Source organism: Rhodococcoides trifolii, assembly GCF_014635345.1.
GTDB classification, from domain to species: Bacteria; Actinomycetota; Actinomycetes; order Mycobacteriales; family Mycobacteriaceae; genus Rhodococcoides; species Rhodococcoides trifolii.
This window is the reverse complement of the sequence record NZ_BMCU01000005.1, coordinates 230687-286478: the sequence shown is the minus strand read 5'-3', so window position 1 is coordinate 286478 and position 55792 is coordinate 230687. Positions and strand designations below refer to the sequence as shown.

Below are 55792 nucleotides of genomic sequence, written 5' to 3'. Positions count from 1 at the left end.
AGCAACACCGGACCAGTACGTCGCGATGCTCGATCGCGCGAAGCAGGGTGGATTCGCCTACCCGGCCATCAACGTGACGAGTTCGCAGACACTGAACGCTGCCCTGCAGGGCTTTGCCGAAGCCGAGAGCGACGGCATCGTCCAGGTATCACTGGGAACAGCGCTCTACCTGTCCGGCAACAGTGTTCAGAACCGGTTCACCGGCTCCAAGGCGCTCGCGCTGTATGCGCAGGAGGTGGCGTCGCACTACTCCGTGACCGTGGCTCTGCACACCGACCACTGTCCCGCCGAGAACCTCGACGACTGGGTCCGTCCGCTGATCGCCGACTCCGTCGAACGTCGTAGCCGTGGACTGGACCCGCTGTATCAGTCGCACATGTGGGACGGGTCGGCCGTGCCGCTCGACGAAAACCTTTCCATCGCAAGGGAACTGCTGGATGCCTCGGTGCAGGCGAACACGATTCTCGAGATCGAGGTGGGCGTCGTCGGAGGGGAAGAGGACGGGATATCGCACGAGATCAACGAGCAGCTGTACTCCACGGTCGACGACGCTCGGGCCACCATTGCGGCGCTGGGAGCGGGGGAGCGCGGCCGGTATCTCACCGCGCTGACGTTCGGCAACGTGCACGGTGTCTACAACCCGGACTCGGTACATCTGCGACCGGAGATACTCGAGGAGATTCAGACCGTCGTGGGCGGTGAGACGGGTACGTCGAAACCGTTCGATCTCGTGTTTCACGGTGGGTCCGGTTCCACCGCGGAGGACATAGCGTCGGCGGTGGCCAGCGGCGTCGTGAAGATGAACATCGACACCGACACCCAGTACGCGTTCACCCGTTCCATTGCCGGCCACATGATCGGCAGGTACGAAGAGGTGCTCAAGGTCGACGGCGGGTACGGCAACAAGAAGGCCTACGACCCGCGATCGTGGGGGAAGCCCGCCGAGAACGCCATGGCCGCACGGGTTGTCGAGGCCACGCAGATGTTGGGCTCGGCCGGGCGCGCGATGCGTTAGCCCAGCGGACTGCTGTCGATCCGTCTCAGAAGATCGGCCGCGTCGTCGAAGACCGAATGTGCGCCGGCAGAAAGTAATTCGGATTCGGCGATACCACCCGACCGAACCCCGACGCCGACGACCTCGGCGGACGTGCAGGCCTTCATGTCCCAGATGCTGTCGCCGATGAACACTGCCTCGTGGGCCGAGGCGCCGGAGCGTTCGAGAGCGGTCCGCACGACGTCCGGACGCGGCTTCGCCACCTCTGCGTCCTCGGCCGACGTGACGACGGAGACGATGTCCTCCACCTCGAGGAGATCGCGCAGAATCGCGAGCTCGTTCTCCGGCGCCGATGTGGCGAGGACGACGGTCATTCCGCGAGAGCGCACCTCCGACAACAATTCTCGGGCACCGGGCAAGACTTGAAGGGCTTTGCCGCTCTCGGCGTAGTACTCGTCGTGCAGATCCTTGGCGCGCTGCGCCTCGTCGCTGTCCGCCGAGCCGACGAGGGCTTCCAGCAGCAGCGAACCGTCCATGCCGATGCAACTGTGGATACGCCACGACGGCACCGGGCGACCCGCCTCACGAAACGCGCGCGACCAGGCACCGATGTGCGCGTAGTTGGAGTCGACGAGGGTGCCGTCGATGTCGAAGAGAGCGGCTGAAGGCATTCGAGCGGCTACCCGAGGCCGTGGTGCACCAAACGTCCGCGCGTGTCGACGTAGTAGACGGTGGTCCACTACGCTGCCGACGTGCGGACACTCGTCGACAACTATCGCGACTGGCTGAACCTCGGCCCCGGTGGACTCCCGGCCAATCCGGTGGGCTGGGTGATCACCACAGCCTTGCGGCCGCTCGGCCGAGACCCGATGACGGTGCGTGGCATCCGTACGGCACCGACACCGGCGTGGGACTTACCGGTCAGGTCGGGTCCGCGCCCACCCGTGGCGCCGTTTCCCATCCCGCACCGTCAGACGGCGGATGTGGCAGACGACGTGACCACGTCCGCGATCTCGGAGGTGGTCGAGTCCTGTGCAGCCGACCGGCGAATGTTCATGCAGCGCAGTCACTTCGAGCGACGGGGGCAAGCGCTGTTCGTGCGCGAGGGGTTCCGAACGGTCGAGCGGGTGAAGACTGCGCGTGGCGAGATCGCCCATGTTCATTCCGGCGACGGCTCGCTGCACGTCGTCGCGGACCCGGCGGATGCGCAGCTGATCATCGAACAGGGTTGGGGCGAGCTCCATCCGCTTGCCGGTCGGCCGCTGCTCGGATTGCCGGAGTCCTACGTCCTCCTGTATTCACCCCGGAACGACGAGGACCTTCGGCAGCTCAGCACAATCGTGCGGCGCGTCGTTTCTACGGCAATGCCGAAGTAGCGAACAGCGCGTCCCACTGCACGTCGTCCACGGACGACTCGGTTGCGGCAACCACCCTGTCCGGCCGAAGCAACACCGAGCCGGTGCGGTGCTTCTTCAACCACGATGTCCACTCCACATGCTCCGCGCCTGCCTCGACCAGTCGAGCATTCAGTCGATTTGCCACCCGCGCCATCTCGGTGCCGACCTTGCCTCGATGAACTACCGAAAAACCCTCTCCCAGCAGGTCGTCGGACCTGGACACACCTGTGCGTTGCTGAGGAAAGATGGCCCCGATGGGTCGGCGTCGCGTCACGAGTGCGCTGCGTCCCAGCGGCGGGACCGGCAGGTTCGACGCGAGTGTGGAGACACCGGGGAGCGAGAACGTTCTGGAGAGTGCTTTCTGGACGAAGCGACCGCGTTTACCGGACCCACCGGTCATTGCCCACCCGATCACGACGGCCGACCGGATCACGTTGGTGACCTGAGGCTTCCGTTCTGCCTCGTACGTGTCGAGGAGCTCGGCAGACGCATCGCCGCGCAGCACCCACGCAACCTTCCACGCCAAATTGAACGCGTCACGAAAGCCCGCACCCATTCCCTGTCCGATGAACGGGGGAGTGGAATGAGCCGCGTCGCCGACCAGAAAGATGTTGCCTCGGCGCCAGTGGTCCGCCACCCGGGCACGGAAGGTGTAGGAGGTGCACCGAATGATCTCGACACCCGGCTTCGACGGCGGAATCCACCGACTCAACAATTCACGGATGTGACTCTCCGGGTACGGAACCACGCCACTTTCGCCCTCGGGAAGGCGGAACTCCCACCGGAACCGATCGGGTCCGATCTGCATGAACGAGGCCGGGTTGTCTGCGTCGCAGATCTGAAACACGCCGTCCCACACCGGAAGCTCGAAATCGAGGCGAACGTCGACGACCAACCATTTCTCACTGAAATGCAGGTCGTCCAGTTCCGAACCGATGCCGGCGCGGACGCCGCTGTTCGCTCCGTCGGCTCCGAACAGAAATCTCGTCTCGAGAGTGCTTTCCATCCGGGTGTTCTCGTCGCGAATGTGCACGACGACCGGGTCGTTGACGTCGGCGGGTCGGTCGATGCGCAGAACCTCCACGCCCGTCATGAAGCGAACTTCCGGATGCCGTTTCAGGTTGGATCGCAACATCAGTTCGAGTTCGGGTTGATCGAACATGTTGGCTTCGGGCCAGCTGTGCACACCGGTGGATGCGCTGCGATCCAGTTCGGCGATGACGTTCAGCGTCGCGTCGACCAAGCGCATCCCGCGGGCCGGGCGACTGATGGTCGCGAACTCGCGGTCCAGGCCCAGATGCTGGAGCAATCGGTATATCTCGCCGTCGAGATGTACCGCTCGGGGAAGAGGGTAGTGCTGTGGGTGCCGTTCCAGCACAATCGATTCGATGCCGTACTGCGCCAAGAGAGTAGCGGCCACCAAGCCCGATGGACCGGCACCGACAATGACGACCGGCGCTGTGGTCATGAAAACTTCACGGCATTCGCTTGCGTCCCGAGGTCGATCACTCCGTCCGAGCTACGGATGGTGGCGGTGACGGCGTCACCGTCCACGAGGTAATCGGGGTTCGACGCCTGACGCTTGAAGAAGATCTCCCACTTCTTGTGCGGCGGGATGAGTGCGCCCAACTTCTCGACGATCTTCGGTGGCGCCTTCAGCGCAGTTCCACCTGGTGTGCCCGTCAGCAGGAGGTCGCCCGCATCCAGTTCCTGGAAACGCGCGAGCAACGTCAGAGCCTGAGCGGGCGGAACGATCATGTCGGCCATGGTCGAATCCTGCCGCACGACGCGATTGACCGACAGCGTGAGACGCAGATCGTCCAGGTAGCGGAACTCGTCGCGTTCGAGCAGGACGAGCTTGGGGCCGACGGGAGTGAAGGTGGGGTAGGACTTGCCTTCGTAGAACTGTGTCTTCGTCAACTGGACGTCGCGCGCACTGACGTCGTTGGTGACGACGAGGCCGGCGACCCAGTCGGGGAGCGTTGCCGGAGTCACGACGTCGCCGATGTTCAACGGTGCGCCCATCACGAGACCGAGTTCGACCTCGTAGTCGAGGAGCTTGACGTGCTCGGGCTTGACGATGGGGTCCGTCGGTCCGGTCATGGACGCCCCCGACTTGCGGAAGAACGTCGGCGGCACGTTGTCGGGGTCGAACCCCGAATCCTTGGCGTGCGAACGGAAATTCACCATTTGCGCGATGATGCGGCACGGGCGGGTGATCGGCGAGAGCAGCTCGAGCTCCGACATCGGCGTTCCCCCGGACGATGCGCCGGCCGCGGCGATGGCGTCCCGATCCCCGAGCAGCTCGGCGGTCGTGGAGGCGGTGGTGTCGATTTTCTTGGCAGTACCGCCGCTCTCCACCCACCAGGCGTCGGACGTTCTCAGGACGGAGGTGCTCATGAATTCATCGCTTTCATCAGTGATCGGAGGACAGGGACATCGATTTCGGTGTCTGTGCGAATCGACGCCACGAGCGAGCGGAAGTCGATGTCGTTCGGCGCCGTTCCGAGGAAGTCCTTGGTGACGGACGGTCCCCATTGAGACAGGCCGCTGGCGGACATCTTGGCCCACCCCGGCTCGACCGAGTTGTCGAACAGGTCGCCGTCGGCGAAATGTTCGAACATCAGATGGTCGGGGTCACGCCAGTAGTCGAAGATCTGGCTGCCCTGGATGTGGCGCCCGATGCCCCAGACCCGAGAGTAGTTGCGCGCCTTCAGGTATTCGCCACCCATCGCGACGGTGTCGAGGTCGGTGACCTCGTACGCCGAGTGAACGTACCCGACCCGTGGTCCGAGGTGCATCGCGATGGTGTGGTGATCGGCAGGGACGGAGCCGCGGTCGCAGCGAAGGAACGCCATGGTGGGCCCACGATCGCGCATGTCGTCCAGGAACAGGAAGTCGCTGACGATCATGCCGAGCGTCTCGAGGTACCACTCCAGCGCAGCGCGAAAACGGTTGGTCTCCAACACGACGTGACCCAGTCGCTCGATACGCGCCGGCTGCTTCACGGGCCGCTGCGGGACGTTGATGCGCGGTCGCAGCTCACCGAAATTCAATGTGGCCGCGGGGAGCGCGACGGACAACCGAGTGACCGGCTGGCCGTACGCCACGGAGACGGGGAGGCCGCTGGGGTCGGTGAGCCGGACGATCTTGCCCCCGGCGTACGGCTTGACCACCGTGTCGGCATGACGAGCAAGCCGCTCGAGGTCGCCTTCGGCAGCGGCCTGAAAAGTGTGGCCGAGAAAGCGCGACTTGGGTCCGCGGTGAATGCGCAAGCATGGGGCGGTCGACTTGGTTCCCTGCAGGACCAGGGTGTCAGGCGTCTGCTCGGTGACGGTGAATCCGAAGTCCTGCGCGAAGATCGCAGTACGTCGCAGATCGGGCTTCTCGAACTCCAGCCACGCGAGATCTTGAACCTTGATGATCGGATCGCGGTGTCGGCCGGTGTGTTCCGATGCCAGGCCGCCCTCTTCCGAGTGGAGACCGTCGTGGACATCGAAACGGGGCTCGGCCGGTTCGGTGTCGACTGTCGAGGTGCTCATGTAGGACACTTCCTTCGGATCGACGCTGATATTATTATCAGCACTGATCACCACCCATGTCAACCGTTGTTGAGGTTAGCGACAGCTCACGATTGATCGTATGATCAGCAGTGAGATGTGATCAGAACGGAGCTCGAAATGGCGACCGACAGAAGCGACGCGCCAGTGTCGCGCGTGCAGCGTCGCAAGGCCCAGACCAGGCAAGCGCTGCTCGACGCAGCGAGAACCCTGCTGGCCGACGGCAACGCGAGCACAGCCAGCATTGCGGAGATCACCTCGGCCGCCGACGTCGGGTTCGGCTCCTTCTACAACCACTTCGACGACAAGCCGGCGTTGTTCGCGGCCGCGGTGGAACAGGTTCTCGAGCAGTGGGGGGACTTGATGGACACCTTCGGCGACGAGTCGGGAGATCCCGCGCAAACGTTCGTCACGTCGTTTCGCATGTCTGCCCGCGTTGCCTTCATGCATCGGCAGGAAGCAGAGATCATCGCGCGTTCGGGTTTCGGTCTACTCGACTCCGCGACCGGCCTCGGTCCGCGGGCCCTACGTGACCTCACCGCGGCTGTCGATGCGGGTCGGCTGACCATCCCGAACATCGAACTGGCCACGGCAGTGACGGGGGGAAACCTTCTCGCCCTGATCCACCTGTGGCTGAAGGACGAGACCTCGGTCGCGGAAGCGGACATCGACTACTGCGCAGAGCAGTTGCTCATCGGCTTCGGTGCGGACGCCGAGACGGCGAAGCGATTGGCGTACCTGGATTTGAGTTGATCGCTCGCGGTGAAACTCGAGACTGCCGTCCTATCCCTCGCCGGAATGAGAGCTGTCGCGCTCCAATCGCACTGTCAGCAACTTCGAGAACAGCTGCACCGCCGGTCCCATGACGACGGCGACAATCACGGTTCCCACACCGATCGTTCCACCGAGCAACCATCCCACGGTAAGCACGGTCAGCTCGATCACGCTGCGTATCAACCAAATCGGTCGGCGCGTGAGCCGAACAGCCCCGGTCATCAAGCCGTCTCGCGGACCCGATCCGAAGCGTGCACCCAGATACAGTGCGTCGAAGAATGTCAGCATGGTGAGCCCTACGACAAAGTAGAGAGTCTGCTGCACAACAGAACTCGGCGGGCCGATCACGTTCAGAGCTACGTCGGCGGCGAGACCGACGATGACGACATTGAGGAATGTTCCGAGTCCGGGCATCTCCCTCAGCGGTATCCACAGCAGCAGCACAACCATCGCAATGACGTTGACAGACCAACCGAACGACAAGCCTGATCGAGCAGCGAGGCCCTCCGACAACACTGTCCAACTAGCAACCCCCAACGCAGATTGCACAAGGAACGCCAGCGCCGTTCCATATCCCAGCAGCCCAATCGTCAACTGACAGATACGGAACAGTTTCTTCTCGGCACGCAACTGCTCCAGTGCAGTCATTCGCTCGGCGACGGGCGGTACGCGAACAGTCACTCGGCAACCATGCCTCCGAGGAGACAGCCCGGAAAGGTCCAGATTGCAGACGCTGGCATCAGGCTCGTCGAAAGCCACCCTCTGCGTCGATCGTCTGGCCGGTGACGAGCACCGTCCGGTTCACCGGTGCGTGGCCCTCGATGTCGAGATCGCCACCGCTCCCAGTGCCCCGACGAGCGCGAACGCGTAGAAACCCCAGGGCGACGCCAGATCTGCACCCAACAGTGCGCCACCGAGAATGGGCCCGCAGATGGCGCCGAGGCGACCGATTCCGGCGGACCAGCCGAGAGCAGTCGCACGCGCCTCGGGCGGATAGGCAGCCGCAGTGAATGCGTAGACGAGGACCTGGGCGCTGAACACGAAGCAACCCGCCAGGAAGACGAGAACGTAGACGCCGTAAGGGAGCTTGATGCTCAGGGCGGATAGGAACAACGTGGCTGCGGAGAACCAGAAGACGGCCGCCTGTCGCGGGCCGATCTTGTTCGCGACGCGGCCGGCCACGAGGAGGCCGACGACCGCTCCGACGTTGAGAACCAGGAGAAGAGTCAGCGCCGCGCCGAGCTCGTATCCGGCGGCACGCATGATGGTGGGCAGCCAGGTGTTCAGCCCGTACACCAGAAGCAGTCCCATGAACGACGTCACCCAGATTGCGACGCTGTTGCGAACCACGCCGCGCGCGAACAGCATTCGGACCGGGTTCGGCACCGCCTCGGGTTCGGCCGGGGCCGGTTCGAGCGTCAGGCCGTGGGCCGTTGCGATTCGTTGTGCCTCCTCGCGCCGACCGTGGACGACGAGGTAGGCGGGCGACTCCGGGAGATAGCGATACATCAACGGTAGGAGAACAAGGGCGGGCAGCGCACCGGCGACGAACATCGAATGCCATCCGAACGGGTCGATCAGAACGAGTGCCAGGAGTGCCGTGGCAACGGCTCCGACGTGGTACCCGGTCATGACCGTCGTCGATGCGGATCCGGCCTTGCGACGAGGAGTGAATTCGTTGACGAGCGCAAGTGCGGTGGGAAGTGCGCCACCCAGTCCGACACCGGCCAGGAATCGAAACACTCCGAACAGGAACGGATTCGGTGCGAAGGCGCAGAACAGTGTGAACACCGAAAACGCGAACACGGAGGCCATCAACAGTTTTCGGCGGCCGAGGATGTCGGTGAGCGTGCCGATCGTCAGGGCGCCGATGGTCATACCGATCAGCCCGACGGTGGAGATCAGGGTGATCGTCGCGGTGTCGGCACCGAACGCCGTGTCGTCGAGAATCGACGGGATCGATGCACCGAGGACGACGAGGTCGAACCCGTCGAGCAGCACGGCCACCCAGCACAGTGCGACGACCGTCGATGCGGTGCCTCGTCGTGTTGCAGTTGTCTCGGTGTCGGTCATGGTGGATCCGTTCGCATAGTGAACACATGTTCAGAAGTTCCGGTCTCAGTGAACACCGTCACAACGGACAAATGCAACCGGGACCGTCAGCAGCTTCGTCGTACGACGGGCTCCGCGAAGTGGTCCGCCGCCCGCGCGACGACGAACGCCTGGGACGCGGTCTCACCCGACGCTTTGTTGGGGGTACGAATCGCATCTCGGTGCAGTACGAAGCCGCACTCCATGAGCAGTTCTTGGACCATGTCGACGTCGTGGCGAAGAAACTCCAACGACGTGCCGTGCCCAAAGACGTTGTTCAGCAACAAAGTAGGGGCATTCGTCTGGAAGGCCAGCAGCAACCATCCGTCTTCGCGCAGCACGCGGCGGAACTCGTCGAACACCGCGGCCAGCGTGTCGGCAGGGGTATGGACGATCGAATACCAGGCGCAGACGGCGTCGAACGAGTCGTCGTCGAACGGCAGCGATGACATGTCCGCCACGGCGAAGTCGATCGACGGGTGCCGGGTGCGCGCGATCTCGACCATCACCGGGGAGGCGTCGACGCCCTGGACCTCGAGTCCGCACTCGGCCAGAACCTCTGCAGCATCTCCCGGTCCGCACCCGACATCCACGGCGGTTCGGCGTTGCGAGGAGAGCACGGACCTCGCGAAGGACCGCAGGATTGCGACATCGAACGGCTTCGCTGCCAGTGCGCCCTCGAAATGCGCGGCGTAGTCGCGGGCAATGGCGTCGTACGCCGCGGAATTCTCCACCCACCGAGTTTATCGGGCGGTGGTATTCGTCCACAGGAGTGGCTGGGCGACGGGAAACTGTTCGGATCCGGGACTCGAGGACGATTCAGCCCAGAGGCAGGACCGGGCAGCTGCTGAGGCCCGGCCGCTAGGGGATCTTGCGACAAAAATTGTCGCCCGCGAGTGAAATGTCGCTCGCACTTGCTCATTTCGCTAGCAGAATCGCGCACCCCCCGCATCGCGCACCCACACAGCACAACACCCCCGCACGCCGGAGCGTGCGGGGGTGAAGGGCGGAAAAACTCAGCTCAGTTCGAACCGGTCCAACATCATGACCTTGTCCCACGCGGCGACGAAGTCGGCAACGAACTTGTCCTTGGCGTCGTCGCAGGCGTAAACCTCTGCGATGGCGCGCAATTCGGAGTTCGAGCCGAAGACCAGGTCGTTACGGGTGCCGGTCCACTTCGTCTCACCGGAGGCGGCATCCTTGGCTTCGTAGATGCCGTCCTCGGCGGTGGGGACCCATTCGGTGCCCATGTCGAGGAGGTTGACGAAGAAGTCGTTGGTGAGCGTTCCGACGTTTTCGGTCAGGACGCCGTGCTTCGACGACTGGTAGTTGGCGCCGAGCACACGCAGACCGCCGACGAGCACGGTCAACTCGGGTGCGCTGAGCGACAACAGGTTTGCACGGTCCACGAGCGAGTACTCGGCCGGAAGCTTCTGGCCCTTGCCGAGGAAGTTGCGGAAGCCGTCGGCCTTCAGTTCCAGATCGGAGAACGAGTCGACGTCCGTCTGCTCCTGTGTCGCATCCATGCGGCCCGGGGTGAACGGGACGCTGACGCCGGATGCCTTTTCGAGTGCCGCGACGCCACCGAGAACGACGAGGTCGGCGAAGGACACTGTTCCGGAGAACGACTGCTGGATACCTTCGAGAACGCGGATGACCTGTGCCAACTCGTCGGGCTCGTTGACCTCCCAGCCGGCCTGCGGCTGCAGACGGAGGCGACCGCCGTTGGCGCCGCCACGCTTGTCGCTGACGCGGAAGGACGATGCTGCGGCCCACGCCGTGGAGATGAGCTGCTCGGTCGTGAGTCCGGAATCGAGGATCGTGGACTTGAGCTCGGCGATCTGAGCGTCACCGATCAACTCGTGATCGACGGCGGGGATCGGGTCCTGCCAGAGCAGGCTCTCGGACGGAACCTCGGGGCCGAGGTAGCGCGAGACCGGTCCCATGTCGCGGTGGGTGAGCTTGAACCACGCCTTCTGGAACTCTTCTGCGAGCTCCTCGGGGTGATCGAGCCAGCGACGGGTGATCTGCTCGTAGATCGGGTCGACGCGCATCGCGATGTCCGAGGTCAGCATCGACGGGTGGCGCCGCTTGGTGGGATCGGCGGGGTCGGGAACGAGATCCGCGCCCTCGCCGTTCTTCGGACGCCACTGGTGTGCGCCGCCGGGGCTCTTGTAGAGCTCCCACTCGAATCCGTAGAGGGTCTCGAGGAACGTGTTGTCCCACTGAGTAGGTGTGGCGGTCCAGATGACCTCGAGGCCGCTGGTGATCGCGTCCGCGCCCACGCCACTCTGGAAGCTGTTCTTCCAGCCGAGGCCCATCTGCTCGATCGGTGCGCCCTCGGGCTCGGCGCCGATGTGTGCGTCGGGATCCGCTGCGCCGTGCGTCTTGCCGAAGGTGTGTCCACCGACGGCGAGGGCTGCGGTCTCGATGTCGTTCATGGCCATCCGGCCGAAGGTCTCGCGAATGTCCAGCGCGGATTGCACGGGATCGGGGTTGCCGTTGGGGCCTTCGGGGTTGACGTAGATCAGGCCCATCTGCACTGCGGCCAGCGGGTTCTCGAGGCTCGTGCGATCACCGTCGTAGCGCTCGTCGCCCAACCAGGTCTGCTCGGGACCCCAGTAGACGTCCTCGTCCGGCTCCCATGCGTCGACGCGTCCGCCGGCGTATCCGTAGGTGGGCAGTCCCATCGACTCGATGGCGACGTTGCCGGTGAGCACGATGAGGTCGGCCCAGGACAGCTTCTTGCCGTACTTCTGCTTGACCGGCCAGATCAGACGACGAGCCTTGTCGAGCGAGGCGTTGTCGGGCCAGCTGTTGAGGGGTGCGAAGCGCTGCATACCGGCTCCGGCGCCGCCGCGTCCGTCCTGCTTGCGGTAGGTGCCGGCCGCGTGCCACGCCATGCGGATGAAGAAGGGGCCGTAGTGACCGAAGTCTGCGGGCCACCAAGGCTGCGAGTTGGTCATGACGGCTTCGATGTCGCGCTTGACCTCGGCGAGGTCGAGGGAGTTGAACTCAGCTGCGTAGTCGAAGTCTGCGCCCATCGGGTCGCCGACGGTCGGGTTCTTCTTCAGGATCTTGAGGTTCAGGGCCTTGGGCCACCACTCACGGTTGCTGCCACCCTCGACGGGCAGAGGCATCTTGTCGTGCATGACGGGACATCCGCCGCCCGAGCCGCCGTCCTGCGGCTGGTCCTGGTTCATCTCTTTTTCGCGTGTTGTGTGGTCTTCAGTCACGACTGTCCTTCCGAGCGTTGACATTTGCGTGTTGGGCCGAGCAATCGGGGCACAGACCCCAGTAGATGACCTCGGCTTCGTCTATCGAGAAGCCATGAGGTTCCGAGGCGGTGAGGCATGGTGCCTCACCGACCGCGCAGTCGACGTCGGCGATGGTTCCGCACGATCTGCAGACGACGTGGTGGTGGTTGTCACCGACCCGGGATTCGTAACGAGCCGACGAGCCGGAGGGCTGTATCCGGCGAAGCAGGCGAGTCACGGTGAGTGCGTGCAGTACGTCGTACACGGCCTGTCGTGAAACCTCGGGCAGTGAGGTGCGCACTGCCGCGAGAACGGTTTCGGTGTCGGCGTGCGGATTGGCGTACACGGCCTCGAGCACCGCAACCCGCGGACGGGTCACTCGGAGCTCCGCGGAGCGCAGTTGCTCCGCGTAGTCGATGCTCGAGGTCATGGCTCCCACTATGGCCCCCTTTTCTGGATCAAGTCAAGACTTGGTGGGTGATGCACAATCTCGAAGGTGACGACGCCCCACAGATCGGATCTGACACTCGGACTTCTCCTGTCCGCTGCCTCCGGTGGGGTGGACGTGTTGGCGCTGACACGCCTCGGCGGTGCGTTCGCCAGCGTGATCACCGGCAATGTCGTCGTCATCGGGGTCTCGATCGGCGACGCGAACCTGCGCGTGCTGTCCTACGCGGGAACAGCCGTGATCGCCTACGCGATCGGGGTGATGATCGGGCACGTCGTCCTCCGGTTCCGCGGCGCAGCCCTGGGCGTCGAATTCGCGCTCGTACTCGGCCTCGCCGGACTCTGGATCGCGACGGCCGCCCACCCTGCGGGCACACTGCAGTACGCGGCCCTCGTGCTCGCGGCGCTCGCGATGGGTGTCCAGAGCGCCGCGTTCACGCTCGCGGGAATTCCGGGAGTCAGTACCACCTACTTCACCGGAACGCTCACCGGACTTGTGGCCGGTCTCGTCACGGGCGGAGGAATGAACCGGCCGGCCGCATCGGCGTTGTGCGCCTTGTTGATCGGGGCGTCGGCGACGGGACTGGCGGTGTCTCGGGCAGAGGTGTACGCCGTGCTGATCCCGTTCTTCCTGGTCCTCGGCGCGCTGGTCCTGAGCCTCGAGAAGCGGTGAGGCTCAGCTCTCGAAGAGCCGGCGAGCGAGCGTCTCCCCGATCGGGAGAGCCGACGTCGCCGCCGGTGACGGCGCATTGAGCACGTGAATGCTCCGGGGAGTGCGCTCGAGCAAGAAGTCGTGCACCAACGACCCGTCGCGCCGTACGGCTTGCGCCCGGATTCCGGCTTCCCTCGGCAACAGATCCTGCAGGGTCAACTCCGGGCAGTACTTCCGGCACTCGGCCAGATAGCCGCGTTTGAATACCGAGTTCTTCATCTCGTGAAGTCCGGTACGCACATTCGCCTGTGCGACTTTCCACATTCCGGGAAAGCGTGCGTAGTCGGCCACGTCGCGCACTGCGACGCCTCCCTTGCGGTACTTCTCGCGTGCGAATCCCAGAACGGCGTTGGGTCCGACGGTCAGGCCTCCGTCGATGGTCGGGCTCAGGTGCACGCCCAGAAACGGGAGGTCGGGATCCGGTACCGGATAGATCAGGTGCCGAACCAACCCTGAGCGTGACGACGGCAACGAGTAGTACTCACCGCGGAACGGGACGATGCGAATCCCGATGTCCAGGCCGGCGAGGCGTGCGATGCGATCGGCTTGAAGGCCCGCGCACGCCACCATCCGATCGGCTCGCCGGACACCGTGGTCGGTGTCCACGTGGACACCGTCGGCGCGTTCGTCGATCGCGGTGACCCGCGTGCCGACCTCGACCGATCCGCCGCCCTCGACGATGAGCTCCGCGAGAACGCGGGCGACATGGACGTAGTCGATCACTCCCGTCGACGGCACACGCACGGCGCCGACACCACGGATGCTCGGTTCCAGTGTGCGCAAGGTCTTTTCGTCCAACAACTCGACCTCGAGACTGTTGTGTGCAGCACGATCGTGCAGCGCGAGCAGGCGGCGCTGTTCCACGGAATCGGTTGCCACGAGCAGCTTTCCGGTGATGCGGAACGGAATGTCGTGAGAGCGAGCGAACGCCGTGATCTCCTGTGCGCCGCGCCTGCACAGCGTGGCCTTGAGGCTTTCCGGCTCGTAGTAGATTCCGGAGTGGATGACGCCGCTGTTGTGGCCGGTCTGGTGGTGAGCGATGCTGTGCTCTTTCTCCAGCACGGTCACGTGCGTGCCCGGGCGCACCTGCTGGATCTGCCATGCCGTGGCGAGGCCGACGATTCCGCCGCCCACGACCAGAACTGTGTCCATCGGCCGAATGTACGACAGTTCATCGGACCGAACAGCCACTCCGTCCGACATCGTGCAGGATGTGGCTCGTTCCGGGCTTGCGCAGGATTGTCCGCATGACAGACATCGCCGGACGCTTCGATCACATCGTTCTGGGTGCCGGTGGCATCGGCAGCGCGACTGCCTATTGGCTGGCGCAGTCGGGAAGCACGTCGGTCCTGTGCCTGGAGCAATTCGACCTGCTGCACGAACTCGGCGCGTCGATGGACTACTCGCGCATCATCAGGCACGCATACAACAGCACCGACTACACCGCGCTGACCGGCGCGTCGTACGAGACGTGGGGCGAGATCGAAGAGGCGACGGGCCTGACGTTGGTCACGCGCACCGGTGGTCTCGACATCGGCCCCGAGCACCGCGTCGGACCGTACGCGAATGCCCTCGAGGCCACAGGTCACCCGTGTGAGCGGATGGATTCCGGTGAGTTGACGAAAAGATGGCCGCAGTGGACGGTGCGCGACACCGATGTGGCTGTCTTTCAGAAGGATTCCGGGATTCTCGACATCCGCGCCGCGTCCTATGCGCACGTCGCGTTGGCCAAGAGTGCCGGCGTGAGCTTCGTCGACCGCACACCCGTGACGCGAATAGTCGAGTTCCCGGATCGGGTGGAAGTGGTCACCGACAAAGGCGTGTTCGTCGGTCGGACCCTCAGTGTGTGCGGCGGGTCGTGGAGCCCCATGTTGTTCGAGGGTCTCGGCGTGCGCAATCCCATCGCCGTCTCGCACGAGCAGGTCTGCTACTGGGCAACGCAGAACTTGAAAGCATTCTCCACCAGAGAATTCGGGATCTGGATCTACCATGACGAAGGGGAGACGTACTACGGCTTTCCGGTGTTCGGCCTGCCCGGCACCAAGGCCGGCCGCGACGAGCCGCACGATCTGATCGATCCGACGACACGGTCGTGGGACGTGCGCGAGGACAATCTCGAACAGGTCGAGAGCTTCATGCGTGCACATCTGCCGGAGGCACTGGGACCGCGCATCTTCGCCCGAGCGTGTTGTTACGACCTGACACCCGACAGGAACTTTCTCGTGGACAAGGTCGCGGGAAGTCAGCGGGTGTCGTTGTTCTGCGGAGCGGGCCACGCCGCCAAGTTTGCTTCTCTGATGGGAAAGATCATGGCGGAGTTGGCTGTCGAGGGCGGCTCGAAGTATCCGATCGACCCCTTCAGGTGGGATCGGCCGGCGATCACGGATCCCGACTTCGCGTCCACCCTGGTGGTCGCGGGACAGGACATGGCATGAGTGTCGACGCCAGACCGTCCACGCAGCTCGTGCCGACGTTGCCCGGTCGCTATTATACCGACCCCCAGATCTTCGCCGAGGAGCAGCGACGAATCTTCGGCACCAATTGGGTGTACGTCGCTCGTAGCGACCAGTTCACCCGTCCCGGTGACTTTCTGCGCACCGAGGTCGCGGGCCAGTCCGTGATCGTCGTGCGGACTCGAACCGGTGCGCTGAAGGGATACCTGAACGTGTGCCGGCACCGAGGTTCTCAGCTCTGCCGTACCGACGACGGGAATCTCGGGCACGCGATTCGGTGTCCGTATCACGCATGGGTCTACCGCCTCGACGACGGGGCACTCATGGCGACGCCCAACTGGAAAGCCATGTCGGACATCGACAAATCCGAGTTCGACTTGGCCCCGGTCGGGGTGCACGAGTGGAAGGGGCTGGTGTGGGTCAACCTGGCGGGTGGTGACGAGAACTCGCTTCTCGAACAAATTCGGACGCAGCTTGCCTATCGCTTGGACGGGGATGTGACGCGCTTCGATCGGTACGGCATGGAGAACTTGGTGGTCGGTGGATCGATCACGTACGAATGCGCTGCGAACTGGAAGATCATCTTCGAGAACTTTCAGGAGTGCTACCACTGCGGCACCATTCATCCCGAACTCGTGGAACAGATTCCGACGTTCGCCTCGTTCGATCAGCTCGGGGACGGGGCCTATCACACAGGCGGGTACCCCTTCGCGGACGGACGCGACGGCTTCAATTCGTCCGGCACCCGCACTCTGCCGATCCTGCCCGGCCTGACGTCGGACGACGACTGCCGCTACTTCGGAATGATTCTGCGCCCCAACGCCTTCGTGTCGCTGGTACCGGATCACGTGATCGTGCACCGATTCGAGCCTCTCGCCCCGGATCGCACTCGACTGGTGTGCGAGTGGCTGTTCGACCAGTCGGTACTCGGGTCGGACCGGTACGACGTGCGGGAATCGATCGAACTCTTCGATCGCGTCAACGTTCAGGACCTCGATGCGTCCGCACTGTGCCAACCCGGCATGAGTTCTCCGCTGTACCGCGACGGAGGCGTGCTCGTTCCCACCGAGTCCGAGATCATCGGGAACTGGTTCTACCCCTGGTATCGACAGCAGATGGGTCTGTAGTTCAGTCGGAGGAATCGAGCGAGGGCCCACATCGCCACAGTTTGATCGCGAGATGGAGCAGCAGGCGGTCACCGCCGTCGGACAGGTCGAGTTCGGTGATGGACTCGATGCGATCGAGGCGGTAATACATGGTCGATCGGTGAATTCCGAGCAACTTGGCTGCATCCTGCTTGTCGCCGGCGCGATCGAGAAACATCTCGGCAGTGGTGATGAGTTCACCGGCGTCGTTCGATCGCAGAAGTCGAAAGACGCCCTGCGGTATCAGTTCGTTCGACACCAGATCGGTGGGAAGCTGACCGATCAGCCGATACGGGCCCAACTCGTCCCAACGCGCGACCGCCCGATCACCAGGTGCGACGGACATCGCGATGTCCGCCTGCCGAGCGGCAGTGGCCGCGTGTGCAAGGTTTTGACCGATTCCGCTGACACCGATACGGACCGATGGCACCGCCGGTGTCAGAGCGGCACGCACGGTGTCCGCGAACATGTCCACGGCTTTGCTCACATCGGATCCACGAGCCAGAAGGACCGTCGTCGACCTCGCGGTCGTCCGGGTCATCACCATGCGTGGAGGTAGCTGTCGGCACGCACGTTGCACTGCCGCAGGAACGACGGCCGCGTCGGCGATGGCGCCGCCGACGACGGCGCGCACCACTCCGACGTAGGCATCGTTCTCGATCAGTCCGCGTGCGGTGATCTCGGCAGAGGCCGCGGCCCGGCGGTCCAGATCCGTCGAAAGGAGTTGGTCGAGCAGGTATTCGGCGAACGAATCCTGGCTGTCGCTCACGACGAGCCGTTGGTAGAGCATCGCTCCGAGTGCACCTGCGGTCTCGACGGTGTCCGCGATCTGGGCCTCGGTCAGTGTGTGATGTCGGTCGATCAGCCAGATGAATCCGAGCAGCATGTCGTGGTCCCGAATCGGAACACACAGTCGCGCATACAGTTCCAGCTCCAGGTTCTCCGCTACCCGAGTCGGGTGGACCGCGGTGCGAAGTTCGGCGTAGTACACGTCGTCCGGCCTGCTGCGCCGATTGAGCAGCGACCACACGCGGGCTGCGTCGGCGTCGCCGTAGTTCTTGCTGTACGCGACCAGACCCAGGGTGTGGTCCTCGACGGTCACGCTGCGCTGAAGGCGATCTGCCAGCGCGTCGACCAGCGCTTGGTGGGGGCCGATGGTCATGTCCGGCAGCCTAAACCGTCACGCTCGCAATGCAACCGAAAGATCGTCGATCAGATCGCGAGCGTTCTCCAGCCCGATCGACAGGCGGAGCAGTGAATCGGGCACCCGCACCGGCGTGGTCCCCGTCGTGCAGTGCGTCATGTAGTGCGGATGCTCGACGAGCGATTCGGTTCCGCCGAGTGACACCGCCACGGTGAACAAGCCGAATCGATCGCACGTCAGCGCGGCAGCGTCGGCGTCGCAGTCGAGTTCGACCGACACGATTCCACCGAAGGCCGACATCTGGGCGGCCGCGACGTCGTGACCGGGATGCGTGGCCAGCCCGGGATAGTGCACTCGCCGCACCCGAGGGTGATCCTCCAGGTATTCGGCGACCGCCATCGCGGTGGCACTGATGCGTTCCATCCGCACGTCGAGTGTCTTGATTCCGCGCAGCACCAACCATGCATCGAACGGTGATTCGATGCTGCCGATCATGCGCGCCGTCTCGTGCATGAGTGCGCCCAGTTCGGCTGTTCTGCAGACGACAGCTCCGCCGATCACATCGGAGTGCCCGCCGAGATACTTCGTTGTGGACTGCACCACGATGTCGGCGCCCAACTCGAGCGGCCGTTGAAGAGCTGGGGAGGCGAACGTCGAGTCGACCGCCAGCGCAGCGCCCCGACTGTGGGCCAGGGCGGCGATGGACTCGATGTCGCTGATCTTCTGCAGAGGGTTGGACGGGGTCTCGGTGTAGACCATGACGGTGTCGGCGCGGAACGCCGCGGCGACGGCAGCCAGATCCGTCATGTCCACCGTCGTGACTTCGACGTTCCATCCGCCCAGAAGGTCCGCGTACAGATCCCACGTTCCGCCGTAGACGTTGTCGGAGAGGATCACGTGCGAGCCCGCACGGCACAGGGCGAACGCGACCAACGAGATCGCGCCCATTCCCGAACTCGTCGCAATGGCGCGTGCACCGTTCTCCAGGTCGGCCAGGCACTCTTCGAGCGCCGATCGAGTGGGATTGCCCACGCGCGAGTAGTCCCAGCGCTCAGTCAGACGAACCGACCGTTTGAAGGTCGATGTCAGATAGAGCGGCATGACCACAGCTCCCGAGTGCGCAGTCGGGTCCTCGGGCGGATGCGCAGCCCTGGTGCCGAACGACCTCGACCGCCGATCGTTCAGCTGGTCGGTCGTGGGGGCGTGAGGCGAGTCGAGGGTCACCGAACCAGTCTCGGAGTACGCGATCACCGATACCTCCTGCACGGTGTTCGAGTCGGCTGCCGTCCGTAGAACACGGTGTCGCATCGACATGTGCGTACCATCGTCTCTTGGTGAGCCGGGAAGTCTGGTCGGCGCTGTCATAAGGCTGCCCACACGAAAGGCAACGATGTCCTCCGATCGCCTCCCACTCTTCTCCCGCGGCTCGTGGTCCGAAAGCAAGCGCATCTCGGAACTGCTGCGCCGCGAAACCGTCGGCGGCGCATTGCTGCTGATTGCCACCGTCATCGCCTTGGTGTGGGCCAACTCCGCGTGGTCCGACAGTTACTTCTCGCTGATGCAGACGACCATCGGCCCGTCTGCCGTCCATCTCGATCTGACGATCTCCACCTGGGCCGCGGACGGTCTGCTGGCCATTTTCTTCTTCGTGGTCGGTGTCGAACTCAAGCGCGAATTCGTGGCGGGCGACCTCCGTGACCCGGCACGAGCGGCCCTACCGATCGCCGCAGCGGTCGGCGGGATGGCGGTCCCCGCCCTGATCTTCGTGCTGGTCAACCTCGGTACAGGGGACGGCGCTCTTCGAGGCTGGGCCATCCCGACCGCCACGGACATCGCGTTCGCCGTCGCCGTCCTCGCTGTCATCAGCACACACCTTCCGTCCTCGCTGCGCACCTTCCTTCTGACGCTGGCGGTGGTGGACGACCTCTTGGCGGTCACCGTCATCGCGGTGTTCTACAGCGACAACCTGAACTTCGTGGCCCTGGGTCTTGCTATCATTCCTCTCGGTCTGTTCGCCTTCGCGGTGCACAAGCGCAACCGGTCCTGGTGGATCTTGCTTCCGTTGGCCGCCGCAACGTGGATTCTGTTCCACGAATCGGGGGTCCACGCCACCGTCGCGGGCGTGCTTCTCGGTTTCACCGTTCCGGTCCTGCGCCGAGACCGCGCCGACGAACGCCCGGGGATGGCCGAACACTTCGAACATCGGATCCGTCCGATCTCGTCGGGTGTCGCGGTGCCGCTGTTCGCGTTCTGCGCTGCCGGCGTTGCCGTCGGCGGTGTGTCGGGACTGGGGCGCGCGCTGACCGATCCGATCGCGATCGGCATCGTGCTCGGTCTCGTGCTCGGCAAGACGCTCGGCATCTTCGGTACGACGTTCCTGGTCTCCAAGTTCAGCCGAGCGTCCCTCGACGACGGCATCACCTGGGTGGACGTCCTCGGTCTGGCGATGCTGGCCGGCATCGGTTTCACGGTGTCGTTGTTGATCGGGGACCTGGCCTTCGGTGCCGGTACAGAGCGCGACGACCACGTCAAGGTCGGTGTCCTCGTGGGATCGGTGCTTGCCGCCACGCTCGCGTCGGTGGTCCTGCGGGCTCGTAACCGGACGTACCGACGCATCGAGGAAGAAGAGATACGAGACGACGACAACGACGGAATTCCGGACGTGTTTCAGCGGTGACTTACATCACCGGTTGAATACGTACGGTCGGGGTACAAAAACGCGACCAAGAAGACACCACCGTAACGAAGGGATGACAACCATGGCTGACTTCATCGACAAGGCGAAGCACAAGGCAGAGGAAGTGGCCGGATCGGCCAAGGAGACCGTCGGCGAGGTCACCGACAACAAGGACCTGCAGGCCGAGGGTGCCAAGGATCAGACGAAGGCCCAGGGCAAGCAGGTCGGCGACTCGGTGAGCGACACCGTCGAGGACGTGGCCGACGTGGCCAAGGACAAGGCGTCGGACGCACAGGCCAAGGCCGAAGACGTCGCGGGTGACGTCAAGGAGAAGGCGAGCGAGGTTGCCGACGCAGCCAAGGACAAGGCCGCAGAGGTCAAGTCCGAGGTCAAGTCGGCTGTGCGCGATCTCGACTCCAACGACGTCGCCGCAGCCGCGTCGGACAACAAGAACGTCATCGCGGGCGCTGCTGCGGCGATCGCCGCCGTCGTCGTCACCGTGCTGATCCGCCGCCGTCGCGCCAAGAAGCGCGCCGCATCGCTCCCCGGCATCGCCGAGGCGTTCGCAACCGGCTGGAAGTCCGCTTCCTGATCTGACAGCTTGTCACTTCAGTGGCGCCAAGGGTTCGGTCTTGGCGTCGCGACGGTAGGTGTAGATGCTGGTGGCTGCGGCCGCGAGTGCCGCGGCCAGCAGCATCCACCCGCCGCCGACGAGAATTCCGACAATTCCACCCAGCACAGCGCCCGCGGTGAACGACGCGTAGAGAATGCCGTAATCGGACCATTCCTTTATGGTTCCCCCGCTGATATGTCGTTCTATACCCTGCCCGAGTTTCACCAATGTTCCGGTGACGTAACTCAAGGGAATCGATACTTCACCCTTCTTGACGAAGGACGTGTTGAGCGCGCCCATTGCGAACGCCACGAACGAAATGGGCAACAGGCCGATCGTCGGCGAGAATGTCGTGTCCGTTCCACTCAACCGAAGGTCCAGCACCACGGCAACGGTCAGTGCCAAGGCAGTGAGGTTGGTCGCGCCGTGAGGGTGATTCGACCACAGGTGTCGTCTCGCCAGTGAGGCAACCACCACCCCGGCCAGGAACATCGCGACGAGAATCATTGCGCCGTAAGCGAGTACAGCATCGCCAGTGAACCATCCGAGCACCATCCGCTCGGTGTTTCCCGTCATGAACGTGACGAAGTAGCCCGCCGAGTGAATGAACGACGCAGCTCCCACGAATCCGGCCAGCACGGCCAGAACCGAGGAGAGCCGCACTTCCGTCGTCTCCTTGTGTTCACCGACCGTGAGGTCTGCAATGACGTCTTTCGTCGACACGACAGTCGTGACGACGACATCTTTGGTGGACCCGACTCCACTCCCCAGAACTCGTTTCGATTTGCGAAGAATTACCCGCCGGCGAATTCTCATGACGCAGCTAGCCCCCTTGTCGCATTTGTCTTCTTCGGATTGAAATCCAGAGTACCGACTGATTCGATATTCTTCTCCGTGTCCCTCGTGCAGCACGACATCGTCACAATCCTCCGCCGCGCCGGATGTGTCTTCGCCGAAGACGAAGCGCGCCTGTTGATCGAGGCCGCCTCGTCGCAGGACGATCTCGCCGACATGGTGCGTCGACGAGTCGACGGGCTTCCACTCGAGCAGATCCTGGGATGGGCCGAGTTCTGCGGACTCCGCGTCGTCGTGCAACCCGGGGTATTCGTGCCACGGAAGCGAACCGAGTTCCTGGTCCGGCGAGCCGCGTCGATGGCCGCTCCCGGTGACCTCGTGGTCGACCTGTGCTGTGGGACCGGCGCGCTCGGGGTCGCCCTCTCCCGAATCGTCGACGGTATCCACGTGGTCGCCTCCGACCTGGACCCGGCGGCAGTGCGGTGCGCTCGTGCGAACGTCGAGCCCCTCGGTGGCCGCGTGTTCGGGGGCGACCTCTTCGACGCGCTGCCGCGCGAACTGATGGGCACCGTCGACCTGCTGCTCGTGAACGCCCCCTACGTGCCGTCCGACGAGATTGCGCACATGCCTCCTGAGGCGCGTGATCACGAACCGCGCGTGGCGCTGGACGGCGGGAGAGACGGCGTCGACGTTCATCGGCGCGTGGGCGCCGAGGCGCGACGGTGGCTGGCACCGGGCGGGCACCTGTTCGTCGAGACGAGCGTGCTGCAGGCGCCGGTCACTGTGGCGGCGGTCGAGGCGGGCGGGCTCGTCGCGCGGGTGGAGTCGTCCGAGGAGGTCGGCGGCACCGTCGTGATCGGGTCGGTCCCGACGGTGTGACCGCGGTGTGCCATTGTCGAGGTGAGCAACGTCACTAGAGGGGTGGGGCCGAGTGTCGACGACGAAGCTGGAGAAGGTGGTCATTCGGTTCGCCGGTGATTCCGGTGACGGGATGCAGCTGACGGGGGACCGCTTCACGTCGGAGGCGGCGGCGTTCGGTAACGACCTCGCCACGCAGCCCAATTTTCCCGCCGAGATCCGTGCACCTCAGGGAACGCTGCCCGGGGTGTCGTCGTTTCAGATCCAGATCGCGGACTACGACATTCTGACCGCGGGGGATAGGCCGGACGTTCTGGTGGCGATGAACCCGGCGGCGCTGAAGGCGAACATCGCGGACCTTCCTCGCGGCGGCATGTTGATCGTGAACTCGGACGAGTTCACCAAGCGCAACCTCACCAAGGTGGGGTACGCCGTCAATCCGCTCGACGACGAGTCGTTGAGCGAGTACGTGGTGCACGACGTTCCCATGGCCACGCTGACCATCGGCGCGGTCGAGCCGTCGGGAGTGAGCAAGAAGGACGGCGAGCGCGCGAAGAACATGTTCGCGCTCGGACTGCTGAGCTGGATGTACCACCGACCCACGGAGAACACCGAGCGCTATCTGCGGGAGAAGTTCGCCTCGAAGCCCGACATCGCCGAGGCCAACCGGCTCGCGTTCCGCGCCGGGTGGAACTACGGCGAGACGACCGAATCCTTCGGCGCCACCTACGAGGTCGCGGCCGCATCGTTACCCGCGGGCACGTACCGGCAGATCACCGGCAACACGGCGATGTCCTACGGAATCGTTGCGGCAGGCCAACTCTCGGGCCTGCAGGTGTTCCTCGGGACGTACCCCATCACGCCGGCGTCGGACATCCTGCACGAGCTCAGCAAGCACAAGAATTTCGGCGTCACCACCTTGCAGGCCGAGGACGAGATCGCGGGAATCGGTGCGGCACTGGGGGCGTCGTTCGGCGGTGCGCTCGGAGTGACCAGCACGTCCGGTCCCGGCCTGGCGCTCAAGAGCGAGACCATCGGCCTGGCCGTGATGACCGAGCTGCCGCTCGTCATCGTCGACGTGCAGCGCGGTGGTCCCTCGACCGGTCTGCCCACGAAAACCGAACAGGCCGATCTTCTGCAGGCCCTGTTCGGCCGCAACGGCGAATCGCCGGTCGCCGTGCTCGCGCCGAAGTCTCCCGCCGACTGCTTCGACATCGCGGTCGAAGCGTCCCGGATCGCGCTGACATACCGGACTCCGGTCATCATCCTCTCGGACGGGTCCATTGCGAACGGCAGTGAACCGTGGTCCGTTCCGGACGTCGCGGATCTTGCGCCCATCGACCCCGAATTCACGACGCAGACTGCGGAGTACGCCCCCTACGCCCGCGACCCACACACCCTCGCCCGCGCCTGGGCACTCCCTGGCGTGGCGGGACTCGAGCATCGCATCGGCGGTCTCGAGAAAGCCAACGGATCGGGTGACATCTCCTACGACCCCGCCAATCACGACCTGATGGTGCGTCTGCGCCAAGCCAAGATCGACGGCATCGAGGTGCCCGACGTCGTGGTCGACGACCCGGACGGCAACGCAACGGTTCTCATGGTCGGTTGGGGCAGCTCGTACGGACCGATCGGTGAGGCATGCCGCCGGGCCCGCCGCGGCGGAACATCCGTTGCCCACGCCCAGCTGCGCACGCTGAATCCATTGCCCGCCAACCTCGGAGACGTGCTGTCGGGGTACGACACCGTCGTTCTCCCGGAGATGAACCTCGGGCAGTTGGCGCTGATCCTGCGGGCGCGCTACCTCGTCGACATCATCTCGGTCACCAAGGTCGAGGGCATGGCGTTCACGGGGGACGAACTGACCGACGTCATCGCCGCGGCTCACGACGGGACGTTGCGCGAGAAGGAACACGACAAACGAACCCGCGCGCTGGCGACGGTAGAGGTGAAGTGATGACTGCGTTCATGGGTGTGCCGACAACCGACACCGTGCTCAAGGCCAAGGACTACGCGTCGGACCAAGAGGTGCGCTGGTGCCCGGGGTGCGGTGACTACGTCATTCTTGCAACCATCAAGAGCTTCCTTCCGGAGCTGGGTCTCCGCAAGGAGAACATGATGTTCGTCTCGGGCATCGGCTGCTCGAGCCGGTTTCCGTACTACCTGGACGCATACGGCATCCACTCCATTCACGGTCGTGCACCCGCGATCGCGACCGGGCTCGCAGTCACCCGCCCGGATCTCGCGGTGTGGGTCATCACCGGTGACGGTGATGCGCTGTCCATCGGCGGCAACCACCTGATTCATGCGCTACGTCGCAACGTCAACATGACGATCCTGTTGTTCAACAACAGGATCTACGGATTGACGAAGGGGCAGTACTCACCGACGTCGGAGGTCGGCAAGGTCACCAAGTCGACTCCGATGGGTTCGCTCGATCACCCGTTCAACACGTTGTCGCTTGCGTTGGGCGCAGAGGCGACTTTCGCTGCACGAGCGCTGGATTCGGACCGCAAGGGTGTGACTGCGGTGCTCCGTGAGGCCGCGCAGCATCGCGGGACGGCCTTCGTCGAGATCTTCCAGGATTGCCCCATCTTCAACGACGGCTCGTTCGACGTGCTACGCAAAGAGGGCTACGAACAGCGACTCGTCCCGCTGGTTCACGGTGAGCCCATCGTGTTCGGCACGGACGGTGAATTCTGCGTCGTCCGAGACGGTTTCGGTCTTGCGGTACGGCCGACATCCGAAGCATCGGACATCGTGGTGCACGATGCGCACACCGACGACCCCGAGTACGCGTACGCGCTGTCGAGGCTCTCGGATCAGGATCTCACGCACACCCTGACCGGTGTATTCCGTAGCGTTGCGCGCACCACGTACGACGACGCGGCGCGGGACCAGGTAGCCCGAGCGCAGGCGGACCAGCCCACATCGGATTCGTCTCTGCAGCAGCTACTTCTGGGCCGTGACACCTGGACGGTGTGACGTGCACACCGTCCAGGCCTCGACCTACGAGTAGTGGATGACGCCGCGAATGTTCTTGCCGTCGCGTAGATCCTGGTAGCCCTCGTTGACGTGCTCGAGGTCGTACGTGGTGGTGATCAGTTCGTCGAGCTTGAGCTGACCCTGGTCGTACATGCGCAGCAGCTTGACGATGTCGTACTGCGGATTGGCCGACCCGAACAGTGCGCCCTTGATGGTCTTCTGGTTCAAGGTCAGGTCGGTGCCGGACACATGGACTGTGAGCTTGGTCGGATCGGCGAGGCCGGTGATGACCACGGTTCCACCCTTACCGATCGCGGCGACGGCCGCCGAGACCACGTCCTCGTCCACGGTGCCGACGAGGATGAGGGCCTGATCGGCACCCTGGCCCCACGTCAGTTCCGTCAACTTCTCCTGCGCGGACGCGGCGTCCGCAAAGGCGTGCGTCGCACCGAATTTCATCGCTTGATCACGCTTCATCTGGACCGGGTCGACGACCACGATGTGCCGGGCGCCGGCCATGACCGCGCCTTGCACGGCGTTGATGCCGAGTCCGCCGATGCCGTAGATGATCACCGAATCGCCGGCGCGGACACCGCCCGCGTAGACGGCCGTGCCCCACCCCGAGGGAACGCCGCAGCCGACGAGCACTGCCGTCTCCAAGGGGAGCCACTCGTCGACCTTGACCACGGAGTGCTGCGAAATGACGGCGCGCTCGGAGAAGGTGCCCAGCATGCACATTCCGCCGATGTCGGAGCCCTTGCTGTCGTGGAAGCGGAACGTGCCGTCGGGCAGGCAGCCTTCGAGAATGGTGGCGCCCATGTCGCAGATGCTCTGCCGTCCGGTCGAGCAGTAACGACAGGTGCCGCAGTTCGGGATGAACGAACACACGACGTGATCGCCCACCTTCACTTTGGTGACGCCTTCGCCGATCTCCTCGATGATGCCGGACCCCTCGTGCCCACCGACCATCGGGAAGCGTGGCGGAAGATCGCCGTCGATCAGGTGCAGATCGGAGTGACACAGGCCGGCGGCGGTGTATTTGATGAGTACCTCACCGGCTCTGGGCTTTTCGAGGTCGAGTTCCATGATCTCGAACGGCTTGTGGGCTTCGAAGAGGACTGCTGCTTTCGTCTTCACGGTGGAGTCTCCCTACCTGTAGATGGACTTGAGTTGCTGGAAGCTGCCCATGGCCTCGGGCCCGAGCTCGCGGCCGATGCCGCTGTCCTTCACGCCGCCGAACGGCGAACTGGGATCGACCATGTAGTGGTTGATGCCGATGGTTCCGGTGCGGATCTTCTTCGCGACCTCGTACCCGTGATCGTCGTCCGAGGTCCACACGCTGCCGCCGAGTCCGAAGTCCGAATCGTTGGCCAAGCGGATCGCCTCGTCTTCGTCGCCGTACGGAATGACGGCCAGAACGGGTCCGAAGATCTCCTCCTGCGCGATGGTCTGCTGGTTGTCGACGTCGGCGAAGATCGTCGGCTGCACGAACCAGCCCTTGTCGAGATGGTCGGGTCGACCACCGCCGGTGACGAGGCGTGCACCGTCACCGCTGCCCTTCGCGATGTATCCCTCGACGCGGTCGCGCTGACGTTCGCTGGCCATGGGTCCGATCTGGGTAGCCGGATCGAGTGCGTCACCAACGGCGAGCGAGTTGGCGAACGCTTCGAACATGCCCACCACCTCGTCGTAGCGGCTGCGCGGGGCGAGGATGCGGGTGCCGAGGAAGCAGGTCTGGCCGTTGTTGAGAAGCGTTGCGCCGAACAGGTTCTCACCGATGCTGGCGAGGTCGAGGTTCGCGTCTTCGAGAATGATCGAGGCGGACTTGCCGCCGAGCTCGAGGGTGACGGGCCGCAGCAACCGGCCGCAGGTCTCGGCGATCGACCGTCCGGCCGCAGTGGATCCGGTGAACGAGATCTTGTCGACGCCGGGATGCGAGACGAGGTACGACCCGATGTCGCGGCCGCCGGGAACGATGTTGACGACTCCCGCCGGGATGCCCGCGGCCTGAACGGCTTCGGCGAAGACGACACCGTCGAGCACTGTTTCGGGCGAGGGCTTGATGACGATGGTGCAGCCGGCGGCCAGGGCGGGTGCGTGCTTGAACGCAGCCAAGGTCTCGGGGAAGTTCCACGGCACGATCGCGCCGACGACGCCGATCGGCTCACGCCTCACGGTCGTGGTGCCGCCGATCATGTGCGGGTGCGATTCCTCGAACGTCGACTCGCGGGCCAGGCCGGCGAAGTACCGCACGAGCGCGATCGGGAACCCTCCCTCGAGTTGCACCGCGATCGCGATCGGCATCCCGTTCTGAGCGGACACCAATTGCGCGATGCGCTCGGCGCGGCGTTCGAGTTCGTCGGCCAGGCGATCCAGCGCGTCGGCCCGACGCGCGGGCTCCCACTGGCTCCACCCGTTCGGATCGTCGAATGCTCGGCGCGCTGCGGCAACGGCAGCGTCGACGTCTGCTTCGGACGCCTCGGGTACCGAACCGATCACTTCCTCGGTACTGGCCGATCGCACCTCGATGCGAGCGCTCGACTGCGGTACGACGTTCTCGCCGCCGATGAACAACGTGTCGACGTGTAACTGCTCCATGGTTTGGGTCATGCATCCATAGTGACCCAGATCACTGACGGTGTGTGTTCAGGTTCTGGACATTCTCAGCTCATCCGAAGATTCCGAGGTCCCGCATCCGCTTGTACAGCGTGGTTCGGCTCATCCGCAGCGCCTCCGCTGTCGTGCGTTTGTTGCCGTGTTGCCGATCCAGTTCGGCGACGATGGCTTCACGCATCGCAAGGTCCAGTGCCGTGAGGTGAGCGCCGCCGTCGTCGATCGGGTCGATCTCGATGACGATGCCGACCCCGGCCTCGGGTCGCTCCCAGCGGACCGCAGCGTGGACGCCGGAGCTCAGCATCACGCGCTGGATCGACCCCCGCCGATGAACTGCGCCGTCGGTCATCGCGCGCAGGGCGTTGTGATCCGCGGTGCTGACCACCCGGCCCGCCTCCGAATTCTCGAGCAGTATTTCGTCGGCGATCGCGATGACAGGTGCTCCGCGTCGACGCATCGACACCCGCTGAAATTCCGCGAACAACATCTGCTCGCTCGTGCGGGTGACTTCGACGAGTCGGCCCTGAATGTCGTGCGCCGCGTAGACGAGCATCGGTTCGAGAAGAGGGTTGTCCTCGCTCGCGTGAAAGGTGATGTCCAGGACACCCTCGATCCGCTGCGTCACCGGGTGCAGCAGCGGATAGCCGTAGCAGCTGAACTCCTTCATGCCCTCGATGTAGTGCTCCTCGCCGCGGACGGCAAGCGGAGCGCGCGTTTTGTGCACTGTGGCAATCGAATTGGTGCCGGAGGTTTCCTCGGTGAACGGGCGCCCGACGACCGCACCCGCCGCCGTCACCGCGTCCTGCAATCGGTGTGTACCGAACCGTAGATCGACCAATCGGGCGTCGCGGTCGGCGAGCAGTACGCAGTATCCGCTGCCGGCGAGGACGCTCTCCATGCGGTCGAGAACCGGGTTGGCGGCGGCGAGGAGGCGGCTGCGGCGGTCGACGTCGGAGACGCTGAACTGGTTCACCGAGTCCGCCGGAGCGAGTCCGCTCGATCGCGCTCGTTGCCATGGACGCGCAATCTCGTCACGCATCACGTCGGTCATGGTCGGAGCCTAGAGCCGCGTGCGATTCTGTCAGGGTGAATCGGAGTTCTGCGCCGATGTTCTCGTCGTGTCGCGGTAGGAACGCGATGCCGTGACGATCTTCTCCAGCGTCCGGTGGAACGACTGCAGTTCGTCGACACCGACCGCCTCGCCCACCGCGTCGGACCACGCATGTTGCCGGTCCCTCAGCTCTCGGACCGTGCTCATGCCGGCCGTGGTCGGCTGTAACAGTTTGGCCCGCTTGTGCTTCGGATTGTCGAGATACTCCGCCCACCCCCTCTCGACGAGGATGTCGGCGGTGCGCTGAACGCTTTGTCTGGCCAGCCCGAGGCCCACTCGACGCGCAATGTCCGCCACCGTGAGCGGCTCGGACATCGTCGCGCCGAGTACCTGCCACCACGCCGGAGTGAGGCCGGAAGGCTCGGTGATGTCCTGCGCGGCAGCGAGAAATTCGCCGTTCAGCTCGAAGGCGGGGAGTACGAGGTCGGTGAGAGCGGCGCCGTGGGGAGACCTCACGCGGAGGTGCCGTTCAGTTGGTCGTAGTACTTCTTGTCACCGGTCGTGTAGAGCCCGTGCCATGCATCGATCACGGGTTGGGGGAACAATTCGAGCGCTTCGAACACCGCTTTCGAGAAGTCGACGGGGGCCGTTCCGGGTGCGGTGATCAGGGCGCTGTCCGTCACGGTCCGGGACTCTACGTAGTGGTCTGCCCCCTTGTATTCGGTTGCCGTGGTGAGGAATCCGGGGTCGTTGCTCGTGTGCGGTCGATTGTCGAGGATGCCCGTGCGGGCCAGCCCGAGCGTCGCACCGCAGATCGCGGCAACCGGTGTGTCGGCCTCCAGCAGGCTGCGCGCCATGTCCAGCACGGCGTCGTGACCCGTCGCCCACGTCGCGCCGCCGGGGAGGATCAGGACAGCGACATCGTCGAGCTGGTCGAGCGTCGTGTCGGGTCTCAATCGTAGGCGGCCGAGCGTCGTGACCTCCTCGACAGGCCCGTCGCTGGCGACGACCAGTCGGTAGCGATCGGGTGCGAATTCTGCCGCCATGGTCAGTCCCGCGACGATGTAGCTGTATTCCCAGTCGGCCATGGTGTCCATGGCGTAGAGCGCGACGGTTTTCATGCTGACTCCCTTGATTGACAGTGTGCTGTCAAATTAGTTTATTGACAGCACACTGTCAAATCTGAATCGGGTGCCACTGACCGCGGATGGCGCGGTGAATGGCACCCGATTGCGCGCGGCGGAACCGTCGTCGGCCAGTCGGCGTCAAACCAGGCATGCTCGACCCCTTCTTGATCCGCCACGACGGCGTCATCAGTCGTGCACAGGCCCGGTCCTGTGGATTGAGCGACGACGCCATCGACCGAATGCTGCGATCGGGCGCATGGATCGCACGATTTCGCGGTGTCTACTTCGTAGCCAACCGCCCATTCACCCCGGACGCTCGAATCCGCTGCGCGGCACTTCATGCTGGATCGCACGCCGTCCTATCGGGCGAGGCGGCCGCGTACTGGCACAAGCTGGTACCGAATATGCCGAACGTCATCGACGTGACCGTGCCGCGCTCCGGCCGAAGCCGTGCACAGGGTTGTCGGCTGCGCCGGCGGGACCTGCGCAGCACAGATGTGGTCGAAATTCGTTCGCTCAGAGTGACATCGCTGCACCTCACCGTTCTGGAGGCGTCCGTTCGGATCCGCACACATCATGGATCGTGCGTTGCAGCGGCGCACGAACCTGGACGTCCTGCGGCGAACCCACGCCTACAACGCCGGCCGGACCGGAGCGGTGCGAGCCGGTGAACTGCTGCGAGCCGCGGAGAGCGGTGCCCGGTCCGAGGGTGAGCGCTTGCTGATCGGCTTGCTGAAGTCGGCGAGGGTCACGGGCTGGGTGGTGAACTTGAAATGGGCGGTTTCGAGATCGACATTGCGTTCCGAGTACGTAATCACCCAAATCATCGCAACCCTCGACCGAATCCGGTGCTACTGACCGTGCAGGGCGCGGTCGGTGGCACCCGATTACCGTGCAGGAATGACCGCACTCGATATCACCGAAGCCGACGGCATCGTCACCGTCCTGTTGAACCGGCCGGCCCAGCGAAACGCCATCGACGCCGCGATGATCGGTGAGATCCACGAGTTGTGCGCCGACCTCGAGGCCGAGCCGCGCATCGCCATCATCACCGGCGGAACCGAGGGGGTCTTCGCTGCGGGAGCCGACATCGCGCAATTGCGCGACCGAGGACGCGCCGACGCGCTGACGGGAATCAACGGCACGGCCTTCGAACGCATCAGGCGATTGCCGATGCCGACCATCGCCGCAATCGACGGTTACGCGCTCGGTGGGGGAGCGGAACTCACCTATGCGTGCGACATTCGAATCGGCACGCCGAGAACGATATTCGGACAACCCGAGCCCGGCCTCGGCATCACGGCGGGCGCGGGGGCCACGTTCAGGCTCGTCCGTTTGGTGGGCGAAAGCGTCGCCAAGCATCTTCTGCTCGCAGGAGACAAACTCACCGCGGACCGTGCCTTCCAAGTCGGCTTGCTGCATTCGATCGTCGAGCCATCCGACTTGCCCACTGCCGCAACGGCACTCGCGCAGAAGATGCAGAAGTTGTCACCGATTGCGTTGCGCGCGACAAAACTGGTCACCGACGCCGACCCGGCCGCCCACCCGCAGGTGGACCTCCTGGCACAGGCGATGCTGTTCACCGACGACGAGAAGCACCGCCGCATGACGGAGTTCCTCAGCCGTCGTGAGCCACCTGCAAATCCGGAACGCTGATCTTGCGCATGCCGAGCATTGCCTTCATGACTCGCTGCGACGTGTCCGGGTCGGGGTTGCTCATCAGTTCCATCAGCTGAACTGGAACGATCTGCCAGGACAGGCCGAATCTGTCCTTGAGCCACCCGCATTGTGATTCCACGCCGCCGTCCGCGGTCAACGTGTCCCAGTAATGGTCGACTTCGTTCTGGTCCGCGCAGCTCACCGACAGGGAGATCGCTTCGGAGAACGTGAACAGCGGACCGCCGTTGATGGCGTTGAAGCTTTGCCCGAACAGCTCGAAGTCGACCGTCATGACGCTTCCCGGATCACCCATCGTGCCCTCCCCGTAGCGGCTCACATCGAGAATTTTCGAGTCGGGGAAGAGGGAGGTGTAGAAATTCGCGGCCTCCTCGGCCTGCGAGTCGAACCAGAGCGATGTCGTGATCTTCTGCATGCGGTGTGGACTCTCCGGTTCTATGAAACTCATCGCGTCGTATGGTCGCAGCATGGCGTTCACCGGGATTCCTTTCGCCGCGCTCGATTTCTACGAAGACCTCGAAGCCGACAACAGCAAGATCTGGTGGACCGCGCACAAAGAGATCTACGACCAATCGGTACGGGCGCCGATGACTGCGTTGGCCGCCGAATTGGAGAAAGAGTTCGGGACGGCCAAGTTGTTCCGGCCCTATCGCGATGTTCGCTTCTCCAACGACAAGACGCCCTTCAAGACCCATCAGGGCTTGTTCGTCGACGTTGGGCCGTCCGTCGGCTACTACCTGCATATCGACGCGGCGGGGCTGTTCATCGCCGGCGGCTTCTACAGCAGCACGCCGGAGACCATCGCTCGTTTTCGGGCGGCAGTCGACGACGACGTTCGCGGACCCGAGCTCGAGACGATCATGCGAACCGCCCAGAAGAAGGGGTTCGAACGCGGCGGCGACAGCCTCAAGACCAAGCCGCGCGGGTACGACGCCGACCACCCACGGATCGAGCTACTGCGGCACAAGTCGCTGACCGCGAGCAAGAAATTCGGCAGCCCCGCATGGCTCGAAACGACCGAGGCGCTGGGCCACATCCGCGCCGAGTGGCGGAAACTGACTCCGCTGGTGGAATGGTCGGGTCAGGTGCTGGGGAACTAGCCTTTTCCGACATGAGCCTCACGTACGACATCGCCGGCGCCGGTCCCACCCTGGTCCTGGTTCACGGGGTAGTGCATCGTCGCCAGGCCTGGGACCCGGTTCTCGAGCTGCTGACTTCGTACCGCAGGGTGGTCACCGTCGACCTGCCCGGCCACGGCGAGTCCGAGGACATCGACGTGTTCGGAGCAGAGCGACTCGACGCATTCGTCGATGCGCTGGCCGAGTTGATCCGTGGGATCGAGTCCACGGACGGGCAGGTCCATGTCGCGGGAAATTCGCTGGGCGGGTACCTGTCTCTGTGTCTGGCCGCGCGCGGAGACGTGACGACGGCGACGGCGCTGTCACCGGCCGGGTTCTGGAACGGGCCCGCGAGCCAGGCGCGAAGCCTGGCCAAGTTCAGCGCGCTGCGCGCTGCGGCGGCCGGTCTCGGGAAGAAGGCTCCGGCCGCGTTTCGTAGTCGCCTGGTCCGCTATCCCTCTCTCGCACCGTTCTTCGCACACCCGAGCCGCATCTCGTACGACGCTGCGGTTGTCGATCTGGAGTCGCTGCTGACGAACACGACCCTCGCCGGGGGTGTCGACGCGCCGTTCGCGCTGCCTCCGCTGACAGATCCGGTCGTGCCGGTGACCGTCGCCTGGGGCACTCGCGATTTCATCCTCCCGCACCGAAACCGCCGAAATGTGTTGCGACACTTCCCGCATGCGCGACTGATATCGGTGCCGGGAGTCGGCCATGTCCCGATGAGCGACAATCCGGAGTTGATCGCATCGATCCTGTTGGCGGGTAGTACCGTTCCGTCAGCCGATCGCTGAGTCCCACACGCCGCTCGTCAGAAACGAGTCGAGCTCGCCGCGCCTGGCTCCCAGGTCCATTCCTTGCGCAGCGACCCACTCGTCGCTGTAATAGGTTCCCTCGTATCGTTCGCCGCCGTCGCAGACCAGTGTCACGATGCTGCCCTGCTCGTCTCTGGCCTTCATGGCCGCAGCGAGGCGGAAGGCGCCGACGAGATTGGTGCCCGTCGATCCGCCCGCATGCAGCCCTGTCATCATGTCCAGCAAGCGCATTGCCGCCACGGATGCGTCGTCCGGAATGCTCATCATCTCGTCGATCACCGCAGGGACGAAGGACGGTTCGACGCGAGGGCGCCCGATTCCCTCGATGCGCGAGCCGGTTCCGGTGACGTCGCGGCGGCCGGTGACCCACGCGTCGTGAAACGCGGAGCCCTCGGGATCCACCACGGCGACGCGGGTATGGACGCGCTTGTAGCGGCAGTAGCGACCGATCGTGGCACTGGTGCCTCCCGTTCCTGCGCCGACCACGATCCACGTGGGGACGGGGTGGCGTTCGAGAGCCATCTGATCGAAGATCGAGCAGGCGATGTTGTTGTTGCCACGCCAGTCGGTCACGACCGATGCGTTGGTGAACTGGTCCAGGTAGAACCAATCGTCCTGTGCGCCCAGCCGTTCCGCCTCGGCATAGACCATCCCGGACTCCGGGACCAGCTGGATCGAGCCGCCGTACCGTTCGATCAGGGCAATCTTGGTAGGGGACGTCGATGCAGGCATCACGGCGACGAACTTCGAACCGATCAGGCGGGCGAAGTACGCCTCGGACACTGCCGTCGATCCACTCGACGCCTCGACAAGTGTTGTGCGCGGCCCGATGTCGCCGTTGGCCAGGCCGAAGAGGAACAGCGAGCGGGCGAGGCGGTGCTTGAGCGATCCGGTGGGGTGCACCGACTCGTCCTTCAGATACAGATCGATGCCCCAGTCCGACGGGAGTGGGAACGAGTGCAGGTGCGTGTCTGCGCTGCGGTTGGCGTCGGACTCGACCAGTCGAAGTGCGTTCTCCACCCATGCGCGATCGGCTGCTGGTTCCATGCTCAGCACTCTTTCACGCCCCGGTAATGTCGGAGGAGTGACTGCCAAGTGGACCACCGCCGACATGCCCGACCAGACGGGTCGACGATTCGTCGTGACCGGCGCGAACAGCGGGCTCGGTGCAGCTGCCGCCCGCGCCCTCGGCGACGCCGGAGCCGAGGTGATACTGGCGTGCCGCAACACCGAGAAGGGTGAGGCGGTGGCCCGCGAGATCGGTTCGAACGCGACGGTGCGCGAACTCGACCTCGCCGACCTCGCGTCCGTCCGTCGCTTCGCCGACACCACGGAGCCGTTCGATGTCCTGATCAACAACGCCGGTGTCATGGCGTTGCCGAAGAAGCGCACCGCAGACGGTTTCGAAATGCAGTTCGGTACCAATCATCTCGGTCACTTCGCCTTGACCGGACTGTTGATCGACCGCATCTCGAGCCGCGTGGTGACGCTGTCCTCTATCGCGCACACGATGGGTGCGATCTCGTTGGACGACCCCAACTACGAGCACCGTCGCTACAGCCGCTGGCCGGCCTACGGTCAGTCGAAGCTGGCTAATCTGCTGTTCGCCTACAAGCTTCAGCGCCGCTTGGCCGAGGCCCGTTCGTCGGTCATCTCCGTCGCGGCACACCCCGGCATCTCCGCAACGAACCTGACGACGCACACGGAGTCCATCCAGGATTTCGTTCTGACTTTCGGGGCGAAGTTCGTCGCCCAGAACGCGTACTTCGGCGCGCTGCCCGAGTTGTACGCCGCCACCGCTCCCGACGTCGAGGGTGGGTCGTACATCGGACCCAGCGGATTCCGCGAGATGCGGGGATATCCGACGGTGGTGTCGTCCAACCGCGCCTCCCGCGATCTCAAGGTGGCCACCGAGCTGTGGAACCTGTCCGAGAAGCTGACCGGTGTGAGTTACACGAGTTTGCGTCGAGACCCACCGATCGCCTGATCCTTCGGGCAGTATCGGGTCATGACCCCGTTCAAGCGCTACATCGCAGAAGAAATCGCTGTCGATCACGCAGAGGGGTTGTTCACGCGCAGGGAAGCCTTGCGGCGTCTTGCCCTCATGGGCATCACCGCCGGAGCAGCGACGACGTTGCTCGCTGCATGCTCCACGGACAGCAGCCCGGTTGCGCCCACAGCGACCGAGGAGCCGACGACGGCCGTTGGATTGCCGCCGGGCGTGGAGACCGCCGTCGACACCGAAGCGATCACCTTTCCCGGCCCGACGGCAACCCTGCAGGGCGCATGGGCGGCCGCCTCGAATCCCCGGGGTGCCGTCCTCGTTCTACACGAGAACAAGGGTCTGACGGACCACATCCGTTCCATTGCAGGACGTTTGGCCGGCGCGGGGTACTCGTCGTTGGCCATCGACCTGCTGTCCGAGGAAGGTGGAACGGCGTCGTTCACCGACCCCGCGGAAGCAACGGCAAAGCTGTCCGACATCCCGCCCGAGCGTTTTTCCGCGGACATGAAAGCCGGCCTCGACGAACTGCAGAAGCGTGCGCCGGGTGTCAAGCTCGGCGCGGTGGGTTTCTGCTTCGGCGGCGGGCTCGTGTGGACTCTGCTCGCCTCGAACGAGCCGAGACTCGCTGCGGCCGTGCCCTTCTACGGTCCGCTTCCCGACAACCCCGACTTCGCAGGCGACTCCGCTGCGGTGCTGGCGATCTATGCCGGTCTCGATGCGCGGGTCAACGCATCGCAGCCGGCAGCCACGGCAGCTTTGCAGGCCGCGGGTCTGACCAACAAGATCGACACCGTTCCGGACGTCGATCACGCCTTCTTCAACGACACCGGCGCTCGCTATCAACCGGCCGCTGCGGCGCAGGTGTATCAGGAAGTGCTGGACTGGTTCGGGATGTATCTGGCCTGACAAGAGGCCGGTGTTCTACCCGCCCGCGGTTGGGTCGGATCGAACGTATGAGCGAAAATTGTCGGTGGTGGTTGCTACTCTGCGGGCATGGTTTCGGGGGGAACATCGGGTGGGGTCGGCGACGTCGTGTTCGCCGATCTGCTTGCGGCCGTGCAGAAGTCGGTTCAGGCGCTGACCGATGCCCAGTCCTCGATGCTCGCGACGGAGGATCTGCAGCAGGTGTGGGCGAAAGCCGTTCGGCTGGGCCGGGTTCTGGAGGGCGCGTCGAACGGGTGGTTGGCGCAGATCCTCGACACCGGTGGGTTCGTCGGAGTATCGGGATCCACCCCGCACACGATCGGGGCGTGGTTGAACTGCTCCACGCCGGCGGCGTCGAAGCGGATCAAGTCGGCCACGATGCTGGCGCCGCGGACGCTGCCGTCCGGGGAGAAGACCGAGCCGCAGTTCCCGGCGACGGCCGAGGCTGCGGCGGACGGGGCGATCACCGACGAGCACGTGACGATCGTGAGCAAGTTCTTCGCGGACCTGTCCGACGAGGTCGATGTGGAGACGCGCGAGCGTGCGGAGTGGCAGTTGGGGATGTTGGCGCGGGTGACGCGGCCGCGGGAGTTCGGTGTGGCGGCGACGCGGTTGGCGCAGATGATCGACGAGGACGGTACACCGCCGAAGGACCGCAAGGACAAGGAACGTAAGCCCTTCGTCTGGTTCGGGAAGCAGGGCAAGGACGGGCTGACACCGACAAAGGGTCTGCTCGATTCGGAGATGTTGGCAATGGCGCAGGCGTTGGATGCGAAGTACGGCAAGCCCGGGGCGAAGACGGGTGGGGACGTCGAAGACGACAAGAAGTCGGGGTCGAGTGACGACGACGAACTGGATCTTGACCTGGACGCCACCGACACCGATTCCGACGTCGACGCCAACGACGAACCCCCTGCCCGCACCGATCCGCCGCGCTGGGATCTGCGCTCGGCGGGTGAACGCCGCCACGACGCGCTGAAGGTGATCATGAGGTCGTACCTCGCCTCGGGGCGGGCCGGTAAGCACCGCGGGGTGACATGTGCGCCGATCGTGACGATGACTATCGACCAGCTCGAGAAGGCATCCGGGATGGCGCTGACCGCGACCGGGTCGAGCATCCCGGTGCGGGATGCGCTGCGGATGGCGTCGGGTCAGCATGCGTTTCTGTTGCTTCTGGACGAGCACGAGCGGCCGTTGTATCTCGGGCGCACGAAACGTCTGGGGACCGAGGATCAGCGGCTGGTGCTGTATGCGACCGAACGTGGCTGCAGCTTCCCCGGCTGCAGCAAATCAGGAGTGTGGTGCCAGGTCCACCACACCGACGAATGGGTGGTCGACGACGGGATGACCGACATCGACAGTCTCACTCTGGCGTGCGAGGAGCATCACCGCATCGTCGGGCCGGGGGACAACGACTGGGCGACAACGATTGCCGGCCCCGATCACCGATATCCGGGCCGGACTCTGTGGCACCCACCGAAGGCATGGGATCCCACCCGCACCGGTCGGGTCAACCACTTCCATCACCCGGAGGAACTGCTGATCCCACCGGATGAGCAACACTGACAACAAGTCCCGAGGGAGAAGTCTGTCAACTACCGGGTCGACGGATTGCGCCCAGCATGCTGTCGAGGAACCGATCGACGACTTGCTGCTCGGCCGGGGAGAGCCGCTCGATCTCGCTCGATGCAGCTTCCAGCGCGGGTCCGAAGAACTGTGAACCCAGCTCCACTGCACTGGGTGTCACAGTGATCGACACTCGCCGGCGGTCGCGCGAATCACGTTCTCGCCGGACGTGTCCCGCGGCGACGAGCCTGTCCACGAGTGCGGTCACGGAGGCGGATTCCAGCCTCAATTGCTTACCGAGGTAACCCGGTGTCGCGGCAACGCCGGCCCGTCGTGCGTCCAGAAGGCAGATCAACGCCCGAACGTCGGTGGGGTGCAAGCCGTTCTTCCGCGCGAACTCGGCGCCGAGCGAGTTCAGATCGACCGTCAGCGCGCGTAGCTTGTGCACCAGCACATGGGGGTCGTCTGCCATACCCGGAAAGTATCACGTTGATCTATTATCTCGATGAACGAGATAATAGGAGGTAGCAGTGTCCATGGAGGAGTTTCTCCGCGCCTACGACCGTGTGCTGGCGAAGTGGCCCGTACCGGTGGATCAGGTCGACATCGAGTCTCTTTATGGGACAACGCGAATCAACGTGTGTGGGTCGGGTCCGCCACTTCTCCTCCTTCCCGGCGGTGGCGCAACTGCCGCTGTTTGGTTCGCCAACGTCGGCGCGTTGAGTCGAACGCACAGGGTGTTCGCTGTCGATCCGATCGGTCAGCCGGGCCGGAGCGTCGCCGGATCCGCCCCGATACGAGGCGTCGACGCCCTGATGTCATGGCTCGGTTCCGTGCTCGATGGCCTCGGTCTCGATACGGTCGACATGATGGGCCATTCCTACGGCGCCATGATCGCGCTCGCATTCACTCTGCAGTCGCCAGTGAGGGTGCGTAATCTCGTTCTCTTGGATCCGAATTCGTGCTTCGCCGGGATGAATCCGTCCTACCTCGCCCGCGCAGTCCCGTTGCTGCTGCGCCCGACCTACCGGCGCCAACGCGCATTGATCGACTGGGAGACCCGCGGCGCGACACTCGACGAGGACTGGGTACATCTGCTCGGTCTAGGCGCAGCGGATTTCTCGTCCAGGAAGACCGTGGGTGCCGCGGAGGCCGAAGGCGCGGGCTCTGCGGTCCCTGGAGAACGTCACCGTCATCCTCGCTGCGAACAGCAAGGTGCACAACGCAACACGGGTGGCACGGAAGGTCCCCGCGAACATGACGACCCATGTGGTCCCGAACTGCACCCACCACACCATGCCGATGTACCCGTCGGACGAGATCGATCGGCTCGTCCTCAGTGCGCTCGAGTGACTCATCGCGCCAGCACCGCCAGCTGCACTGCGGTCAACAACCGGGCCGCTGGATCCGACAGATCGATACCGGTGATCTTCTGCACGCGTCGGATCCGGTAACGCAACGTGTTCGGATGGATCTGCAGCGTGTCCGCAGCGGCGCGCACGTCACCGAGCGCATCCAGGTACGCCTCGACGCTCCGGCGCATCTCGGACGAGTTCTTCGCGTCGTAGGCCACCAGGGCGTCCAGACGCGGATCGTGCAGATCGTCGCGGGACGCGACGAGGTCGAGGATCTCGCCGAGGAGGACGGTTGTGCGGGAGTCCGCGAGTGTCGTGACGCGCTCGGTCGTCGTTCCGTCGAGCACCCTGTCCACTTCGGCGCGGGCGGCTGCGACCGCCGTCAGATCGGCAACCGGTGACGCCACGGCGGCCCGGAGGACCACGCCGGATCTGCTCTCGATGCCGCTCACCAAGCCGCGAACCCACGAGGACACCGCGTCGGGCGAGTGGATAGTCGGAATCAGGAGATAGATTCGGGGACCGATGGTCGTGACGAGGGACTCCCGGTGAAACGAGCTCGCGCGCAGACGAATCGAGGCGGCAAGTGGCGCGTCCGCGTGATCGAAACCCACGACGGCTGCCGGGCCGGACGTCGGAAGGGACAGCGATGCGGCGAGGGACGGCACGTCGACGCTCCCTCCTTCCGCTCCCAGGAGTCGCTGAATCTGCAACGCTTCGTTGCTCGGCGCGTCGCGAATGCGGGTGATGAGCCGTGCGGCAACCGCGGTGGCGCCGTGCAGAACTGCGGTCGCGTCGTCGGCGATGGGTTTCTGCCCCTCCTGAATCCAGATCGTCCCCAGCATGCGCACCGAACCGTCTGCGCTGCTTCGGATTCCGGCGACCAGTCGCCGCCTGATACCCAGCTCGTCGTGTGGGGGCACCTCGATGACGTCATCGGATCGTCGAAGCGAGTCGTACACACCCCATTCGTTCAGACGTCTCAAATAGTCCGCGGGCCCCTCCCGTCCGAGAATCGACAGGGTGCGCAGTTCGTCGGCCGCCTCGTCGGACGCCGAATACGCCAGCACGTGCGAATGCTCGTCCTCGATGCTGACCATGCCCTTGGTCAAGGTGGCTACGGTGTGCGCCAGCCCGAACAGGTCCGTGTCGGGTTCAGGCGTGTCGGAGCTGTCGAGTACGCGCCGAATCATCGGAAGCAGACGGTCCCACCGTGCCTGCGCGTGGACGCCGACGATTGCGACTCCCGCGGCGCCGGCGGCCTGTCGTAGCGGTTCCGACACCGACTTGATCATTACCGCTTGCGGGCGTTGCCCGAGGGTGCCCGTCAGCCACGCTGCCGCGACGTCGGCGCGTACACCGACCAACAGGCAGAGATGGGCGGTGGCGGCACCGGCCGCCAGATCGTCGGAGTCGACCAGGGTCACCGACTCGATCCGAGCCGTCAGGTCGACCGGCGGAACCACCAACTCGACGAACGCGCTGGTGAGAGCCGTCAGCAGCACGTTCAGGGTTGTTCCGTTCACCGCACCCCCTTGGCCGATCGGACCAATAGATAGGCGAATGTTCGTCTGATTGGAACAATACATCTCGGATGCCGGGGTCCAGGCTGAAACCAATCGCACCCAGACCCGGAGGTTTCGCCATGGACGCCATCACAGAAGTTCCCGCTCCCGTCAACGAGACCGTGCACGACTACGCGCCGAACAGTCCGGAGCGTGCTCGTCTCGTCACCCAACTCGACCGCCTCGCCGCGAATCCGACCGAGATCAAGCAGGTCATCGGCGGCGTTCACCGCGTCGCAAACGGAACCGCGGAAGAGGTGGTGCAGCCGCACCGGCATTCGTCGGTGATCGGCACCTTCACCAATGCGAACCACCAGGACGTCCAGGACGCCATCGACGCCGCCGCGGCAGCAGCCCCGGCGTGGCGTGATCTGTCGTTCGACGACCGCGCTGCCGTGTTCCTTCGTGCGGCCGATCTGCTTGCCGGACCGTGGCGCGAAACCATCGCGGCCGCAACGATGTTGGGTCAGTCCAAGACCGCGTACCAAGCCGAGATCGATTCACCCTGCGAACTGATCGACTTCTGGCGCTTCAACGTCTCTTTCGCCCGGCAGATTCTCGCGGACCAGCCCGTCTCGTCTCCCGGGGTGTGGAACCGCGTCGAGTACCGGCCCCTCGAGGGATTCGTCTACGCGATCACGCCGTTCAACTTCACCGCGATCGCCGGCAACCTGCCGACCGCGCCCGCGTTGATGGGCAACACCGTGCTGTGGAAGCCGTCGCCCACGCAGGCGGTGGCCGCGTACCTGACGCTCCAACTACTCGAAGCAGCCGGACTGCCCGCCGGTGTGATCAACCTCGTCCTGGGAGACGGACCGACCGTATCGGAAGTGGCACTGAAGGATCCGCGCCTGGCGGGCATCCATTTCACCGGTTCCACCGCGACGTTCCAGCGTCTGTGGCGTGAGGTCGGCGAGAACATCTCCAACTACCACTCGTACCCGCGACTGGTGGGGGAGACCGGTGGCAAGGACTTCGTCGTCGCGCACAGTTCGGCCGATCCCGACGTGCTGACCACCGCCCTGATCCGCGGAGCCTTCGATTACCAGGGTCAGAAATGTTCGGCCGCGTCTCGTGCGTTCGTGCCGAAGTCGGTCTGGGCGAAGATGGGGGACACGTTCGTGGACACGGTGTCGTCCTTGAAGTACGGCGACGTCACCGACTTCACCAACTTCGGCGGAGCCGTGATCGACCGGAAAGCGTTCGATCGCAACGCTGCTGCGTTGGACCGGGCCAAGAACACCGCCAGTCTCACTATCGCCGCGGGCGGAACGTGCGACGACACCGACGGATACTTCGTCGATCCGACGGTCCTTCTCGGCGACGATCCGACCGACGACGCTTTTCACACCGAGTACTTCGGACCCATTCTCGCCGTGCATGTCTACGACGACTCGAAGTATGCAGAGACGTTGGCGCGCATCGACTCCGGATCCAAGTACGCACTCACGGGTGCGGTGATCGCCACAGACCGACTCGCCGTCGAACAGGCCAACACGGCCCTGCGCTTCGCGGCCGGCAACTTCTACATCAACGACAAGCCGACCGGAGCCGTCGTCGGACAGCAACCGTTCGGCGGAGCCCGCGCATCGGGCACCAACGACAAGGCCGGGTCGCCGCAGAATCTTCTGCGCTGGGCGTCGGCGCGCACCGTCAAGGAAACGTTCGTCGCCGCGACGGACCACCGCTACCCGCACCAGGAGGCCTGATCATCATGGCACTCAACATCGTTCGGCCGGCGTTGCTTGCTGCGGCGAGGTCACCGAAGCTCGAAGGTCTCGTCGGAAAATCCAGGGTAACCAAGAAGCTGGTCGACCGGTTCGTACCCGGCAGCAGCGAAACGGCGGTGGTCGACGCCGCTCGGGCGCTGCTCGAGTCCGGCCGCAGCGTCAGCATCGACTACCTGGGCGAGGACACCACCGACGAAGCAACCGCGACGGTCACAGTCGACGCCTATCTGTCCTTGATCCGCGCGTACACGGGACTGACCGTGGCTAGACCGCACTCGCTCGAGGTGTCGATCAAGCTGTCGGCTCTCGGCCAGTCGCTGCCGGGCGACGGCAACGCCGTTGCGCTGCAGAACGCGCACAAGATCTGCTCGGCCGCAGACGCGGCGGGCGTCTGGGTCACCGTCGACGCGGAGGATCACACGACCACCGACAGGACCCTCGCCGTCGTTCGGGAGTTGCGCAAGGACTTCCCCTCCGTCGGGACGGTCCTGCAGGCGTACCTGAAACGGACTGAGGCCGACTGCCGAGAATTCGCCGGGCCCGGTTCGCGGATTCGCCTGTGCAAGGGTGCCTATCAGGAACCTGCCACCGTCGCGTTCCAGTCCAAGGACGACGTGGACGCGTCGTACCTGCGTTGTCTGACGGTGCTGATGGAGGGCGACGGCTACCCGATGGTGGCATCGCACGACCCGCAGATGATTGCCGCCGCAACGTCTCTCGGCGCTGACCGCGCCGCCCCGTTCGAGTTTCAGATGTTGTACGGCATCCGGGACGGCGAGCAGGTCAGGTTGGCCACCGAAGGTCATCGAGTCCGGGTGTACACCCCGTACGGCGATCAGTGGTACGGCTACTTCATGCGCCGATTGGCGGAACGGCCGGCGAATCTGACGTTCTTCCTGCGGTCACTGGTCTCTCGGAGCTGACGCGCGACCGTCGAAGCTCGCATCGCGACACTGGTCGCCGAGTTCCGGTGTGAATCGGGTGTCACCGCACGTCCGGCATCGGTGCGTGCGGTGATGGCCGATGCCGCAGGAGCACGCCCGAGCGCCGACCAGAACGGTGTTCGCGCCCAGTCGATGACCGTTGCGGCAGGTGCTCGGCGACTCCTCGGCCCACAGGCCGTTCGCCATGAGGTGGAGTCGCCGAGGCCGGATCACCGACTTATCGTAGCGCGTATTCGAACATGTGTTCGACCGATCTACGATCCGATCAGGCTTGCAGCGACACCTGCGCGATAGCAGCCGTGGTGGGCAGTTGAGACCCTCCGGTCGGCTCCACGGTCACCGCGAACGTCGTGGCCGAACCGATGCCGTTCAAGGTGTGGGTCAGTGGGTCACCGGGTCCGATCATGCCGACGGACCGTGAGACACCGTCGACCAACCACAGTTCGTACACCGAACCGTCCGGCGGAGGAGCCATGCCTTCGAAGGTCACCGAGCCGGTGTTCTCGGAGCGCGAGTAGGACACGGTGGCGGTGCCGCCGCCGGTCATGTCGACCGACACGGTCCGCGCATCAGCGGCCTGGACCTGGGTCGGAGCGGCGGAGTCGCCCAGTTGGGTCGTCACCACGGCCCCACCGACACCGACGATCACCACGGCGGCCGCCGCTGCTGCGGCAACGCGCCAGCGGTTTCGCTTCGCGCGGTGGGCGTCGAGAGAGGGAACCGACGGGGGAGACAATTCCTGGTGGGTGGCGTCGACGGCGTCGAGAATCCGCGACCGAAGTTCGACGGGTGCGGCCGTGCCGGTTGCGGAGGACGCAACGGCCATGGTCTCGCGCACGTCACGAACGATGGCGTCGAAGCTGCGCCGGGTGGGTGCACCGGCGTTGTCGACGCGGGTCATCGTCTCGTACAGCTCCGACGCGGACATGGCGTCGAGCGCGCAAATGTACGCCAGCTCCACGAGATCGCGATCGGGAAGGGGATGGACTGTTCCGCCGGAGCGGGGGCCGTTGTCACCCATCGACGTTTCGCCTCCACCCATGTCGTAAGTTCATCAGTCACTTTCAGCTCACGTCACAGGCGAACCCCGCATCGTCAGTGGCCGTTGGTGTTTCCGTACAAGCTGTATTCGGACCGGGTGGTCCATCGGATGGGAGCTCGAAATCAGGTCCGAGAACCGGTCCGAGGTCGGATGTGCTCGAAGATCAGAATCGTCTCCGTCGCGGAGACGGACGGGTGGGCACTGAGGTTCCGCACGACGAAGTCGCGAAGGTGTGCAGAATCGAGCATGGCGACGTGAATCAGGTAGTCGTCGGCCCCGGCGATGAAGTAGATGTTCAGCACCTCGGACAACCCCACGAAGCTTTCGGCGAAGTCGGTCAGGTGCTGACGTGCGTTCGCGTGCAAGCGGACCGCGATCATGGCTTGCAGGTCGTGGCCGAGCGCTGCGGGATCGATGTCCGCGTGGAATCCGCGAATGACGCCTCTTTCTATCAACGAGCGGACGCGGCCCAGACACGTCGACGGCGCAATACCTGCGTATGCCGCAAGTGCGTTGTTGGGGGTCCTTGCGTCTCGAGCGAGCTGCTCGAGTAGCAATCTGTCGACGTCGTCGAGCCGAACATCCTTCGGAGTAGGGCCCTCGGGCACCGGTGTGATCGAAGATTTACGTTCCATTTTCGTAATCTACAGAATTATGTTCCCAGCTGTTCCGCTGATTCCGTCGAAACTTCAGAATTGGAGGTAATCAACCACTGCCGTCGAGGAGATGACATGAAGATCGGTGTTCCCCGCGAAGTCAAGAACCACGAGTACCGGGTCGCCATGACCCCGGCCGGCGTGCACGAGCTGGCGCAGCGCGGCCACGAGGTGATCGTCGAGACGGATGCCGGCGCCGGATCCTCCTTCGACGACGCCGACTACAAAGCGGCCGGCGCTCAGATCGTCGCCACCGCGGACGAGGTCTGGCAGAACGCCGATCTGCTTCTGAAGGTCAAAGAGCCCGTTGCAGAAGAGTATTCGCGACTGAAGAAGAACCAGGTCCTGTTCACCTATCTCCATCTCGCCGCGTCACGCGAGTGCACGGAAGCGCTGCTCGCCTCGGGCACCACCGCGATCGCGTACGAAACCGTCGTCGGCAAGGACGGTGGCTTGCCGCTGCTCGCCCCGATGAGCGAGGTCGCCGGGCGACTTGCCACCCAGGCTGGTGCCTACCACCTGATGCGACAGGGCGGCGGCCGCGGCGTTCTCATGGGCGGCGTGCCCGGCGTCGCACCGGCCAAGGTCGTCGTGATCGGCGCGGGAGTCTCGGGAAAGAATGCGGTCGCCATGGCGCACGGTCTGCACGCCGACGTCACCGTGCTCGATCTGGATGTCGCGAGACTGCGTGAGATCGACGATCAGTACCACGGCCAGGTCAAGACGCTGGTGTCGAATGCGTTCGAGCTCGAGCAGGCCGTCATCGGTGCCGATCTCGTGATCGGCGCTGTTCTCGTGCCCGGTGCGAAGGCCCCGACGCTGGTGTCCAACTCGCTCGTCGCACGCATGAAGCCCGGATCGGTTCTCGTCGACATCGCCATCGATCAAGGTGGCTGCTTCGCAGATTCGCACCCCACTACCCATGCCGATCCCACGTACACCGTCCACGACTCGGTGTTCTACTGCGTCGCTAACATGCCGGGTGCCGTCCCTCGGACGTCGACCTACGCGCTGACGAACGCCACGCTCCCGTACGTCGTCGCACTGGCCGACCGCGGCTGGGAAGCGGCGTGCGAGACGATGCCTGGCCTGAAGGCGGGCCTGAGCGTGCACGATGGCCAGTTGCTGTCCGAGACGGTAGCGGTCGCACTCGGGATGTAGCGGCTGCGGCCTCCGGCCTTCCCGCTACATCCGGCCGGCCTCCGGCCTTCCCGCTACCGTGCAGGTATGACGCTCGAAGCCTTGCTGAACCACCGCTACAGCTGCCGCGCCTACCAGGACCGGCAGGTGGATCGGGCGGACATCGAGGCGATGCTTCGGCTCGCCCAGCGCACGCCCTCGTGGTGCAACTCGCAGCCGTGGCAGGTCGTCGTGACCAGCGGGGAGACCACGACGGCGTTGGCGAAGGCCCTGTCCGAGGCGGCGGCGTCGGGACGAATGGGGTCCGACATTCCGGGGCCGGAGGAGTACCGCGGCGTCTACCAAGACCGCCGCCGCGGAGCGGGGTTTGCGCTCTACGACAGCGTCGGGATCGACCGGAAGGATCACGCCCGTCGCGCAGAGCACATGGCCGAGAACTTCACGTTCTTCGGTGCCCCGCACACCGCGATCATCACCACGGACAAGTATCTGGGCACCTACGGCGCCGTCGATTGCGGCGGTTACGTCTCGACGCTGGTACTGGCAGCGCAGGAACTGGGCATCGCCACCATCCCGCAGGCGGCAATCGCCATGGTGTCGGAGACGGTCCGGGAGTTCTTCGGCATGCCCGACGACCGGCTGGTGGTGTGCGCGGTGTCGTTCGGGTACGCCGACGAGGATGCGCCGATCAACTCGTTCCGGACGGATCGTGCGGCGCTGGACGAGGCGGTCACGTTCGCTTGACTCTGACACAGTGTGAGGCTCTACAACTGAGGTCGTCACGTTCACCATCGGAGATTTCGCCAGGGCAGGCCGAGTGTCGGTGCGTATGTTGCGCCACTACGACAGCATCGGTCTACTCCGGCCCGCCAAGGTCGACGGCAGCAGTGGATATCGCTACTACGATGTCGCACAGTTCAATCGGCTGAACCGTCTCGTTGCGCTGAAGGATCTGGGCTTCACTCTGCAGGACGTCGCCGTCATGATCGACGACGACGCCGACACCGCTCGACTTCGTGAGATGTTGTCCTCGCGTCGTGCGGACCTGCGGAGTCGGATCGAGGCGGACAGAGCGGCACTGGCGAGCGTCCAGGCGAGACTGCGGGCCATCGAAAGCGAGACCGTCATGTCCGACATCACCGTCGTCACCGTTCCGTCCATCCGCGTCGCACAACTGAGCGCAGTTGCCGACAGCTGGGAACCGGCGTCCATCGCGCCAGTGGTGCAGCCGCTGTGCGGACGACTAGGAGAGGTGCTCCGCGCCGCCGGGGTGACTCCGACGGGCGAGCTGCTCGTTCACTACGCACCGACCGACGACGAGCGCGTTCAGGTGTTCGCTGCCATCCCCGTCGCGGTCGATCCGAACTCCAACGACGACTTCGACGTGGTGGACCTGCCGGCAGTCACCGTCGCGTCTGCTGTTCACCACGGATCGATGGACGACGTTCTACCCCTCTACCAGGAGATCGACCGCTGGATCTCGGACAATGGACACAGTTCGCTCTCGTTGGGCCGGGAGGTGTACCGGTACTACGGCGCAGGTGATCCGTCGTCGTGGGTCACCGAGATTCAGGTGCCTCTGAGCGCTAGTGTCGAAGCATGGCCGACATAAAGCTTCCCACCGCTTCCGACACCATCGATGCAGTTCTCGAGGTGCCGACGGGAGAAGGACCTTGGCCCGGCGTGGTCATCGTGCACGACGCCTTCGGTCTGACCGACGACGACCAGAACATCGCTCGACGGTTCGCCGACCAGGGGTACGTGACCATGGTGCCGAATCTGTACGCACGAGGCGGTTTTGCTCGCTGCGTCACCCGTGTGTTCCGGGAGATGCTGGGGCGCCAGGGTCGTTCGGTCGACGACCTTCTTGCCGCTCGCGACGCCTTGGCCGCGCGCGACGACACCACCGGGACCGTCGGCATCGTGGGCTTCTGCATGGGCGGTGGGTTCGCGCTTGCGCTGGCGCCCAAGGGGTTCGGAGTGAGCGCACCGTTCTACGGACAGCTGCCGAAGGACATGGAGACGGCGCTCACCGCGTCGTGTCCCGTTGTCGCGAGCTTCGGCAAGAAGGATCCAAGTTTGCGGGGTGCGGGACCGAAGCTCGAAAAAGTGTTGCAGGACAAGGGTATCGAGCATGACGTCAAGACGTACGAGGGCGCGGGTCACGGCTTCGCGAATCAGTTCAAGCCGGGCATCGGCGCGACGTTGCTCCGCGTCGCAGGCTTCGGGTACCACCACGATCAGGCGGAGGACGCGTTCGCGCGGGTGTTCGCGTTCTTCGGCGAGCACCTGAAGAACGGCGAGCACCCGACGAAGTAGTCGCGCTACCGCAAGGCGGCCGGCGGCCGGCTCTTGACCCACCGGTTCGGGAGTCGGCCGACCAGCTCGCCCAACGGATTGACCGCTGCGGCAAGCATTTCCGCGGTGTCCTGCAGGATGTCGATGCTCACGCTCATCTTCTGCAGGTTCGGCGCCAGAGAACTCAGCGTCGTCGCGAGGTTCGACAGCTGATCCAGCGGACCGTCCTTCGCGACGAGTCGTTCGATCGCGCCGCCCTCGGCCAGCAGCGTCTCGAGCAGCCCGCCCTGCCTGGTCATCAGTTCGATGGGTCCGTCGTCGGCCGTGAGGCGTTCGAGCAAGCCGTCGTCCGCTGTCATGCGATCGAACAAGCCGCCGTCCGCGGTCAGTCGTTCGACGGGTCCGTCGGCGGCGATCATGCGATCCAGCAGTCCGCCCTGTGCAGTCAGACGCTCGAGTGGTCCGTCGTCGGCGATCATGCGGTCGAGCAATCCGCCCTCCGCGAGCAGGCGTTCGAGCGGCCCGTTCTCCGACGTCACGCGGTCCAACGGGCCGCCGGGCGCCAGGATGCGTTCGAGCGGACCACCGTCCTCCAGCAGTCGGTCGAGGGTGCCACCCTGCGTGGTGAGTCGATCGACGGCACCGCCCGGTTCGAGCAACCTGTCGAGTGGACCACCTGCGCGGAGCGCATGCCCGAACGCGCGGTCGTCGGACGTGAGCTCGGACAGCTGGCTGAGCAACCCGAGCGGCCCGCGCGGGCCGGCCAGAGCTGCAGCGTTCATGGATCCCGTCGCCCCCGCGGCCAGCGCCATTCGGGTGGTGGAGACCGCGACCTCGGCGAAGCCGACCGCGGATTCGGCGACGGCCAGACCGGCGCGTACTGGCATTGTGACGGCGGACACCCAGTTCATGGAAGTTACTGTAACCGGCCGTTCGAGCCCTAGTGCAATACCTTCAGCCCAACCACGCACCCGACGATCCCGACCAGCAGCAGCACCTTCGCGACGGATGCGCTCTCCGCGCCCGTGACCATTGCGTACGTGACGGTGAGCGCGGCACCGATGCCGACCCAGACCGCATAGGCGGTGCCGGTGGGCAAGGTACGCATCGCGAAGGCAAGGCCGCCCATACTGGCCACCAGTGCGACCGCGAACACGATCGTGGCGACGGGTTTGGTGAACCCCTCGGCGCGGCCCAACGCGGTGGCCCAAACTGCTTCGAGCACACCGGAAACGACAAGAATGATCCAAGCCATGACGTACGACTCTCCCTGGCACCGTCTTGTCGCTGGCCGGGTACGGTGCGCTCGTCCGGGTTGTCTGCGTCGACGGGATCGACGGTAGCAAATGGCTGCAGCGTCTACCGTCGTGGAGATGGAACTCACCGCAGATCTGCTGGCCCTGCTCCGTCGGCCGAGCCTGTGCTACGTCGCGACCACGATGCCGGACGGCTCGCCACAGCTCACTCAGACGTGGGTCGACACCGATGGAACCGACATCGTCGTCAACACCGTCGCGGGATATCAAAAGCTGCGGAACCTGGCGCGGGATCCGCGATTGGCCCTCACCGTGTGCGACCCCGAAAATCCGTCCCGCTACTTCGAGGTCCGCGGCACCGTGATCGGGACCACCACGGATGGGGGAGTGGAACACATCGAGGAGCTCGCGCAGCGATACCTCGGAGGTCCCTACCCGTGGTACGGAGGCCGCGACCAGACGCGCGTCAAGGTCACGATTCGGGCCGACAAGATAAATTCGATGGGATGACGGTGATTCGGTCCGGTGGTGGGGGACTCACAGCGACCTCACAGCTACAGCGCAGACTTCCGACAGCGGAGTGTCCGACTATTCAGAGGTGACTTCCCAGACCGTGTCTCTTAGCCACCAGAACAAGACCGCCGACTCCGCCTCGGAGGCTCGCGTCCTCGTCGTCGACGACGAGCCGACGATCGTGGAGTTGTTGTCGGTCAGTCTGCGCTTTCAGGGATTCGAAGTGCAGACCGCGGCAAACGGCCCTGCGGCCCTGGACAGGGCGCGGACGTTCAAACCCGAGGCGCTGATCCTCGACGTCATGATGCCGGGAATGGACGGATTCGGACTCCTCCGCCGCTTGCGCGCGGACGGAATCGACGCACCTGCCCTCTTTCTCACTGCGCGTGACTCGGTGGAGGACAAGGTGACCGGCCTGACGCTCGGGGCGGACGACTACGTGACCAAACCGTTCAGCCTCGAAGAGGTCGTCGCTCGGCTCCGCGTCATCCTGCGTCGCTCCGGTCGGGGTTCGGAGACAGCACCATCACGAATGAAGTTCGCGGACATCGAACTAGACGACGACACGCACGAGGTGTGGAAGGCCGGCGAACCGGTCGCGTTGTCGCCCACCGAATTCACGCTCCTGCGGTACTTCATGGTGAACGCCGGAACCGTTCTGAGCAAGCCTCGGATCCTCGATCACGTATGGCACTACGACTTCGGCGGTGAGGTGGGCGTGGTGGAATCGTATGTGTCCTACCTCCGGCGCAAGGTCGACACGGGTGACGTCCGTCTGATCCACACCCTGCGCGGCGTCGGGTACGTCATGCGGGAGCCGCGCCGGTGACCGTACGCCAACGAGTACGCAACGTGCCCTTGAGGATCACCCTCGTCGGCGCGTTGCTTCTGCTGGTGGCGATGGGGCTGCTGGCGTCCGGTGTGGCTGTGACGTCCGCGCTCGAGCGAACACTGATCAGCAAGGTCGACGAACAACTCATGGGCGCCTCGATGGGGTGGGCCCAGCCCAAGCGGGAGTTCTCGGGTCAGGTTCCGGTCGACGCGCCGAATCCGCAACGGCCACCGTCGGATTTCTTCGTCCGGTCCGTTGCGACGGACGGGACAGTTCGTACGCCGATCAACGACGCCGGCGACGAGGAACCCGACCTGTCGGCGGGCCTGACGTCGACTCCGAAGACCGTCGGATCACGCGACGGCTCCGAGGTCGAATGGCGCGCGGTCACGGTCACCAACAGCCAGGGATCCACCACTGTCGCAATACAGTTGACGCAGTCGAAGGACATCGTCAACCGGTTGATCGTGCTGCAGACCATCATCGGTGCGGCCGTTCTCCTCGCTCTGGCCGTGCTGGCGTATTTCGTCGTACGCCGCAGTTTGCGGCCTCTACGGGAAGTGGAAGTCACGGCCGCGGCCATCGCGGCGGGCGACCTGCATCGACGGGTCCCGGAGTGGAACGACAAGACCGAGGTGGGTCGACTGTCGTTGGCGCTCAACGGGATGCTCGCGCAGATCCAGCACGCGTTCGCCGCGACGGCAGCGTCGGAGACTGCAGCTCGACAGTCCGAGGATCGAATGCGGCGCTTCGTCGGCGACGCGTCACACGAACTACGGACCCCGCTGACGACGATTCGCGGGATGTCCGAGCTCTACCGGCAGGGCGCGACGACCGACGTCGGGTTCCTCATGTCGCGCATCGAAAGCGAGGCGTCGCGCATGGGTCTGCTCGTCGAGGACTTGCTGATGCTTGCGCGCCTCGACGCCCAGCGCCCGCTCGAGGAGAACGAGGTCGACCTCCTGCGTATCGCGGCCGACGCGGTGCACGACGCGAAAGCTGTTGCGCCCGAACGGTCGATCGATCTCGAAGTGCTCGACGGATCGGGCGTACCGGAGGTCGTGGGAGACGACGCTCGCCTGCGCCAGGTCGTCGGCAACCTGGTGAGCAACGCGCTGCGCCACACCCCGGCGTCCGCGTCGATCACGGTGGCGGTGGGAACCGTGGGGGATCGGGCCGTGCTCGAAGTGCGTGACACCGGCCCGGGTCTGGCTCCGGACGATGCGGAGCGGGTGTTCGAACGGTTCTACCGGACCGACGATTCCCGCACCCGAGAGAGTGGCGGCAGCGGACTGGGTCTATCCATCGTCGCCGCCTTGGTGTCGGCGCATCGCGGTCGGGTCAGCGTGAACAGTGCACCCGGTGATGGTGCGACGTTCCGCATCGAACTTCCGCTGTCGGGTCAGAGGTCGGCGACGAGCGAGATGGCCAGCGCCAACATGACGACACCGATCAGCACGTCCAGTACCCGCCAAGCAGACGGCCGTGCGAACAGCGGCGCGAGCAGTCGCGAACCGTAGCCGAGGCCGGTGAACCAGACGATGCTGCCGAGCGCGGCGCCGGCCGCGAACCACCAGCGGAGGTCGCCGCCCTGCTGATTGCCGATGGAGCCGAGGAACACGACGGTGTCCAGGTAGACATGCGGATTCAGCCAGGTGAGAGCGAGGCAGGTGGCGACCGCCGCTGCGAGCGACCCCGTGCCGGCACCGGCGACGGACAACGCCGCGGGCTTGCGTGCCCGGTTCAACGCCATCAGGCCGTAGCAGAGCAGGAACACAGCACCCCCGATTCGGACGACGGTGAGGGCCGTCGGGAATCGGTCGACGACAGCGCCGACGCCGGCGACTCCCGCGACGATCAGGACGGCGTCGGACAACGCACAGACGGCGACGATGGGGAGGACGTGGGCGCGCTGTAGCCCCTGACGCAGCACGAACGCATTCTGCGCTCCGATGGCCACGATGAGAGAGAGCCCGACGCCGAACCCGATGAGGGTGGACTGGCCGACAGCGACGATGTTCATACCGACGACGCTAGAGACGCACACAGATCCAGTCCAGCTAATGATTTTCACTCATCGTGAATGTAGCTTAAGTCGATGGATCAGGAACAACTGCGGGCGTTGCGCGCGGTGGTCGACGAAGGGACCTTCGACGCCGCCGCACGGGCTCTGCACATCACCCCGTCGGCCGTCAGTCAGCGCATCAAGTCGCTCGAGACGTCGGTCGGGCGCGTGCTGGTTCGCCGTACCAAGCCGACCGAGGTCACCGAATCCGGGTCGACGCTGCTGCGTCTCGCGCGTCAGATGGACAGTCTCACCGAGGAGACGCTTCGCGAATTGCGGAGCGAGGACGCCCACGCGTCCATTTCCCTTGCCGTGAACGCCGATTCGTTGGCCACCTGGGTGCTGCCCGCCCTGGCGCATCTCGCGCCGACCGTCGCGTTCGACATCCATCGGGAAGATCAGGATCACACCGCGGAGCTGTTGCGGGACGGAACCGTCACTGCAGCAATCACATCCGACGGTGTAGCGGTGCGCGGCTGCACGGTGCGCAGCTTGGGAGCGATGCGCTATCGGCCCACCGCGAACGTCGCGTTCTGTGCACGGTGGTTCTCCACGAGCGTGGACGACAGCTCCCTCGCCGCAGCGCCTGTCGTCGTCTTCGATCGGAAGGACCGGTTGCAGGAACGCCATCTCCTCGCGCGCGGCGTGGACCCGTCGACCCCTCCCCGTCATGTCGTCCCGGCGTCGGCGGAGTTCCTGACGGCCGTGCGTCTCGGATTCGGCTGGGGCATGATCCCGGATCTGCAACGGCGCGACGGCGATGGCTTGGTTGCGTTCGACGGCGATGCAGTGGACGACGTCGGGCTCTACTGGCAGCAGTGGGCGTTGTCGTCGACGACTCTGGATCGGCTGGCGGACGCGTTCGCGGTGGCGGCGCAGAAAGAGTTGATCGTTGAATAACCAACTCTACGTTGAATATTCAACGTCCTTCGTCTGGGTAACGGTTCAGTCTCATCGGTTAACGGATCGATCGAGCTCCCGATAAGGGTGGTGTAGACCACTCGCGCGGCGAGTCGCTACCGGCGCGGGGAGGCGCACATGAACGCACGCAGGACCAAGAAACTTGCTGCGGTGGTGATGGCGCTGGGGGTGCCATCACCATCGCGGCCTGCGGAAACAGCGCAGGCGCCGACGGTAGTTTCACCGTCGTGGCACCGACGTCGGTCCCCGCTGGCACGACGTCGTCGTTTCCGGCGCCGCCGACGGAGCCGGACTCGCGTGACGATGCGCCCACGCTGATGGAATCGCTGACGGTGTCACCGTCGGCGCCCACGCGGAGCGCTCCGACCGTGAACGCCGAGATCTACGACGCCCACCACCCCGGCGACGACGAGACCTACTTCTTCCGGACCCCCACCGGGCGTACGACCTGCGGTTTCCGTCTCGGACTGGCCGAGTTCGGGTACCGCGTCGGGTGTCAGACGTCGTCCGTCCCGAGCACGCCGGGCGTGCCGACCTGCGGCCATGGCGGTCCGGGCGTTCACATCAACGCCGAGGGCACGTCACGGCTGTGCGCGAAGCAGAACGTGTACGGGGGAGCGACCATCGACTATGGACCGGTCGCGGCCGACTCGATGCCCACACTCGAGTACGGGGAC

Annotated in this window: 58 protein-coding genes, 1 pseudogene and 1 riboswitch (2 of these 60 cut by a window edge); of the genes and pseudogenes, 32 read left to right on the top strand and 27 right to left on the bottom strand. The window is 64.8% G+C overall.

Annotation, left to right across the window (positions count from 1 at the left end; genetic code table 11):
* Window positions 1-1015: the 3' portion of a class II fructose-bisphosphate aldolase gene (fbaA, locus tag IEW02_RS21185; RefSeq protein ID WP_188546877.1), read on the top strand. It extends 8 nt beyond the left edge of the window; only the last 1015 of its 1023 coding nucleotides appear in the window; the start codon falls outside the window, past its left edge; the stop codon is at window positions 1013-1015.
* Here fbaA and IEW02_RS21180 read toward each other — a convergent pair.
* Window positions 1012-1665, bottom strand: coding sequence for an HAD family hydrolase (locus IEW02_RS21180; RefSeq protein ID WP_188546876.1), 654 nt, complete (start codon window positions 1663-1665; stop codon window positions 1012-1014). The genes fbaA and IEW02_RS21180 overlap by 4 nt on opposite strands.
* 81 nt (window positions 1666-1746) lie before the next feature.
* On the opposite strand from IEW02_RS21180, the gene IEW02_RS21175 reads away from it, so the two are divergent.
* Window positions 1747-2370 (top strand): luciferase domain-containing protein, encoded by a 624-nt coding sequence (locus IEW02_RS21175; RefSeq protein WP_188546875.1) that lies wholly within the window; start codon window positions 1747-1749, stop codon window positions 2368-2370.
* On the opposite strand, the gene IEW02_RS21170 is transcribed toward IEW02_RS21175, so the two are convergent.
* The 3 genes from IEW02_RS21170 to IEW02_RS21160 are packed head-to-tail and all read right to left on the bottom strand — an operon-like array spanning window position 2351 to window position 5933.
* Entirely contained in the window at window positions 2351-3859 is a 1509-nt protein-coding gene (locus IEW02_RS21170; protein ID WP_188546874.1) for a bifunctional 3-(3-hydroxy-phenyl)propionate/3-hydroxycinnamic acid hydroxylase, read from the bottom strand. The genes IEW02_RS21175 and IEW02_RS21170 overlap by 20 nt on opposite strands.
* Window positions 3856-4791, bottom strand: a complete 936-nt coding sequence (locus IEW02_RS21165; protein ID WP_188546873.1) for a fumarylacetoacetate hydrolase family protein — start codon at window positions 4789-4791, stop codon at window positions 3856-3858. Before IEW02_RS21165 ends, IEW02_RS21170 begins: the two co-directional genes overlap by 4 nt.
* Window positions 4788-5933 (bottom strand): VOC family protein, encoded by a 1146-nt coding sequence (locus tag IEW02_RS21160; protein ID WP_188546872.1) that lies wholly within the window; start codon window positions 5931-5933, stop codon window positions 4788-4790. Before IEW02_RS21160 ends, IEW02_RS21165 begins: the two co-directional genes overlap by 4 nt.
* 138 nt (window positions 5934-6071) lie before the next feature.
* On the opposite strand from IEW02_RS21160, the gene IEW02_RS21155 reads away from it, so the two are divergent.
* On the top strand, window positions 6072-6704 hold the full coding sequence (locus IEW02_RS21155) for a TetR/AcrR family transcriptional regulator (RefSeq protein ID WP_188546871.1): 633 nt from the start codon (window positions 6072-6074) through the stop codon (window positions 6702-6704).
* 30 nt (window positions 6705-6734) lie between these two features.
* Here IEW02_RS21155 and yczE read toward each other — a convergent pair whose 3' ends face one another.
* From yczE to IEW02_RS21130, 5 genes are all read right to left on the bottom strand, one after another.
* Window positions 6735-7406: a membrane protein YczE gene (gene yczE / locus IEW02_RS21150; RefSeq protein ID WP_229746205.1), complete on the bottom strand. Its 672-nt coding sequence runs from the start codon at window positions 7404-7406 to the stop codon at window positions 6735-6737.
* Between the two features lie 120 nt (window positions 7407-7526).
* Window positions 7527-8798 carry an MFS transporter gene (locus tag IEW02_RS21145; protein ID WP_188546870.1) on the bottom strand — a complete coding sequence of 424 codons (1272 nt, stop codon included), beginning with the start codon at window positions 8796-8798 and terminating at the stop codon, window positions 7527-7529.
* An 86-nt stretch (window positions 8799-8884) separates the two neighbouring features.
* Window positions 8885-9550 (bottom strand): class I SAM-dependent methyltransferase, encoded by a 666-nt coding sequence (locus IEW02_RS21140; protein WP_188546869.1) that lies wholly within the window; start codon window positions 9548-9550, stop codon window positions 8885-8887.
* A gap of 282 nt (window positions 9551-9832) precedes the next feature.
* Window positions 9833-12019 carry a catalase/peroxidase HPI gene (gene katG / locus IEW02_RS21135; RefSeq protein WP_188547023.1) on the bottom strand — a complete coding sequence of 729 codons (2187 nt, stop codon included), beginning with the start codon at window positions 12017-12019 and terminating at the stop codon, window positions 9833-9835.
* A 25-nt stretch (window positions 12020-12044) separates the two neighbouring features.
* Entirely contained in the window at window positions 12045-12503 is a 459-nt protein-coding gene (locus IEW02_RS21130) for a Fur family transcriptional regulator (protein WP_188546868.1), read from the bottom strand.
* A gap of 66 nt (window positions 12504-12569) precedes the next feature.
* Between IEW02_RS21130 and IEW02_RS21125 the strand changes: the two genes are divergently transcribed.
* Window positions 12570-13193: a YoaK family protein gene (locus IEW02_RS21125; RefSeq protein WP_188546867.1), complete on the top strand. Its 624-nt coding sequence runs from the start codon at window positions 12570-12572 to the stop codon at window positions 13191-13193.
* A gap of 3 nt (window positions 13194-13196) precedes the next feature.
* Here IEW02_RS21125 and lhgD read toward each other — a convergent pair whose 3' ends face one another.
* On the bottom strand, window positions 13197-14384 hold the full coding sequence (lhgD, locus tag IEW02_RS21120; RefSeq protein WP_188546866.1) for an L-2-hydroxyglutarate dehydrogenase: 1188 nt from the start codon (window positions 14382-14384) through the stop codon (window positions 13197-13199).
* A 95-nt stretch (window positions 14385-14479) separates the two neighbouring features.
* Here lhgD and IEW02_RS21115 point away from each other — a divergent pair, with 95 nt between their 5' ends.
* Entirely contained in the window at window positions 14480-15667 is a 1188-nt protein-coding gene (locus IEW02_RS21115) for an FAD-dependent oxidoreductase (protein ID WP_188546865.1), read from the top strand.
* Entirely contained in the window at window positions 15664-16812 is a 1149-nt protein-coding gene (locus IEW02_RS21110) for an aromatic ring-hydroxylating oxygenase subunit alpha (protein WP_188546864.1), read from the top strand. Before IEW02_RS21115 ends, IEW02_RS21110 begins: the two co-directional genes overlap by 4 nt.
* A 1-nt stretch (window position 16813) precedes the next feature.
* On the opposite strand, the gene IEW02_RS21105 is transcribed toward IEW02_RS21110, so the two are convergent.
* Window positions 16814-17992: a PucR family transcriptional regulator gene (locus tag IEW02_RS21105; protein ID WP_188546863.1), complete on the bottom strand. Its 1179-nt coding sequence runs from the start codon at window positions 17990-17992 to the stop codon at window positions 16814-16816.
* Between the two features lie 18 nt (window positions 17993-18010).
* Window positions 18011-19288 carry a trans-sulfuration enzyme family protein gene (locus tag IEW02_RS21100; RefSeq protein ID WP_229746204.1) on the bottom strand — a complete coding sequence of 426 codons (1278 nt, stop codon included), beginning with the start codon at window positions 19286-19288 and terminating at the stop codon, window positions 18011-18013.
* A gap of 76 nt (window positions 19289-19364) precedes the next feature.
* Between IEW02_RS21100 and nhaA the strand changes: the two genes are divergently transcribed.
* The gene (gene nhaA, locus IEW02_RS21095) at window positions 19365-20651 is read left to right on the top strand and encodes a Na+/H+ antiporter NhaA (protein ID WP_188546862.1); all 1287 of its coding nucleotides are present in this window, start codon (window positions 19365-19367) and stop codon (window positions 20649-20651) included.
* Between the two features lie 82 nt (window positions 20652-20733).
* The gene (locus IEW02_RS25440) at window positions 20734-21243 is read left to right on the top strand and encodes a CsbD family protein (protein WP_188546861.1); all 510 of its coding nucleotides are present in this window, start codon (window positions 20734-20736) and stop codon (window positions 21241-21243) included.
* Window positions 21244-21255: 12 nt separating this feature from the next.
* On the opposite strand, the gene IEW02_RS21085 is transcribed toward IEW02_RS25440, so the two are convergent.
* Window positions 21256-21987, bottom strand: a complete 732-nt coding sequence (locus IEW02_RS21085; RefSeq protein ID WP_229746203.1) for a YoaK family protein — start codon at window positions 21985-21987, stop codon at window positions 21256-21258.
* Between the two features lie 171 nt (window positions 21988-22158).
* On the opposite strand from IEW02_RS21085, the gene IEW02_RS21080 reads away from it, so the two are divergent.
* From IEW02_RS21080 to IEW02_RS21070, 3 genes are read left to right on the top strand one after another with little or no spacing between them, the layout of a single operon-like run.
* Window positions 22159-22938 carry a putative protein N(5)-glutamine methyltransferase gene (locus tag IEW02_RS21080; protein WP_188546859.1) on the top strand — a complete coding sequence of 260 codons (780 nt, stop codon included), beginning with the start codon at window positions 22159-22161 and terminating at the stop codon, window positions 22936-22938.
* A 52-nt stretch (window positions 22939-22990) separates the two neighbouring features.
* Window positions 22991-24874, top strand: coding sequence for a 2-oxoacid:acceptor oxidoreductase subunit alpha (locus tag IEW02_RS21075; protein WP_229746202.1), 1884 nt, complete (start codon window positions 22991-22993; stop codon window positions 24872-24874).
* Window positions 24874-25902, top strand: a complete 1029-nt coding sequence (locus tag IEW02_RS21070) for a 2-oxoacid:ferredoxin oxidoreductase subunit beta (protein ID WP_188546858.1) — start codon at window positions 24874-24876, stop codon at window positions 25900-25902. Before IEW02_RS21075 ends, IEW02_RS21070 begins: the two co-directional genes overlap by 1 nt.
* 24 nt (window positions 25903-25926) lie before the next feature.
* Here the strand turns inward: IEW02_RS21070 and IEW02_RS21065 are convergent, their stop codons facing one another.
* From IEW02_RS21065 to IEW02_RS21045, 5 genes are read right to left on the bottom strand one after another with little or no spacing between them, the layout of a single operon-like run.
* Window positions 25927-27039, bottom strand: a complete 1113-nt coding sequence (locus IEW02_RS21065; protein ID WP_188546857.1) for an NDMA-dependent alcohol dehydrogenase — start codon at window positions 27037-27039, stop codon at window positions 25927-25929.
* A gap of 12 nt (window positions 27040-27051) precedes the next feature.
* Window positions 27052-28512, bottom strand: coding sequence for an aldehyde dehydrogenase (locus IEW02_RS21060; RefSeq protein WP_188546856.1), 1461 nt, complete (start codon window positions 28510-28512; stop codon window positions 27052-27054).
* 58 nt (window positions 28513-28570) lie between these two features.
* The gene (locus IEW02_RS21055; protein ID WP_188546855.1) at window positions 28571-29566 is read right to left on the bottom strand and encodes a helix-turn-helix domain-containing protein; all 996 of its coding nucleotides are present in this window, start codon (window positions 29564-29566) and stop codon (window positions 28571-28573) included.
* 30 nt (window positions 29567-29596) lie between these two features.
* Window positions 29597-30082, bottom strand: a complete 486-nt coding sequence (locus IEW02_RS21050; RefSeq protein WP_188546854.1) for a MarR family winged helix-turn-helix transcriptional regulator — start codon at window positions 30080-30082, stop codon at window positions 29597-29599.
* Window positions 30079-30687, bottom strand: a complete 609-nt coding sequence (locus IEW02_RS21045) for a DJ-1/PfpI family protein (protein ID WP_188546853.1) — start codon at window positions 30685-30687, stop codon at window positions 30079-30081. The genes IEW02_RS21050 and IEW02_RS21045 overlap by 4 nt, the downstream gene beginning before the upstream one ends.
* Before the next feature lie 98 nt (window positions 30688-30785).
* On the opposite strand from IEW02_RS21045, the gene IEW02_RS25485 reads away from it, so the two are divergent.
* From IEW02_RS25485 to IEW02_RS21030, 3 genes are read left to right on the top strand one after another with little or no spacing between them, the layout of a single operon-like run.
* Window positions 30786-31364: a type IV toxin-antitoxin system AbiEi family antitoxin domain-containing protein gene (locus IEW02_RS25485; RefSeq protein WP_371829985.1), complete on the top strand. Its 579-nt coding sequence runs from the start codon at window positions 30786-30788 to the stop codon at window positions 31362-31364.
* Window positions 31270-31551 (top strand): hypothetical protein, encoded by a 282-nt coding sequence (locus IEW02_RS21035; protein ID WP_188547036.1) that lies wholly within the window; start codon window positions 31270-31272, stop codon window positions 31549-31551. The genes IEW02_RS25485 and IEW02_RS21035 overlap by 95 nt, the downstream gene beginning before the upstream one ends.
* A gap of 42 nt (window positions 31552-31593) precedes the next feature.
* Window positions 31594-32349, top strand: a complete 756-nt coding sequence (locus IEW02_RS21030; RefSeq protein ID WP_188546851.1) for an enoyl-CoA hydratase/isomerase family protein — start codon at window positions 31594-31596, stop codon at window positions 32347-32349.
* Here the strand turns inward: IEW02_RS21030 and IEW02_RS21025 are convergent.
* Window positions 32312-32785: a VOC family protein gene (locus IEW02_RS21025; RefSeq protein ID WP_188547020.1), complete on the bottom strand. Its 474-nt coding sequence runs from the start codon at window positions 32783-32785 to the stop codon at window positions 32312-32314. The two genes, IEW02_RS21030 and IEW02_RS21025, sit on opposite strands and share 38 nt — an antisense overlap.
* A 52-nt stretch (window positions 32786-32837) precedes the next feature.
* On the opposite strand from IEW02_RS21025, the gene IEW02_RS21020 reads away from it, so the two are divergent.
* On the top strand, window positions 32838-33470 hold the full coding sequence (locus IEW02_RS21020) for a DUF2461 domain-containing protein (protein ID WP_188546850.1): 633 nt from the start codon (window positions 32838-32840) through the stop codon (window positions 33468-33470).
* 11 nt (window positions 33471-33481) lie between these two features.
* Window positions 33482-34282: an alpha/beta fold hydrolase gene (locus IEW02_RS21015; RefSeq protein WP_188546849.1), complete on the top strand. Its 801-nt coding sequence runs from the start codon at window positions 33482-33484 to the stop codon at window positions 34280-34282.
* On the opposite strand, the gene IEW02_RS21010 is transcribed toward IEW02_RS21015, so the two are convergent.
* Window positions 34268-35350, bottom strand: a complete 1083-nt coding sequence (locus IEW02_RS21010) for a PLP-dependent cysteine synthase family protein (protein WP_188546848.1) — start codon at window positions 35348-35350, stop codon at window positions 34268-34270. The two genes, IEW02_RS21015 and IEW02_RS21010, sit on opposite strands and share 15 nt — an antisense overlap.
* A 64-nt stretch (window positions 35351-35414) precedes the next feature.
* On the opposite strand from IEW02_RS21010, the gene IEW02_RS21005 reads away from it, so the two are divergent.
* The 3 genes from IEW02_RS21005 to IEW02_RS20995 all read left to right on the top strand — a co-directional run bounded on the left by IEW02_RS21005 (window position 35415) and on the right by IEW02_RS20995 (window position 38798).
* Window positions 35415-36290 (top strand): oxidoreductase, encoded by an 876-nt coding sequence (locus IEW02_RS21005; protein WP_229746222.1) that lies wholly within the window; start codon window positions 35415-35417, stop codon window positions 36288-36290.
* Between the two features lie 21 nt (window positions 36291-36311).
* A complete protein-coding gene (locus tag IEW02_RS21000) occupies window positions 36312-37214 on the top strand; it encodes a dienelactone hydrolase family protein (RefSeq protein ID WP_188546846.1) in 903 nt (300 codons plus the stop codon).
* Window positions 37215-37301: 87 nt separating this feature from the next.
* Window positions 37302-38798, top strand: coding sequence for an HNH endonuclease signature motif containing protein (locus tag IEW02_RS20995; protein ID WP_188546845.1), 1497 nt, complete (start codon window positions 37302-37304; stop codon window positions 38796-38798).
* Window positions 38799-38823: 25 nt separating this feature from the next.
* Here the strand turns inward: IEW02_RS20995 and IEW02_RS20990 are convergent, their stop codons facing one another.
* Window positions 38824-39270, bottom strand: coding sequence for a MarR family winged helix-turn-helix transcriptional regulator (locus tag IEW02_RS20990; RefSeq protein ID WP_188546844.1), 447 nt, complete (start codon window positions 39268-39270; stop codon window positions 38824-38826).
* A gap of 64 nt (window positions 39271-39334) precedes the next feature.
* On the opposite strand from IEW02_RS20990, the pseudogene IEW02_RS25435 reads away from it, so the two are divergent.
* Window positions 39335-39841, top strand: a pseudogene (locus IEW02_RS25435) (alpha/beta fold hydrolase); the annotation flags it as partial.
* A 97-nt stretch (window positions 39842-39938) separates the two neighbouring features.
* On the top strand, window positions 39939-40151 hold the full coding sequence (locus IEW02_RS25430) for a hypothetical protein (RefSeq protein ID WP_308933200.1): 213 nt from the start codon (window positions 39939-39941) through the stop codon (window positions 40149-40151).
* A gap of 1 nt (window position 40152) precedes the next feature.
* Here IEW02_RS25430 and IEW02_RS20980 read toward each other — a convergent pair whose 3' ends face one another.
* Window positions 40153-41679: a PucR family transcriptional regulator gene (locus tag IEW02_RS20980; protein WP_308933198.1), complete on the bottom strand. Its 1527-nt coding sequence runs from the start codon at window positions 41677-41679 to the stop codon at window positions 40153-40155.
* A gap of 119 nt (window positions 41680-41798) precedes the next feature.
* On the opposite strand from IEW02_RS20980, the gene pruA reads away from it, so the two are divergent.
* Complete coding sequence (gene pruA, locus IEW02_RS20975; protein WP_188546842.1) at window positions 41799-43427, top strand: L-glutamate gamma-semialdehyde dehydrogenase; 1629 nt, start codon at window positions 41799-41801, stop codon at window positions 43425-43427.
* A 5-nt stretch (window positions 43428-43432) separates the two neighbouring features.
* Entirely contained in the window at window positions 43433-44371 is a 939-nt protein-coding gene (locus tag IEW02_RS20970) for a proline dehydrogenase family protein (RefSeq protein ID WP_188546841.1), read from the top strand.
* 286 nt (window positions 44372-44657) lie between these two features.
* Here the strand turns inward: IEW02_RS20970 and IEW02_RS20965 are convergent, their stop codons facing one another.
* Both IEW02_RS20965 and IEW02_RS20960 read right to left on the bottom strand, forming a co-directional pair.
* On the bottom strand, window positions 44658-45434 hold the full coding sequence (locus IEW02_RS20965) for an anti-sigma factor (protein ID WP_188546840.1): 777 nt from the start codon (window positions 45432-45434) through the stop codon (window positions 44658-44660).
* A 122-nt stretch (window positions 45435-45556) separates the two neighbouring features.
* Window positions 45557-46069: an Lrp/AsnC family transcriptional regulator gene (locus tag IEW02_RS20960; RefSeq protein ID WP_188546839.1), complete on the bottom strand. Its 513-nt coding sequence runs from the start codon at window positions 46067-46069 to the stop codon at window positions 45557-45559.
* 96 nt (window positions 46070-46165) lie between these two features.
* Between IEW02_RS20960 and ald the strand changes: the two genes are divergently transcribed.
* From ald to IEW02_RS20940, 4 genes are all read left to right on the top strand, one after another.
* A complete protein-coding gene (gene ald / locus IEW02_RS20955; RefSeq protein ID WP_188546838.1) occupies window positions 46166-47251 on the top strand; it encodes an alanine dehydrogenase in 1086 nt (361 codons plus the stop codon).
* Between the two features lie 66 nt (window positions 47252-47317).
* Window positions 47318-47974, top strand: a complete 657-nt coding sequence (locus IEW02_RS20950; RefSeq protein WP_188546837.1) for a nitroreductase — start codon at window positions 47318-47320, stop codon at window positions 47972-47974.
* 46 nt (window positions 47975-48020) lie between these two features.
* A complete protein-coding gene (locus IEW02_RS20945; RefSeq protein ID WP_268236770.1) occupies window positions 48021-48842 on the top strand; it encodes a MerR family transcriptional regulator in 822 nt (273 codons plus the stop codon).
* Complete coding sequence (locus IEW02_RS20940; RefSeq protein ID WP_188546835.1) at window positions 48830-49549, top strand: dienelactone hydrolase family protein; 720 nt, start codon at window positions 48830-48832, stop codon at window positions 49547-49549. Before IEW02_RS20945 ends, IEW02_RS20940 begins: the two co-directional genes overlap by 13 nt.
* Before the next feature lie 5 nt (window positions 49550-49554).
* Here IEW02_RS20940 and IEW02_RS20935 read toward each other — a convergent pair whose 3' ends face one another.
* Both IEW02_RS20935 and IEW02_RS20930 read right to left on the bottom strand, forming a co-directional pair.
* Complete coding sequence (locus IEW02_RS20935) at window positions 49555-50439, bottom strand: ABC transporter (RefSeq protein WP_188546834.1); 885 nt, start codon at window positions 50437-50439, stop codon at window positions 49555-49557.
* A 29-nt stretch (window positions 50440-50468) separates the two neighbouring features.
* Window positions 50469-50783 (bottom strand): DMT family transporter, encoded by a 315-nt coding sequence (locus tag IEW02_RS20930; RefSeq protein ID WP_188546833.1) that lies wholly within the window; start codon window positions 50781-50783, stop codon window positions 50469-50471.
* A gap of 15 nt (window positions 50784-50798) precedes the next feature.
* Window positions 50799-50862, bottom strand: a riboswitch (guanidine-III (ykkC-III) riboswitch).
* 12 nt (window positions 50863-50874) lie between these two features.
* Here IEW02_RS20930 and IEW02_RS20925 point away from each other — a divergent pair.
* The 3 genes from IEW02_RS20925 (at window position 50875) to IEW02_RS20915 (ending at window position 53649) form a co-directional block, all read left to right on the top strand.
* On the top strand, window positions 50875-51294 hold the full coding sequence (locus IEW02_RS20925; protein WP_229746201.1) for a PPOX class F420-dependent oxidoreductase: 420 nt from the start codon (window positions 50875-50877) through the stop codon (window positions 51292-51294).
* Window positions 51295-51397: 103 nt separating this feature from the next.
* Window positions 51398-52126 carry a response regulator transcription factor gene (locus tag IEW02_RS20920; RefSeq protein ID WP_188547018.1) on the top strand — a complete coding sequence of 243 codons (729 nt, stop codon included), beginning with the start codon at window positions 51398-51400 and terminating at the stop codon, window positions 52124-52126.
* Between the two features lie 71 nt (window positions 52127-52197).
* Complete coding sequence (locus tag IEW02_RS20915) at window positions 52198-53649, top strand: sensor histidine kinase (protein ID WP_188547017.1); 1452 nt, start codon at window positions 52198-52200, stop codon at window positions 53647-53649.
* On the opposite strand, the gene IEW02_RS20910 is transcribed toward IEW02_RS20915, so the two are convergent.
* The gene (locus IEW02_RS20910) at window positions 53532-54152 is read right to left on the bottom strand and encodes a LysE/ArgO family amino acid transporter (protein WP_188546832.1); all 621 of its coding nucleotides are present in this window, start codon (window positions 54150-54152) and stop codon (window positions 53532-53534) included. The genes IEW02_RS20915 and IEW02_RS20910 overlap by 118 nt on opposite strands.
* A 75-nt stretch (window positions 54153-54227) precedes the next feature.
* On the opposite strand from IEW02_RS20910, the gene IEW02_RS20905 reads away from it, so the two are divergent.
* Entirely contained in the window at window positions 54228-55094 is an 867-nt protein-coding gene (locus tag IEW02_RS20905) for a LysR family transcriptional regulator ArgP (protein ID WP_188546831.1), read from the top strand.
* Between the two features lie 248 nt (window positions 55095-55342).
* Window positions 55343-55792: the 5' portion of a hypothetical protein gene (locus IEW02_RS20900; protein WP_188546830.1), read on the top strand. The gene runs 111 nt beyond the window's last position; the window shows 450 of its 561 coding nt (coding positions 1-450); it begins with the start codon at window positions 55343-55345; its stop codon lies off the right edge, out of view.

Coding starts and splice junctions, on each gene's coding strand:
- IEW02_RS21020 (WP_188546850.1), top strand. CDS start 32,838: ATGGCGTTCACCGGGATTCCTTTCGCCGCGCTCGATTTCTACGAAGAC.
- IEW02_RS20935 (WP_188546834.1), bottom strand. CDS start 50,439: ATGAACTGGGTGTCCGCCGTCACAATGCCAGTACGCGCCGGTCTGGCC.
- IEW02_RS20965 (WP_188546840.1), bottom strand. CDS start 45,434: ATGGGTGGAGGCGAAACGTCGATGGGTGACAACGGCCCCCGCTCCGGC.
- IEW02_RS25485 (WP_371829985.1), top strand. CDS start 30,786: ATGGCACCCGATTGCGCGCGGCGGAACCGTCGTCGGCCAGTCGGCGTC.
- IEW02_RS21015 (WP_188546849.1), top strand. CDS start 33,482: ATGAGCCTCACGTACGACATCGCCGGCGCCGGTCCCACCCTGGTCCTG.
- IEW02_RS21005 (WP_229746222.1), top strand. CDS start 35,415: ATGCCCGACCAGACGGGTCGACGATTCGTCGTGACCGGCGCGAACAGC.
- IEW02_RS21035 (WP_188547036.1), top strand. CDS start 31,270: ATGGATCGTGCGTTGCAGCGGCGCACGAACCTGGACGTCCTGCGGCGA.
- IEW02_RS20950 (WP_188546837.1), top strand. CDS start 47,318: ATGACGCTCGAAGCCTTGCTGAACCACCGCTACAGCTGCCGCGCCTAC.
- IEW02_RS21130 (WP_188546868.1), bottom strand. CDS start 12,503: ATGACCTCGAGCATCGACTACGCGGAGCAACTGCGCTCCGCGGAGCTC.
- IEW02_RS20915 (WP_188547017.1), top strand. CDS start 52,198: ATGGGGCTGCTGGCGTCCGGTGTGGCTGTGACGTCCGCGCTCGAGCGA.
- ald (WP_188546838.1), top strand. CDS start 46,166: ATGAAGATCGGTGTTCCCCGCGAAGTCAAGAACCACGAGTACCGGGTC.
- IEW02_RS21010 (WP_188546848.1), bottom strand. CDS start 35,350: ATGGAACCAGCAGCCGATCGCGCATGGGTGGAGAACGCACTTCGACTG.
- IEW02_RS20995 (WP_188546845.1), top strand. CDS start 37,302: ATGGTTTCGGGGGGAACATCGGGTGGGGTCGGCGACGTCGTGTTCGCC.
- IEW02_RS20905 (WP_188546831.1), top strand. CDS start 54,228: ATGGATCAGGAACAACTGCGGGCGTTGCGCGCGGTGGTCGACGAAGGG.
- IEW02_RS20960 (WP_188546839.1), bottom strand. CDS start 46,069: ATGGAACGTAAATCTTCGATCACACCGGTGCCCGAGGGCCCTACTCCG.
- IEW02_RS21165 (WP_188546873.1), bottom strand. CDS start 4,791: ATGAGCACCTCCGTCCTGAGAACGTCCGACGCCTGGTGGGTGGAGAGC.
- IEW02_RS20930 (WP_188546833.1), bottom strand. CDS start 50,783: ATGGCTTGGATCATTCTTGTCGTTTCCGGTGTGCTCGAAGCAGTTTGG.
- IEW02_RS20970 (WP_188546841.1), top strand. CDS start 43,433: ATGGCACTCAACATCGTTCGGCCGGCGTTGCTTGCTGCGGCGAGGTCA.
- IEW02_RS21105 (WP_188546863.1), bottom strand. CDS start 17,992: ATGACCATCGGCCCCCACCAAGCGCTGGTCGACGCGCTGGCAGATCGC.
- IEW02_RS21070 (WP_188546858.1), top strand. CDS start 24,874: ATGACTGCGTTCATGGGTGTGCCGACAACCGACACCGTGCTCAAGGCC.
- IEW02_RS21115 (WP_188546865.1), top strand. CDS start 14,480: ATGACAGACATCGCCGGACGCTTCGATCACATCGTTCTGGGTGCCGGT.
- IEW02_RS20940 (WP_188546835.1), top strand. CDS start 48,830: ATGGCCGACATAAAGCTTCCCACCGCTTCCGACACCATCGATGCAGTT.
- IEW02_RS21030 (WP_188546851.1), top strand. CDS start 31,594: ATGACCGCACTCGATATCACCGAAGCCGACGGCATCGTCACCGTCCTG.
- katG (WP_188547023.1), bottom strand. CDS start 12,019: ATGAACCAGGACCAGCCGCAGGACGGCGGCTCGGGCGGCGGATGTCCC.
- IEW02_RS20910 (WP_188546832.1), bottom strand. CDS start 54,152: ATGAACATCGTCGCTGTCGGCCAGTCCACCCTCATCGGGTTCGGCGTC.
- IEW02_RS21045 (WP_188546853.1), bottom strand. CDS start 30,687: ATGAAAACCGTCGCGCTCTACGCCATGGACACCATGGCCGACTGGGAA.
- pruA (WP_188546842.1), top strand. CDS start 41,799: ATGGACGCCATCACAGAAGTTCCCGCTCCCGTCAACGAGACCGTGCAC.
- IEW02_RS21110 (WP_188546864.1), top strand. CDS start 15,664: ATGAGTGTCGACGCCAGACCGTCCACGCAGCTCGTGCCGACGTTGCCC.
- IEW02_RS21155 (WP_188546871.1), top strand. CDS start 6,072: ATGGCGACCGACAGAAGCGACGCGCCAGTGTCGCGCGTGCAGCGTCGC.
- IEW02_RS21000 (WP_188546846.1), top strand. CDS start 36,312: ATGACCCCGTTCAAGCGCTACATCGCAGAAGAAATCGCTGTCGATCAC.
- IEW02_RS20925 (WP_229746201.1), top strand. CDS start 50,875: ATGGCTGCAGCGTCTACCGTCGTGGAGATGGAACTCACCGCAGATCTG.
- nhaA (WP_188546862.1), top strand. CDS start 19,365: ATGTCCTCCGATCGCCTCCCACTCTTCTCCCGCGGCTCGTGGTCCGAA.
- IEW02_RS21025 (WP_188547020.1), bottom strand. CDS start 32,785: ATGCAGAAGATCACGACATCGCTCTGGTTCGACTCGCAGGCCGAGGAG.
- IEW02_RS25440 (WP_188546861.1), top strand. CDS start 20,734: ATGGCTGACTTCATCGACAAGGCGAAGCACAAGGCAGAGGAAGTGGCC.
- IEW02_RS21060 (WP_188546856.1), bottom strand. CDS start 28,512: ATGACCCAAACCATGGAGCAGTTACACGTCGACACGTTGTTCATCGGC.
- IEW02_RS20990 (WP_188546844.1), bottom strand. CDS start 39,270: ATGGCAGACGACCCCCATGTGCTGGTGCACAAGCTACGCGCGCTGACG.
- IEW02_RS21160 (WP_188546872.1), bottom strand. CDS start 5,933: ATGAGCACCTCGACAGTCGACACCGAACCGGCCGAGCCCCGTTTCGAT.
- IEW02_RS21170 (WP_188546874.1), bottom strand. CDS start 3,859: ATGACCACAGCGCCGGTCGTCATTGTCGGTGCCGGTCCATCGGGCTTG.
- IEW02_RS21100 (WP_229746204.1), bottom strand. CDS start 19,288: ATGTCGATGCGACACCGTGTTCTACGGACGGCAGCCGACTCGAACACC.
- IEW02_RS21145 (WP_188546870.1), bottom strand. CDS start 8,798: ATGACCGACACCGAGACAACTGCAACACGACGAGGCACCGCATCGACG.
- IEW02_RS21180 (WP_188546876.1), bottom strand. CDS start 1,665: ATGCCTTCAGCCGCTCTCTTCGACATCGACGGCACCCTCGTCGACTCC.
- IEW02_RS21055 (WP_188546855.1), bottom strand. CDS start 29,566: ATGACCGACGTGATGCGTGACGAGATTGCGCGTCCATGGCAACGAGCG.
- lhgD (WP_188546866.1), bottom strand. CDS start 14,384: ATGGACACAGTTCTGGTCGTGGGCGGCGGAATCGTCGGCCTCGCCACG.